At 74.5% G+C, this 54946-nt stretch carries 54 protein-coding genes and 7 tRNA genes (1 of these 61 cut by a window edge); 40 read left to right on the top strand and 21 right to left on the bottom strand.

Annotated features, from left to right (window positions below; translation table 11 throughout):
• From ABZ452_RS15410 to ABZ452_RS15390, 5 genes are all read left to right on the top strand, one after another.
• A protein-coding gene (locus tag ABZ452_RS15410) for a DUF4012 domain-containing protein (protein WP_357942960.1) crosses the window boundary here: on the top strand, nt 1–374 show its 3' end. Its footprint begins 1411 nt before the window's first position; only the last 374 of its 1785 coding nucleotides appear in the window; its start codon lies beyond the left edge, outside the window; the stop codon is at nt 372–374.
• A 13-nt stretch (nt 375–387) separates the two neighbouring features.
• Nucleotides 388–1005 carry a hypothetical protein gene (locus tag ABZ452_RS15405; RefSeq protein ID WP_357942958.1) on the top strand — a complete coding sequence of 206 codons (618 nt, stop codon included), beginning with the start codon at nt 388–390 and terminating at the stop codon, nt 1003–1005.
• Nucleotides 1006–1113: 108 nt separating this feature from the next.
• A complete protein-coding gene (locus tag ABZ452_RS15400) occupies nt 1114–1533 on the top strand; it encodes a protein-tyrosine phosphatase family protein (RefSeq protein ID WP_357942956.1) in 420 nt (139 codons plus the stop codon).
• 23 nt (nt 1534–1556) lie between these two features.
• Complete coding sequence (locus ABZ452_RS15395; RefSeq protein WP_357942954.1) at nt 1557–2822, top strand: serine hydrolase; 1266 nt, start codon at nt 1557–1559, stop codon at nt 2820–2822.
• 229 nt (nt 2823–3051) lie between these two features.
• Nucleotides 3052–4026: a lysylphosphatidylglycerol synthase domain-containing protein gene (locus ABZ452_RS15390; protein WP_357942952.1), complete on the top strand. Its 975-nt coding sequence runs from the start codon at nt 3052–3054 to the stop codon at nt 4024–4026.
• 19 nt (nt 4027–4045) lie between these two features.
• Here ABZ452_RS15390 and ABZ452_RS15385 read toward each other — a convergent pair whose 3' ends face one another.
• Nucleotides 4046–5125: a HAMP domain-containing sensor histidine kinase gene (locus ABZ452_RS15385; RefSeq protein ID WP_357942950.1), complete on the bottom strand. Its 1080-nt coding sequence runs from the start codon at nt 5123–5125 to the stop codon at nt 4046–4048.
• A complete protein-coding gene (locus tag ABZ452_RS15380; protein ID WP_357942948.1) occupies nt 5106–5774 on the bottom strand; it encodes a response regulator transcription factor in 669 nt (222 codons plus the stop codon). The genes ABZ452_RS15385 and ABZ452_RS15380 overlap by 20 nt, the downstream gene beginning before the upstream one ends.
• Nucleotides 5775–6020: 246 nt before the next feature.
• Between ABZ452_RS15380 and ABZ452_RS15375 the strand changes: the two genes are divergently transcribed.
• The 8 genes from ABZ452_RS15375 (at nt 6021) to ABZ452_RS15340 (ending at nt 20521) form a co-directional block, all read left to right on the top strand.
• On the top strand, nt 6021–11153 hold the full coding sequence (locus ABZ452_RS15375; protein WP_357942946.1) for an IPT/TIG domain-containing protein: 5133 nt from the start codon (nt 6021–6023) through the stop codon (nt 11151–11153).
• Between the two features lie 72 nt (nt 11154–11225).
• A complete protein-coding gene (locus tag ABZ452_RS15370; protein ID WP_357942944.1) occupies nt 11226–12485 on the top strand; it encodes a multicopper oxidase domain-containing protein in 1260 nt (419 codons plus the stop codon).
• Between the two features lie 13 nt (nt 12486–12498).
• Nucleotides 12499–12777: a hypothetical protein gene (locus tag ABZ452_RS15365; RefSeq protein WP_357942941.1), complete on the top strand. Its 279-nt coding sequence runs from the start codon at nt 12499–12501 to the stop codon at nt 12775–12777.
• Between the two features lie 11 nt (nt 12778–12788).
• Complete coding sequence (locus ABZ452_RS15360) at nt 12789–13799, top strand: multicopper oxidase domain-containing protein (RefSeq protein WP_357942939.1); 1011 nt, start codon at nt 12789–12791, stop codon at nt 13797–13799.
• Nucleotides 13800–13819: 20 nt separating this feature from the next.
• Nucleotides 13820–16789 carry a multicopper oxidase domain-containing protein gene (locus tag ABZ452_RS15355; protein WP_357942937.1) on the top strand — a complete coding sequence of 990 codons (2970 nt, stop codon included), beginning with the start codon at nt 13820–13822 and terminating at the stop codon, nt 16787–16789.
• Nucleotides 16790–16845: 56 nt separating this feature from the next.
• The gene (locus ABZ452_RS15350) at nt 16846–17313 is read left to right on the top strand and encodes a hypothetical protein (protein WP_357942935.1); all 468 of its coding nucleotides are present in this window, start codon (nt 16846–16848) and stop codon (nt 17311–17313) included.
• Nucleotides 17310–19160, top strand: coding sequence for a copper resistance CopC family protein (locus ABZ452_RS15345; RefSeq protein WP_357942933.1), 1851 nt, complete (start codon nt 17310–17312; stop codon nt 19158–19160). The genes ABZ452_RS15350 and ABZ452_RS15345 overlap by 4 nt, the downstream gene beginning before the upstream one ends.
• A 53-nt stretch (nt 19161–19213) precedes the next feature.
• Nucleotides 19214–20521, top strand: a complete 1308-nt coding sequence (locus ABZ452_RS15340; protein ID WP_357942931.1) for a D-alanyl-D-alanine carboxypeptidase — start codon at nt 19214–19216, stop codon at nt 20519–20521.
• A gap of 12 nt (nt 20522–20533) precedes the next feature.
• On the opposite strand, the gene ABZ452_RS15335 is transcribed toward ABZ452_RS15340, so the two are convergent.
• On the bottom strand, nt 20534–21559 hold the full coding sequence (locus ABZ452_RS15335; protein WP_357942929.1) for a LacI family DNA-binding transcriptional regulator: 1026 nt from the start codon (nt 21557–21559) through the stop codon (nt 20534–20536).
• 145 nt (nt 21560–21704) lie between these two features.
• Here ABZ452_RS15335 and ABZ452_RS15330 point away from each other — a divergent pair, with 145 nt between their 5' ends.
• Nucleotides 21705–22535 (top strand): M15 family metallopeptidase, encoded by an 831-nt coding sequence (locus tag ABZ452_RS15330; RefSeq protein WP_357942927.1) that lies wholly within the window; start codon nt 21705–21707, stop codon nt 22533–22535.
• A gap of 64 nt (nt 22536–22599) precedes the next feature.
• Here the strand turns inward: ABZ452_RS15330 and ABZ452_RS15325 are convergent, their stop codons facing one another.
• Nucleotides 22600–23376 (bottom strand): alpha/beta hydrolase family protein, encoded by a 777-nt coding sequence (locus ABZ452_RS15325; RefSeq protein WP_357942925.1) that lies wholly within the window; start codon nt 23374–23376, stop codon nt 22600–22602.
• Between the two features lie 164 nt (nt 23377–23540).
• Between ABZ452_RS15325 and ABZ452_RS15320 the strand changes: the two genes are divergently transcribed.
• Both ABZ452_RS15320 and ABZ452_RS15315 read left to right on the top strand, forming a co-directional pair.
• The gene (locus tag ABZ452_RS15320; protein ID WP_357942923.1) at nt 23541–23933 is read left to right on the top strand and encodes a hypothetical protein; all 393 of its coding nucleotides are present in this window, start codon (nt 23541–23543) and stop codon (nt 23931–23933) included.
• Nucleotides 23934–24078: 145 nt separating this feature from the next.
• Nucleotides 24079–26085: a translation factor GTPase family protein gene (locus tag ABZ452_RS15315; protein WP_357942921.1), complete on the top strand. Its 2007-nt coding sequence runs from the start codon at nt 24079–24081 to the stop codon at nt 26083–26085.
• On the opposite strand, the gene ABZ452_RS15310 is transcribed toward ABZ452_RS15315, so the two are convergent.
• Nucleotides 26063–26671, bottom strand: coding sequence for a DUF6058 family natural product biosynthesis protein (locus ABZ452_RS15310; protein WP_357942919.1), 609 nt, complete (start codon nt 26669–26671; stop codon nt 26063–26065). The genes ABZ452_RS15315 and ABZ452_RS15310 overlap by 23 nt on opposite strands.
• 355 nt (nt 26672–27026) lie before the next feature.
• On the opposite strand from ABZ452_RS15310, the gene ABZ452_RS15305 reads away from it, so the two are divergent.
• The 6 genes from ABZ452_RS15305 (at nt 27027) to ABZ452_RS15280 (ending at nt 28818) form a co-directional block, all read left to right on the top strand.
• A tRNA-Trp gene (locus ABZ452_RS15305) sits at nt 27027–27098 on the top strand.
• A 105-nt stretch (nt 27099–27203) separates the two neighbouring features.
• Nucleotides 27204–27276 (top strand) — tRNA-Pro (locus ABZ452_RS15300).
• Between the two features lie 29 nt (nt 27277–27305).
• Nucleotides 27306–27378, top strand: a tRNA-Glu gene (locus ABZ452_RS15295).
• Nucleotides 27379–27408: 30 nt separating this feature from the next.
• Nucleotides 27409–28608 carry an RtcB family protein gene (locus tag ABZ452_RS15290; RefSeq protein ID WP_357942917.1) on the top strand — a complete coding sequence of 400 codons (1200 nt, stop codon included), beginning with the start codon at nt 27409–27411 and terminating at the stop codon, nt 28606–28608.
• A 41-nt stretch (nt 28609–28649) separates the two neighbouring features.
• Nucleotides 28650–28722: transfer RNA gene (locus tag ABZ452_RS15285), tRNA-Arg, on the top strand.
• 23 nt (nt 28723–28745) lie between these two features.
• Nucleotides 28746–28818 (top strand) — tRNA-Gln (locus ABZ452_RS15280).
• 6 nt (nt 28819–28824) lie between these two features.
• Here ABZ452_RS15280 and ABZ452_RS15275 read toward each other — a convergent pair.
• From ABZ452_RS15275 to ABZ452_RS15265, 3 genes are read right to left on the bottom strand one after another with little or no spacing between them, the layout of a single operon-like run.
• Entirely contained in the window at nt 28825–28989 is a 165-nt protein-coding gene (locus tag ABZ452_RS15275) for a hypothetical protein (protein ID WP_357942916.1), read from the bottom strand.
• Nucleotides 28986–29207 (bottom strand): helix-turn-helix transcriptional regulator, encoded by a 222-nt coding sequence (locus ABZ452_RS15270; protein ID WP_357942914.1) that lies wholly within the window; start codon nt 29205–29207, stop codon nt 28986–28988. Before ABZ452_RS15270 ends, ABZ452_RS15275 begins: the two co-directional genes overlap by 4 nt.
• The gene (locus ABZ452_RS15265) at nt 29207–29686 is read right to left on the bottom strand and encodes a DUF2975 domain-containing protein (RefSeq protein WP_357942912.1); all 480 of its coding nucleotides are present in this window, start codon (nt 29684–29686) and stop codon (nt 29207–29209) included. The genes ABZ452_RS15270 and ABZ452_RS15265 overlap by 1 nt, the downstream gene beginning before the upstream one ends.
• Nucleotides 29687–29742: 56 nt before the next feature.
• Here ABZ452_RS15265 and ABZ452_RS15260 point away from each other — a divergent pair.
• Nucleotides 29743–29814 (top strand) — tRNA-Arg (locus ABZ452_RS15260).
• An 11-nt stretch (nt 29815–29825) separates the two neighbouring features.
• A tRNA-Cys gene (locus ABZ452_RS15255) sits at nt 29826–29896 on the top strand.
• A gap of 28 nt (nt 29897–29924) precedes the next feature.
• On the opposite strand, the gene ABZ452_RS15250 is transcribed toward ABZ452_RS15255, so the two are convergent.
• The 5 genes from ABZ452_RS15250 to ABZ452_RS15230 form a co-directional block, all read right to left on the bottom strand.
• Nucleotides 29925–30821: a Gmad2 immunoglobulin-like domain-containing protein gene (locus ABZ452_RS15250; RefSeq protein WP_357942910.1), complete on the bottom strand. Its 897-nt coding sequence runs from the start codon at nt 30819–30821 to the stop codon at nt 29925–29927.
• A complete protein-coding gene (locus tag ABZ452_RS15245) occupies nt 30809–32200 on the bottom strand; it encodes a HAMP domain-containing sensor histidine kinase (protein ID WP_357942908.1) in 1392 nt (463 codons plus the stop codon). Before ABZ452_RS15245 ends, ABZ452_RS15250 begins: the two co-directional genes overlap by 13 nt.
• Before the next feature lie 7 nt (nt 32201–32207).
• Entirely contained in the window at nt 32208–32888 is a 681-nt protein-coding gene (locus ABZ452_RS15240; RefSeq protein WP_357942906.1) for a response regulator transcription factor, read from the bottom strand.
• Nucleotides 32889–32980: 92 nt separating this feature from the next.
• Entirely contained in the window at nt 32981–33535 is a 555-nt protein-coding gene (locus ABZ452_RS15235) for a hypothetical protein (protein WP_357942904.1), read from the bottom strand.
• Between the two features lie 110 nt (nt 33536–33645).
• A complete protein-coding gene (locus tag ABZ452_RS15230) occupies nt 33646–34905 on the bottom strand; it encodes an MFS transporter (RefSeq protein WP_357942902.1) in 1260 nt (419 codons plus the stop codon).
• Between the two features lie 73 nt (nt 34906–34978).
• On the opposite strand from ABZ452_RS15230, the gene ABZ452_RS15225 reads away from it, so the two are divergent.
• Nucleotides 34979–35974 carry a DUF5937 family protein gene (locus ABZ452_RS15225; RefSeq protein ID WP_357942900.1) on the top strand — a complete coding sequence of 332 codons (996 nt, stop codon included), beginning with the start codon at nt 34979–34981 and terminating at the stop codon, nt 35972–35974.
• 10 nt (nt 35975–35984) lie between these two features.
• Here ABZ452_RS15225 and ABZ452_RS15220 read toward each other — a convergent pair whose 3' ends face one another.
• A complete protein-coding gene (locus ABZ452_RS15220; protein WP_357942898.1) occupies nt 35985–36578 on the bottom strand; it encodes an HD domain-containing protein in 594 nt (197 codons plus the stop codon).
• Between the two features lie 137 nt (nt 36579–36715).
• Here ABZ452_RS15220 and ABZ452_RS15215 point away from each other — a divergent pair, with 137 nt between their 5' ends.
• The 6 genes from ABZ452_RS15215 to ABZ452_RS15190 all read left to right on the top strand — a co-directional run bounded on the left by ABZ452_RS15215 (nt 36716) and on the right by ABZ452_RS15190 (nt 42568).
• Entirely contained in the window at nt 36716–37669 is a 954-nt protein-coding gene (locus ABZ452_RS15215; protein ID WP_357942896.1) for an LpqB family beta-propeller domain-containing protein, read from the top strand.
• 143 nt (nt 37670–37812) lie between these two features.
• Nucleotides 37813–38604 carry a class I SAM-dependent methyltransferase gene (locus tag ABZ452_RS15210; protein WP_357942894.1) on the top strand — a complete coding sequence of 264 codons (792 nt, stop codon included), beginning with the start codon at nt 37813–37815 and terminating at the stop codon, nt 38602–38604.
• Between the two features lie 55 nt (nt 38605–38659).
• Nucleotides 38660–39661, top strand: coding sequence for a hypothetical protein (locus tag ABZ452_RS15205; protein WP_357942892.1), 1002 nt, complete (start codon nt 38660–38662; stop codon nt 39659–39661).
• Nucleotides 39658–40311 (top strand): hypothetical protein, encoded by a 654-nt coding sequence (locus tag ABZ452_RS15200; protein WP_357942890.1) that lies wholly within the window; start codon nt 39658–39660, stop codon nt 40309–40311. The genes ABZ452_RS15205 and ABZ452_RS15200 overlap by 4 nt, the downstream gene beginning before the upstream one ends.
• A gap of 15 nt (nt 40312–40326) precedes the next feature.
• Complete coding sequence (locus tag ABZ452_RS15195) at nt 40327–41229, top strand: inositol monophosphatase family protein (protein WP_357942888.1); 903 nt, start codon at nt 40327–40329, stop codon at nt 41227–41229.
• A 118-nt stretch (nt 41230–41347) separates the two neighbouring features.
• On the top strand, nt 41348–42568 hold the full coding sequence (locus tag ABZ452_RS15190; RefSeq protein WP_357943684.1) for a helix-turn-helix transcriptional regulator: 1221 nt from the start codon (nt 41348–41350) through the stop codon (nt 42566–42568).
• On the opposite strand, the gene cutA is transcribed toward ABZ452_RS15190, so the two are convergent.
• The gene (cutA, locus tag ABZ452_RS15185; protein WP_357942886.1) at nt 42522–42845 is read right to left on the bottom strand and encodes a divalent cation tolerance protein CutA; all 324 of its coding nucleotides are present in this window, start codon (nt 42843–42845) and stop codon (nt 42522–42524) included. The genes ABZ452_RS15190 and cutA overlap by 47 nt on opposite strands.
• 194 nt (nt 42846–43039) lie before the next feature.
• Between cutA and ABZ452_RS15180 the strand changes: the two genes are divergently transcribed.
• The 3 genes from ABZ452_RS15180 (at nt 43040) to ABZ452_RS15170 (ending at nt 44163) form a co-directional block, all read left to right on the top strand.
• Nucleotides 43040–43261, top strand: coding sequence for a hypothetical protein (locus tag ABZ452_RS15180; RefSeq protein WP_357942884.1), 222 nt, complete (start codon nt 43040–43042; stop codon nt 43259–43261).
• A complete protein-coding gene (locus tag ABZ452_RS15175; protein WP_357942882.1) occupies nt 43258–43437 on the top strand; it encodes a hypothetical protein in 180 nt (59 codons plus the stop codon). Before ABZ452_RS15180 ends, ABZ452_RS15175 begins: the two co-directional genes overlap by 4 nt.
• An 87-nt stretch (nt 43438–43524) precedes the next feature.
• Nucleotides 43525–44163: a M23 family metallopeptidase gene (locus ABZ452_RS15170; protein WP_357942880.1), complete on the top strand. Its 639-nt coding sequence runs from the start codon at nt 43525–43527 to the stop codon at nt 44161–44163.
• Nucleotides 44164–44364: 201 nt separating this feature from the next.
• Here ABZ452_RS15170 and ABZ452_RS15165 read toward each other — a convergent pair whose 3' ends face one another.
• A complete protein-coding gene (locus ABZ452_RS15165) occupies nt 44365–44826 on the bottom strand; it encodes a hypothetical protein (RefSeq protein WP_357942878.1) in 462 nt (153 codons plus the stop codon).
• A gap of 195 nt (nt 44827–45021) precedes the next feature.
• Between ABZ452_RS15165 and ABZ452_RS15160 the strand changes: the two genes are divergently transcribed.
• Nucleotides 45022–45753 (top strand): alpha/beta hydrolase, encoded by a 732-nt coding sequence (locus ABZ452_RS15160; protein ID WP_357942876.1) that lies wholly within the window; start codon nt 45022–45024, stop codon nt 45751–45753.
• 84 nt (nt 45754–45837) lie between these two features.
• On the opposite strand, the gene ABZ452_RS15155 is transcribed toward ABZ452_RS15160, so the two are convergent.
• The gene (locus ABZ452_RS15155; protein WP_357942874.1) at nt 45838–46623 is read right to left on the bottom strand and encodes an NAD(P)H-binding protein; all 786 of its coding nucleotides are present in this window, start codon (nt 46621–46623) and stop codon (nt 45838–45840) included.
• Between the two features lie 158 nt (nt 46624–46781).
• Here ABZ452_RS15155 and sigJ point away from each other — a divergent pair, with 158 nt between their 5' ends.
• The gene (gene sigJ, locus ABZ452_RS15150; RefSeq protein WP_357942872.1) at nt 46782–47660 is read left to right on the top strand and encodes an RNA polymerase sigma factor SigJ; all 879 of its coding nucleotides are present in this window, start codon (nt 46782–46784) and stop codon (nt 47658–47660) included.
• A 54-nt stretch (nt 47661–47714) separates the two neighbouring features.
• Here sigJ and ABZ452_RS15145 read toward each other — a convergent pair whose 3' ends face one another.
• On the bottom strand, nt 47715–48614 hold the full coding sequence (locus ABZ452_RS15145) for a GNAT family N-acetyltransferase (RefSeq protein WP_357942870.1): 900 nt from the start codon (nt 48612–48614) through the stop codon (nt 47715–47717).
• A gap of 159 nt (nt 48615–48773) precedes the next feature.
• Here ABZ452_RS15145 and ABZ452_RS15140 point away from each other — a divergent pair, with 159 nt between their 5' ends.
• A complete protein-coding gene (locus ABZ452_RS15140; protein ID WP_357942867.1) occupies nt 48774–49877 on the top strand; it encodes an aldo/keto reductase in 1104 nt (367 codons plus the stop codon).
• A gap of 15 nt (nt 49878–49892) precedes the next feature.
• Nucleotides 49893–50495: a TetR/AcrR family transcriptional regulator gene (locus tag ABZ452_RS15135; RefSeq protein WP_357942865.1), complete on the top strand. Its 603-nt coding sequence runs from the start codon at nt 49893–49895 to the stop codon at nt 50493–50495.
• Nucleotides 50496–50511: 16 nt separating this feature from the next.
• Here the strand turns inward: ABZ452_RS15135 and ABZ452_RS15130 are convergent, their stop codons facing one another.
• Together ABZ452_RS15130 and ABZ452_RS15125 are read right to left on the bottom strand one after the other, a co-directional pair.
• Nucleotides 50512–50835, bottom strand: coding sequence for a nuclear transport factor 2 family protein (locus ABZ452_RS15130; protein WP_357942862.1), 324 nt, complete (start codon nt 50833–50835; stop codon nt 50512–50514).
• Between the two features lie 26 nt (nt 50836–50861).
• Entirely contained in the window at nt 50862–51653 is a 792-nt protein-coding gene (locus ABZ452_RS15125; RefSeq protein WP_357942860.1) for an SDR family oxidoreductase, read from the bottom strand.
• 115 nt (nt 51654–51768) lie between these two features.
• Between ABZ452_RS15125 and ABZ452_RS15120 the strand changes: the two genes are divergently transcribed.
• Complete coding sequence (locus ABZ452_RS15120) at nt 51769–52272, top strand: winged helix-turn-helix transcriptional regulator (RefSeq protein ID WP_357942858.1); 504 nt, start codon at nt 51769–51771, stop codon at nt 52270–52272.
• A 9-nt stretch (nt 52273–52281) separates the two neighbouring features.
• Here ABZ452_RS15120 and ABZ452_RS15115 read toward each other — a convergent pair whose 3' ends face one another.
• A complete protein-coding gene (locus ABZ452_RS15115) occupies nt 52282–53514 on the bottom strand; it encodes an SLC13 family permease (RefSeq protein WP_357942856.1) in 1233 nt (410 codons plus the stop codon).
• 108 nt (nt 53515–53622) lie between these two features.
• Here ABZ452_RS15115 and ABZ452_RS15110 point away from each other — a divergent pair.
• The coding region (locus tag ABZ452_RS15110) for a TIR domain-containing protein (RefSeq protein WP_357942854.1) at nt 53623–54946 on the top strand (1324 nt) is incomplete at its 3' end.

The following is a 54946-nucleotide window of genomic DNA, read 5'->3' as shown; positions in this document are numbered from 1 at the left end:
GGCGCCGCGAGCTGCGGCTGCGGGTCACGGTCCACTCCACCGTCCCGCGGTCGGGCCTGTCCGAGTCGGTCACCGGCCTCGCGCTCTCCGGCGATCCGTACACCGCCCGCACCCTCGTGTCGGTGTACACGCCGACCGGAGGGGCGGTGCTCGGCGGCCGGCTGGACGGCAAGGACACCGCGATGGGCAGCGGGTCCGCCGGCAGCCGCCAGGTGACCGTGGCGAACGTGGAGGTCAAGCCGGGTCGGACCCGGACCCTCGACGTCACCCTGCTCACCGGCAAGACGAGCGCCGGCACTGCCGAGCTGGTGCTCACACCAACCGTCACCCCATGGACCACCCAAGTTGTTTCCGCACCAAGCTGTGATCAGTAGGAGGGAATCCATCATGCGGCTATCCCGCATCATCATGGCGTTCACGGTCGGCCTGGCCGTGGCGGCCGTGCCGACCGCGGCCGGCGCGGCGCAGCCGCAACCGCCCGTGTACCCGCCGACGGAAGTGTCGCTGACCATCGAGCCGCCGACCATTTTTCTCGGCGGAACCTTCACCCTGACGGGCACGGGCTTCACGCCCGGCGAGGTCAGGTTCGACGTGGAGATCAGCGGCAACCCCAACGCGGCACCCGCCCAGGGGACGGTCCGCCGCAGCGACGGCAGCACGGTCGCGATGAGCGCGGTGGCCTACCAGCAGCCGCAGCCGGCGCCGACCGCGTTCACCGTGACGGCGCGCGACGACGGCACCTTCACCGTCACCTACAAGCCCAGCCGGACCGGGCGGCACCACTTCACCGCCACCCAGGGGACTCGGACGGACGATGCCACGGGCATCGTCTACCCGGCGCGGCCGCACCGGCCCCCGCACGGCGGCGGCAACCTGCCGGTGACCGGTGACAGCCTCAGCACGCCGGTGAAGCTCGGCGGCGGCCTGGCCGGCGCGGGTGCGGTGCTGGTGCTGCTCTCCCTGGCCTGGCGTCGGCGCGGTCGCTTCGGGATCGGCTCCCGCTGACCCAGCGGCATCCCGGGCAACGCCCGGACCGTTCGTGACGGTGCCCGCCGGACCAGATCCGGCGGGCACCGTCGCGCCTGCCGCCCCCCGACGCCGCACAATGACCGGATGGACCCGACGCAGCCGTGGACCGACCGCGCTGGCCTGCTGGTGCTGCCCGGCGGCGCCACCGTACGCGGGCGGCGCGTCGCCGCGCCCGCCACGCCCGCCGACTTCGCCCTGCTGCTGGCCCCCGGGCCGGACCCGGCCTGGCCGGCCCGCCGGATCCGCTGGCCCGACTTCTGGCTGCCGCTGGACCGCGCCGACGCGCTCGACGCGCTGCGGGAGGCGTGGCGCCGCGCGTACGCGGGGGAGCGGGTCGAGGTCGCCTGCCACGGCGGTGTCGGCCGGACCGGCACGGCCCTCGCCGCGCTCGCCGTTCTGGACGGGCTCGACCCCGAGCCCGCGGTGACCTGGGTCCGGGCCGGCTACCACCCGCGCGCGGTGGAGACCCCGTGGCAGCGCCGATGGCTGCGCGGCGTCAGCTGAGCCGCTCGGTAGGGTGCCTCTTCATGAGAGCCCGGGTCCTGGCCGCCACCACCGTCCTCGCCGTGCTCGCCAGCGGGGCGCCGGCCCCGGCACACGCCGCGCCGCCGGTGACCGCCGCCCCCGCGGCGGCGGTGCCCTGCCCGCGGCTGCCGGCGCCGAAGGTGACCCGGCCGCCGCGTCCCACCCCGCCGCCGTCCGTGCCCGAGGAGCAGGCCGTCGGCGGTGACGCGCTGGCCACCGCGGGCCTGGTGGCGCCACCCGGCAGCCCGGCGCCCCCGGCGGTCACGGCCACCACCTGGCTCGTCGCCGACCTGGACACCGGCGCCGTGCTCGGCGCCTGCGGCCCGCACGAGTACGGAATCCCGGCGAGCACCCAGAAGCTGCTGCTGACCGCCACCCTGCTGAACCGGCTCGACCCGAAGCAGGTGGCCACCGCGACCAGGGCCGACCTGGACATCGAGCGGGGCAGCTCGGCCGTCGGCCTGCTCGTCGGCGGGCGCTACCCGGTGGAGACGCTCTGGCTGGGGCTGCTGCTCCAGTCCGGCAACGACGCGGCGAACATGCTGGCCCGGCTGGGCGCCGGCAGCGCCCGCGCCGGCGTCGCCGAGATGAACGCCGAGGCGCACCGGCTGGGCGCCCGCCAGACCCACGCCGCGACGCCGTCCGGACTGGACGGTCCCGGGCAGTTCACCAGCGCGTACGACCTGGCGCTGATCGCCCGCGCCTGCTTCGCCGACGCGCGGTTCCGCCGCTACGCGCTCACCGAGCGGACCCAGATCCCCGCCCAGCCCGCGCTCAAGAAGGGCGGCTTCCAGATCCAGAACGAGAACCAGCTGATCTACCGCTACCCGGGTGCCCTCGGCGGCAAGACCGGCTTCACCGAGCGGGCCCGGCACAGCTTCGTCGGCGCGGCCCAGCGCGGCGGCCGGCGGCTCGTGGTCACCCTGCTCGGCGCCGAGTCCCGCCCGGCGCGCGGCTGGCAGCAGGGCGCCCAGTTGCTCGACTGGGGTTTCTCGCTGCCCCGGGACGCCTCGGTCGGCCGGCTGGTCGACCCCGGCGAGCTGGACGCCGAGCGCGTCGCCCCGAGCGGCTCCCCGGCAGCGGCCCGCCCGACCCCGCCGCCGCAGTGGCGCGGGCCGGCCGGGACCGCGTTGCGCCGCATGGCCGACGGCGACTGGCAGGTCATCGTGCCCGCCGCCGGCCTGCTCGCCCTCACCGTCGGCGGGTTCGTGGCCGTCCTGGCCGCCCGCCGCGGCCGCTCCCGCCGGACAGGCCGCCGCCGCGCCTGACACCCGACCGGGCCGCCGCCGCGGCCGCTCCCGCCGGACGGGCCGCCGCCGCGCCTGACACCCGCCCGACCCGCGTACCGGTCGGGCGGACCGCCGGCGATGCCGCCCGTTCCGGCGGCCGGTCGCCCTATCGTCGGGTCATGCGGGACAGCCGGCCAACCGACGGAACCACGCCCGGCGCCCCCGCGGCGGTGCGGGCGCGCCCGGGAACCCACCGCTGACGCCGGCGATGCGCCGGAGCCACCCGCCCTTCGGCCGCCTGGCCCGAGCCCTGCGGATCACCCCGCGGAACGTGATCCTGCTGCTCATGCTCGGCCTGCTGGTGCACTTCCTGCTGCCGCAACTGGGCCAGGTACGCGCCGCGCTGCACGCCCTGCGGCACGCCGACCCGCTCGCGGTGGCCGGCGCACTGCTCGCCGCGGCCGCCACCTATCTGCTCAGCGCGCTCGCGCTGCGGCTCGCCGTCGCCGCCCCGGTGCCGCTCGGCCGCACGGTCGCCGTCCAGGTGGCCGCCGCCTTCGTCAACCGGCTCGCGCCCGGCGCGCTCGGCGGCGCCGCGCTGAGCCTCCGGTACCTGCACCGGCAGGGACTGACCGTGCCGGCGGCGGCCACCGCGGTCGCCGTGAACCGGGTCGCCGGGGTGCTCGGCGTGGCCCTGCTGCTGCCCGTCCTGCTGCCGTTCACCCGGGGGACGCGCCGGCACCTGGTCGACGCCGCCGCCGGACGCGGCCTGGCCGTGCTGCTCACCGTGCTCGCCCTGCTGCTGGCCGTCGCCGTGGCGCTCGCCGTGCCCCGGTGGCGGGCCTGGCTCCGGGCGGCCCGGCGTCAGGTCGCGGACGCCCTGCGCGCGCTGGTCCGGGGCGGCCGGGCCGTGCCGCTGCTGACCGTGAGCGTGGCGCTGACCCTGGCCTACGCCGCCGCGCTCTGGCTGGCCCTGCTCGCCGTCGGGCTGCCCGCCGAGTCGGCGCTGCTCGCCCCGGTGGCGCTGGTGTGCGTGGTGGGGGAGGGGGCGGCCACCGCGGCGCCCACCCCGGGCGGGCTCGGCGCCACCGAGGCCGCCCTGGTCTCCGGCCTGCTGCTCTACGGCGTCCGGACCGAGACCGCGGTGGCCGGGGTGCTCGTCTACCGGCTGGCCACCTTCTGGCTGCCGGTGCTGCCCGGCTACGTGGCGTTACGCCTGCTCCTGCGCCGCGGCGTGGTGTGACGCCCGACGGGAGCTGGTGTCAGCCGGAGGCCAGCGGCACCGGGCCGGTCGGCTCGGCGCGGACCGGCTCCGGCCAGGGGTGACCGGCCGGCTGCGGCTCGGGCACCCGCAGGCCGACCCGGGCGCCCCCGTCCGGTCCGCTGCCGACCACCACCGTGCCGCCGAGGGCGCCGGCGACGGCCCGGACGATGGCGAGCCCGAGGCCGGTGCCGGTCGCGGTGGGGAGGCCCGGCCCCCCGGCGAGCAGCTCGGGGACGGCCTCCGAAGGGATGCCCGCCCCCGAGTCGACCACCTCCACCGTCCACCCGGCGGCGTCCCGCCGGCCCACCAGCGCGATCCGGTCCCCGGGGCGGGTGAACTTCACGGCGTTCTCGATGAGGCAGTCCAGCGCCGCCTCCAGCCGCTCCGGGTTGACCCGGGTCAACCCGACCGCCGATCGGCAGGACCAGTCCCGGTCGGCGGCGGGCGCCCAGCGCTTGGCGATCCGGGCCAGCTCGACGTCCAGGTCGACCGGGCGGATCGGGTGCTGCCGCTCCAGCTGCATCAGGGTCACCAGTCGGTGCGCGATCCGGGTCGCCTTGTCCAGCTCGTCGAGGATCACCGCGGTGTCCGCGACGGTCGACGGGTCGTCGTGGGTGCCGCGCAGCAGCTCGGTGTAGCCGCGGGCGATGGTCAGCGGCGTCCGCAGCTCGTGCGAGGCGAGCCGTACCAGCAACTCCTGCCGGTGCGCCCGGTCCCGCTCGGCCTCGCCGATCCGGCGCATCTCGTGCAGCAGCACGTGCCGGCGGTGCACGTGCCAGGCCATCACGATGAAGATCACCGCCATCAGCGGCTCCTCGGCGGTCTCTTCCCAGCGGATCTCGCCGACCGCCGCGTGGTGCGCCAGGATGGCCCCGGTCGTGCTGGTGACCCCCGCCAGCGCGCCCACCATCCATCCCAGCGGCCAGGTGGTGAAGCCGTAGACCAGCGCCAGGCTGATCCAGACCAGGTGGAACGGCACGGTCTCCTGCCCGGGCAGGAACCACATCAGCGCCACGTTGACCGCGGCGAAGAGCATCCAGGCCCAGGCGAGCGCGCGGTCAGTCGGCGGCGTACGCATAGCCCACGCCCCGCACCGTCTCGATCCGGTCCGTGCGGTCCAGCCGGCCGCGCAGCCGGCGCACCGAGACGTCGACCACGTTGCTGCCCGGGTCGAAGTCCAGGCCCCACACGTCGGACAGCAGCTCCTCCCGGCTGCACGCCCGGCCGGCCCGGGTCATCAGGTGCTGCAACAGCAGGAACTCCCGCAGTGGCAGGTCGACCCAGACCCCGTCGACGGTCGCGCGCCGCCGGTGCAGGTCCAGTTGCACCGGGCCGACCCGCAGCCACCGGCCGGCGTCACCGGCCGGCCGGCCGCGCATCCGGGCGCGTACCCGGGCCAGCAGCTCGGCCACCGCGAAGGGCTTGCCCAGGAAGTCCGCCGCGCCCGCCTCGAGTACGGCGACCCGGGTGCTGACCTCCGGCACCGCGGAGAGCACCAGCACGGGCTGCCCGGGCCGTTGTGCCAGCAGCCGGTCCAGCACCTGCCGGCCGTCCAGCCCGGGCAGCATCAGGTCCAGCACGACCAGGTCGAAGTCCCGGCGCAGCGCGGCGTTCAGGCCGTCCGTGCCGGAGGCCGCCCGCTCGGTGAGCAGGCCCCCGCCCTCCAGCGCCCGCGTGACGAGCCGGCCGATCCGCTCGTCGTCCTCGATCACCAGTACCCGTCCCACCGTGCCCCCACAGACCTCGGCGACTATCTGGTGACTCAATGAAGCCGGTCTGATCCTGATTCGCGCCACCGCCGAACGGGGTGGATTGGTGTCGCCGTTCCGACACGACCGGTCACCGCCCGGATGACGACCACATGACGGCGTGGTCATAAGCGGTCACTGGTGGGCCCGCGCTGCGCATGCTCCTGACACCGGCCCGGCCGCACGTTGTCGCGGCCGCCTTCCGTTGACCGAGGGGGTGAGGGCATGCCGGGTCGTTCCGTCTGGCCGCGCTGGTTCGTGTCCGCCAGTTGCCTGCTGCTCGTCGGGTTCGTGGTGCCACCGGGCCCGGCCGCCGCCGAGCCCACCACGGGCGCCCTCACCCTGGCGGTGGTCAGCGCCCGTACGGTGGGGCCGGCGCCGCAGATCCAGCAGGGCGACGCGGTCACCGACTACCGCTGGATGATCACGGCGGACGACACCGGTGACCCGCACGACGCGCTTGAGCACTGCCTGCCCGCGCGGGCCGGGGTGGCCAGCGCGGCCGACTTCGCCGACCACTGCCGCTGGCCGTCCATTCGCAACACCCCGGGCGCGGTCCCAGTGGTCGCGCAGGGCGACCAGGACACCCTCTCCTCGGGTACGGCGCTGGACGGCCTGCCCGCCGGCCGTTACCTCATCTCGGTGACGGCCGACGGCTACAAGATCGACGGCGAGCACTTCACCGTCACCGCGGGACGGACCGGCGCGGTGACCGTCGGCATGCAGCCGTACCCGCTGCCGCTCGGCACGGTCCGGCTGCGGATCTTCGAGGACAGCGTCCCGGTCGACGGCACCTACGAGGTGGGCGCCGAACGCGGGCTCGCGGGCTTCACGGCCCACCTGGCCGACGTGATGGGTGAGGTGACGGTCGACTACTACGGCAACCCGCTCTGCACCGAGTACCGGCACACCGCGCCGGACGCCACCCACCCGGCCGGCCAGGTCGTCTTCGCCGACGGCCGGCCGGTCATCGCGCGGGAGTCCACCGGCTGCCGCAGCGACGCACAGGGCGACATCGCCATCCCCAACCTCGGCCCCGACCGGTACGCGGCCTCGGTCGTGGCGCCGGGCGGACAGACCTGGGTGCAGACCACGACCCTGGAGGGCGGCCACGACTGGGACGTCTGGGTGCAGGAGGCCGACACCGGCTACGACACCGAGCAGAGCCTGGGTGGCGAGCCGGTGCCGTACGTCGACTTCGGCTTCGTCGCCCCGAAGCCCCTCACCGGCACCGCCGCGGGCGCGGTCACCGGCACCGTCGTGCAGGCGTACACCTATGTGGGCGGTCAGGGCGGTGTGACGCTGCCGGCCGACGGGGTGGCCGGGGCGAAGATCGCCGGTCCGGTCGCCCGGCCCTGGGTGGCCCTGTCCGACCTGGGCGACGGCGACCGGATGGTCTACCTGGACCGGGGCGCCGCCGACGGCTCGTTCCGGATCCCGCACGTCCCCGACGGCGACTACCAGCTGACCCTCTGGGACGGCCCGCAGGAGATGCTGCTCGACTCGTTCAACGTCACCGTCAGCGGCGGGAAGACCGTCGACATCGGCGCGAAGCCACTGGTCGGCTGGTTCACCGAGATCACCGGCACGGTCTTCGTCGACACCAACGGCAACGGCCGGCAGGACCCGGGAGAGAGCGGCGTGCCCCGCTTCCCGGTGGTGCTCAAGGAACGCGACAACTCCCTCATGGACCAGGCCACCAACAGCGTGGTCACCGACAGCGCCGGCCACTACGCCATCAAGGAGGCGTACCCGCTGACCAAGTGGCTGGTGCTGGAGGCGTTCAACACCCGCTACAAGACGACCGGCATCACCTACCAGGCGCCGAACGAGCCTGAACCCACCACGCTGCGCGGCGCGGCCGTCGACGTCGACGTGCTGCCCATCATCGGGCTCTCCGGCCGGGTGGACTGGGGAGTACAGCCGTACCAGGGCGCGGAGAACGGCGGCATCGCCGGCACCGTCACCTACGACACCACCCGCAACGAGCTGGACCCGGCGAACGCGGCCACCGAGCCGTACCAGCCGGGCATCCCCGGCATCGAGGTCCACCTGTACGCGGTGGTCCGGGACGCCGACGGCGACCCGGTACGCGAGGCGGACGGCTCGCTGAAGAGGGGCCCGGAGCTCAACGACGCGTACACCTCGGAGACCTGGCAGCCGGGGCGGGGCTGCACCGCCCGGATGTTCGACGGGCGCCCGCTCACCGACCAGCTCGCCCTGCCGGACTTCGGCCGGGAGGCGAACCAGATGTGCGTCGAGGCCCCGATGATGGGCTTCCAGGCCGCGCCGACCGACAACGACCCGACCAACTTCGGGCAGACCGTCAACGGCAACTACGCGTTCGCCGACTCCAAGCTCAACCTGATCCCGCCGGGTGACCCGGCCAACCCCGGCGCGGACCACGACCTGCCGCTGTACGCGCCGCTGCCCGACGGCGAGACCCAGCCGCTGGTGCCGGACGACTACCTGGTCAGCGTGGAGAGCCCGACCAACCCGGTCGGCGGCGGCCCGATCTACCAGCCCACCCGGGAGGAGGACGTCAACGTCTTCGACGGCGACGGCTTCCTGCCCCAGGAGAACTTCCCGCCCGCGCCCGACCAGGCCGCCGACCAGCCGGCGCCGCCCGACCCGCAGCCCGACCCGGGTGAGCCGCCGTCGCAGGGCAACGGCATCACCTCGTCCTGCGCCGGGGCGCTGCACACGGTGCACGTCACCGACCCCGGCTTCCTCGACGGCGGCGGCAGCCCGTTCGAGGGCCAGCGGCGTCCGCTCTGCGACACCAAGCTCGTCGAGGTCCGGGGCGGGCAGGCCAGCGCCCCCAACTTCAACCTGTTCACCCCGGTGCCGCTGCCCACCCACTTCTGGGGCCTGGTGATCAACGACCTCGGGCTGACCCACGACCGGCGCAGCGCCAACTACGGCGAGGCCGAGGGCATCCCGGACATCCCCGTGGGCCTGTACGACTGGGCCGGCCGCCTGGTGGACACCGTGGACACCGACTTCAACGGCATGTACGAGGCCATCGAGCCGTCCACCAGCACCTACAACTGCCCGCTGCCGGCCGGCCCGTGCCCGAACATGTACCGCTTCGTCGGCAACGATCCCGGCCAGCCGGGCCACCTCAACGGCAACTACAACCCGCGCTACCGGACCATCGCCACCAACTTCCAGGCCTGGCCCGGCCTCTACACGGTCACCGACACCGCGCCCACCGCGGTCGCGGCGGTCGGCATCTCACCCGGCTCCGGGCGGCTCGGCGCGGTGCAGTGCGACCCGGCCGGGGACGTTCCCCAGCTCTTCGCGGTCTCCCGGCCGTTCCTGCGCAGCACCGACACCGACCGCCGGGTCACCATCACCGGCACCGGGTTCGGCGCCCGCGGGCCGGGCAGCGCGGTCGTCCTCGACTCCGCCGGCACCGACCCGACGGTGACCGTCACCTCCTGGTCCGACCGGAGGATCGAGGTCACCCTGACCGGCGGCTCGGTCGGCCCCGCCGAGCTGCGGGTGACCGCCGCCGGCGGCCGGACGACCACCAACGGCCTCACCTTCCAGCTCCTCGGCGCCACCACCGGCACCGGCGTCGGCGGCGCGGCCAACCCGCGGCTGTTCCAGGTCAAGCCGCCCGCGTGGGCCGTCCGCGCCGGGGAGACCACCTACGGCGCGGTGCAGTCGGCGCTGGAGGCGGCGGCCGCCACCGGCGGCATCGCGGTGGTCGCGGTCTGGCCGAACACCCCCGGGCCGGACAACCCCGCCGGCGCCTACTACGAGAACGTGGTCGTGCACTCCTCGGTCCGCCTCCAGGGCGTCGGCCCGGGCGGCCGGTACGCCGACAACACCACGGTCGCCGGGTCCATCCTCGACGGGCGGGCGTTCGGCATCGACAACCCGACCGGCACCGCCTGGCTGAATCTGGTCGGCTCCCTGCCGCATCTCGGCCCGGAGGCGGTGCCCGACGGCGCGGTGGTGACCGTGCTGGCCCGGTCGGGCCAGTTCGGCGCCGGCAACCCCGTCACGATCGACGGCTTCCGGATCACCGGCGGCAACCAGTCGGACTTCGCCGGCAACGTCAACGACGTCACCGGTGGCGTGACGACCCCGTACGGGGCGCCCGGCGCGGTGGTCACCCAGGGCGGCGGTGTCTACCTGCACGGCGGCGCCGACTACACCCGGATCACCGACAACGTCATCGTCGCCAACAGCGGCTCCTACGGCGGCGCCATCCGGGTCGGCACCCCGTACCTGAACACCAGCAACGACCACGTGAGCATCTCCCGCAACCAGATCCGCGACAACGGCGGCACCAACCTGGCCGGCGGGATCGGCATCTTCGCCGGCAGCAACGCGTACTCGGTGGACCACAACGCCGTCTGCGGCAACTTCTCCGCCGAGTACGGCGGCGGGATCAGCCACTACGGCCTGTCCTACAACGGACGGATCGCCGCCAACCGGATCTGGCTCAACCAGTCGTACGACGAGGCCGGCGGCATCATGGTGGCCGGGGAACTGCCGTCGGACCCGACGAAACTGTCACCCGGCTCCGGGGCCGTCGAGATCGACGCCAACGTGGTGGAGGCGAACCTCGCCAACGACGACGGCGGCGGCATCCGGCTGCTCCAGGCCGGCAACGTGCCGGTCTCGGTGACGAACAACATGGTGGTGGACAACATCTCCACCCACGAGGGCGCGGGTGTGGCGCTCGACGACGCCCCGGACGTCCGGATGGTCAACAACACGGTGGCCGGCAACATCACCACGGCGACCGCCGCCACCAGCGACGGCCGGGCCGCTCCCGCCGGCCTCTCCACCACCGCCAACAGCGACCAGCTCCAGGCCACCCTCCCGGGCGGCTCGCCCACCTTCAGCAAGCCGAAGCTGTTCAACAACATCTTCTGGGACAACCGGGCCGGGGAGTGGAACGGCGTCCGGGTCACCGGCATCGGGGCCGCCGACGCACCCGCCGCGGAACCGGTGCGGCACTGGGACATGGGCTCCGCCGACGGGGTGGGCCCGCTGACGCCGACCAACTCGGTGCTCCAGGACACCACCGGCACCACGCTCAGTAGCACCAACCGGGTGGGCCTCGACCCGGCGTTCCGCAGCCCGTTCCCGGTGTCGGTGCAGATCCTGACCTCGCGGACCTTCCCGTCGTTCCGCCAGGCGGTGATCGTGCTCCAGCAGGTCCCGCTCACGCAGATGGGCGACTGGCATTTGGCCGGGGCCGCCTCGCCGGCCAGCGGCCTCGGCGTGGCCTCCCGCACCTACGGCACCTTCACCGTCACCGCCCCGACGGTCGACATCGACGGCCAGTCGCGCAGCACCACGCGGCCGGACGCCGGCGCCGACGAACTGCCCTGACCGTCCGCGGGCGGCCGGCCCACACCGGACGCCCGCGGATCCCGCCCGTCCCCACCCACCGAGGAGGAGATCGTGACCGATCCCGTACGGCAGCCGAGCGTCAGCCGGCGTGCCCTGCTGGCCGGCGTCACCGGTCTGGGCACCTGGGCGGTCCTGCCGGAGCGCGGCTCCGACGCCCAGCTCCGCCGCCCGGCCGCGGTGCTGCCCCGCGCGGTCCCGAACCCGACCGCGACCCTGCACCTGGCCGCCACCGACGGCTGGGTCTCCATGCCGCAGGGCGCCCCGCCGATCAGCCCGTTCTGGCCCGATCCGCTCGCCCCAGCCGGCGCCGACCTCTACGTCTTCGGCTTCCGCGACGTCACCGGCCTGTCCGCCACCCAGGTCACCGCCCAGCGCGGCAAGGCGCAGATCAGCGCCCCGCTGCTCGGCTTCGACCAGGAGACCGACATCAGGATCACGCTGTCCAATCTCGGCCTGTCGGTCCGCCCCGACCTCACCGACGGCCACACCGTGCACTGGCACGGCTTCCGCAACGCCATCCCGCTGTTCGACGGCGTGCCGGAGCTGTCCATCTCGGTGCCGATCGGCCGCGACTTCACCTACTTCTACCGCCCGCACGACGCCGGCACCTACATGTACCACTGCCACTTCGAGGACGTCGAGCACGTGCAGATGGGCATGACCGGGATCGTCTACGTCCGCCCGGCGCAGAACGCCGGCACCGCCGACGTGCCGCCCGGGCGGTACGTCTACAACGACGGCGACGGCACCACCCGGTACGACCGGGAGTTCGCGCTGATGCTCACCGAGGTGTGGGCCGAGGCGCACTACCGGGACGCGCACATCCAGACCACTGACTGGACCGACTACAAGCCGTCCTTCTTCGCCTTCAACGGCCGCTGCCACCCGGACACCCTGGCCCCGAACGGCGACCCGATGAGCGCCGCCGCCGGCCGGCTGCGCTACCAGCCGATCTCCTCGCTGATCACCGCGAACGCGGGGGAGCGGGTGCTGCTGCGGCTGGCCAACCTCGGCTACCAGAACCACACCGTCACCGTGGACGGCGTCGACCTGCTGGTGGTCGGCAAGGACGCCGCGCTCCTGCGCGGCCGCGACGGCAGCGCCGAGTACCAGGTGACCAACACCGTCCAGATCGGGCCCGGGGAGAGCCGGGACGTCATCTTCACCGCGCCCGACCCCGGCACGTACCTGCTCTACGACCGCGACCTGATGTCGCTGGCCAACGCCGGCGGCGGACGGGGCGGGCAGCTGACCGAGATCCGGGTCTCCCCGCCGGGCACCCTGCCGGCGCAGACCCGGGCGAACGCCTGAGATGGGGGTTCCGATGCTTCGTCTCGACCGCGGCCGGTGGAAGCGGCTGAGCGCGGTGCCGCTCGTCGCGGCCATCGTCGCCGTGCTCGTCGTCCCCGGTCCGAGTCAATCGGCCGCCAGCCCGCCCGCCGGCCTGGAGTGCCTCAGCGCCGGCGACAACGCCTTCGACCTGACGGCCACCGGCGGGTACGCGGCCATGCCCGACGGCAACACCATCTACATGTGGAGCTACGCGGCCGGCGGCGGCGCGTTCCAGCTCCCCGGCCCGACGCTCTGCGTCACTGCCGGGTGAAGGTGACCGTGGTGCTGCACAACAGCCTGCCCGAGCCCACCTCGATCACCTTCCCCGGCCAGGTCCAGGTGCTCGCCGACGGCCAGCCGGCCCAGCCGGAGACCGACGCCGCCGGCACCCTCACCTCGCTGACCACCACGGCCGCCGCCAACACCGGTTCGGTCACCTACACCTTCACGGCCGGCTCGCCGGGCACCTACCTCTACCAGTCCGGCACCGACGTCCAGAAGCAGGTGCAGATGGGCCTCTACGGCGCCCTCGTGGTCCGCCCGGCCGGCCACCCCGAGCGGGAGAACGACCGGGCCGACTCGGCGTTCGACCCCGACCGCGAATACCTCTACCTGCTCGGCGAGATCGACCCGGACCTGCACCTCGCCGTCGAGCGGAACCGGGCCTACGACTTCACCCGCTACAAGGCCCGCTACTTCACCATCAACGGGCGCAGCATGCCGGACACCATCGCGCCCAACCACGCCGACTGGCTGCCCGCCCAGCCGTACGGGGCGCTCATCCACATCCGCCCGTACGACCCGGTGGGCAACCCGAAGCCGGCGCTGATCCGCTATCTCAACGCCGGCTCGGTGAGCTACCCGTTCCACCCGCACGGCAGCGACGAGCAGCTCATCGCCCGGGACGGCCGGCCCGCGCAGGGCGCCGGCGGGCAGGATCTCTCCTACTCCAACTTCCTCATCGACGTGGCGCCCGGGCAGACCGTGGACACGTTGATGATCTGGAAGGACGCCGAGCACTGGGACCCGCAGGGCAACCCGATCCCGGTGCCGTTGCCCTCGTTGCAGGACCAGATCGTCGGCCCCGGCCCGGAGACCTGGTTCGCGGAGAACCCGTACCTCGGCGGTGAGCCGGGCGAGCTGCCGCCCGGCGTGGTGCAGAACAACCAGTGCGGCGAGTACTACCACGTCGCGCACAGCCACGCGCTGGAACAGGCCACCAACTACGGGGCGAGCTTCGGCGGAATGATGACGCTGATCCGCATCGACCCGCCCGCCGGATGCCCGGCGTGATCAGGCAGGGGAGGGCGACGATGACACCGACCCGTACGCCTCGGCTGGTCGCCGGGATCGCGGCCGCGCTGCTGGCGCTCGGTCCGTCCCCGGCGAACGCCGCGGCCCCGCACGCGGCTCCCGCCGGGCGGGCACCGGCCACCCTCGCCGGGGAGCCGGCCCCGCCGCAGGGCGCGCTGCCGCAGACCGGCTGCCAGCTCGCCGGCGGTACGGCCAGCTGCGAGCTGTGGGCCAAGCCCGGCTCGGTGGTGCTGCCCGGCGCCGCCGCGCCGGTGCCGATCTGGGGCTTCGCCTCGACCGCCGCCGCCCCGGCCACCCTGCCCGGGCCGGTGCTCGTCGTCGACCAGGGCGACCGCGTCACGATCACCGTGCACAACGGACTGACCGACGACCTGGCGCTGGCCCTGCCGGCGGTCACCGGGCTCGCCCCGGACCGCACCGGCGCCGCACCCGGCAACACCCGCGGCTACACCTTCACGGCGTCCCGCCCCGGCACCTACCTCTACGAGGCCGGGCACACGGCGCTCGGCCCCCGGCAGGTCGCCATGGGCCTGGTCGGAGCGCTGGTGGTCCGCGCTCCCGCCGTCGGCGGGCGGCCCAGCGCGTACGGGGACGCCGCCTCCGTCTACGACGACGAGGCGGTGCTGGTGCTCACCGAGGTCGACCCGGCCTTCAACGCGGCCCCGCGCACCTACGACATGCGCGCCTACGCCCCGACGTACCGGCTCATCAACGGCAAGGCGTTCCCGGAGACCGACGTGGTCGCCACCGACGTCGGCCGCCGGGTGCTGCTGCGCTACGTCGCCGCCGGGCTCCAGCCACACCCCATGACCCTGCTCGGGCTGGACCAGTTGGTGGTCGGCCAGGACGCCCGTCCGACCGCGTACCCGGAGGCGGCGGTGACCCTGCCGCTGCAACCGGGGCAGGCGGTCGACGCGGTGGTCGGTGTGCCGTCCGGCCCGGACGGGCGGCGCTTCGCGCTGCTGGAGTCCGGCGGGCGGCTCAACAACGCCGGCCAGCGCTACGGCGCCACCGTCACCGGCGTCAGCCCCCAGCAGGCGTTCGGCGGCATGCTGACCTTCCTGGACACCAACCCGCCGCCGGTCAGCGGCGACCACGTCGGCCCGACCGCGGCCAACGTCCGGGCCGCCCCGAACCCGGCCAGCGTGCGCGACGCCGTGACCGTCACCGCCGACTTCACCGACGCCCGTAACGGCAACTCGGTGGTGGACCGGGCCGAGGCGGTCGTCGACGACCTGCGGATCGCCGAGGGCACCGGCATCCCGTTCACCGCCGCCGGCTTCGGCGCCGGTCCCACCGTCACCGGGGCCACCGCCGCCCTTCCCGCCGACCTGCTCACCACCCTGGCCCAGGGTCGGCACACCATCTGGGTACGCGGCCACGACGCGGCCGGCAACTGGGGCGTCGTGGGCAGCACGACGCTGAACCTCGCGGTCACCGGGGCGGTCACCACCGGGGTCACCCTCAGCCCCAGCCCGACCGCAGGCACGGGCGACATCGCGATCTCCGCCACCGGTGACGACCGCGGCCTCGGCGGCACGGTCACCGGGGCCGAGTACTTCCTGGACACCACCGGGGCCAACGGCACCGGCACCCCGCTCACCCTGGGCAGCCCGGGCGCGGCGGTCAGCGCCGAGTCCGGCACGGTCCCCGCCGTGGTGGCCGCGGCACTCGCCGAGGGCCGGCACACCGTGCTGGCGCACACCCGGGACTCGTTCGGGCTCTGGGGCCCGTACGCGACCGCCGACCTGGTGGTGGACCGGACGGTCCCGACCCTGCTCTCCGCGGCGGTCGACCCGGCCAGCACCGACGGCCGCACCGGATCGGCGTCCGACCCGACCGACCTGCGGATCAACGCCGCCTTCACCGACCCGGCCGGCGGCGGGACACACTCCGCCATCGCCGGTGCGGAGGGTTTCCTCGACACGGGCGGCGCGGACGGCACCGGCTTCACCTTCGTCGCCCTCGACGGGTCGTTCAACGGCGGCACCGAGAACACGTACGGGCTGCTGCCGCTCAGTGAGCTGACCGGGCTCGCCGACGGCGCCCACCAGGTGCTGGTGCACGCCCGGGACTCGGCCGGCAACTGGGGCCCGCTCGCCTCGGTCGGCTTCGTGCTGGACCGCGCCGGGCCGGTGATCAGCGCGGTCACCGCCGCACCGAACCCGACCGCCCGGGCGGCGACGCTCACCCTGAGCGCCACCGCCACCGACGCGGCCTCCGCGGTCGCCGCCGCCGAGTGGTACGAGGGCGCCGACCCCGGCGCCGGCCACGGCCACCCGATGGCAGTCGGCGGCACCGCCGTCTCCGCCACGGTCGCCCTCAACGGGTTCAGCAAGGGCGCCCACACCCTGCGGGTGCGGGCCCGGGACGCGCTGGGCAACTGGGGCACGGCCGGCAGCGTCACGGTCACCGTGGACCCGCCGAACGCGATCTTCGCCGACGCCTTCACGGGCGGCACGAGCGCCTGGTCGCAGGTGAGCGGCACCGTGTCGGTCAGCGGTGGGCAACTGGTCGCCGGCACCGTCGGGTACGTCGTGGACACCACCCCGGCCGCCGAGCGCACCGTCCACGCCAGGGCCGACGTCATCCTCGGCACCGTCAACCCGCAGACCGCGGTGGTCACCGTCTACCAGCTCCGCAACGCCTCCGGCGGGGCCCTGGCGGTGGCGCAGTACCGGCGCAGCAACGGCGTCAACCAGTTCCGGCTGGGGCTGCTGCGGCCGGCGGGCTGGGCGTACACCGGCTGGGTCGCCGCGAGCGGCGGCACCGTACGGCTCGACTGGGCCTCGGCCTCCGCGGGCTCGGCCACGCTCAAGGTCGGCGCCGTCACGGTCGGCACGCTGACCGGCGACACCAGCGGCTACACGGTGGAGTCGGCGGCGCTGGGCCTGGTCGCCCGTACCGCCACGACCAGCGGGTCGCTGCGTTTCGACAACTACGCCGCCACCCGCTACACCGCACCCTGACGCCCGGGGGCCGGGCACCCGCCCGGCCCCCACCCTCCCCCCGAGGAGTCCTGACCATGGTCGCGATCCCGCTCCGCATCCCGCGCCCCCGCCTCGGCCGGCTGGTCCTCGCGCTGCTCGTGCTGGCGCTGGTCGCGGTGTCGACAGTCCGCTTCGGCGGGTACGCCGACGCCCGCCAGGGCTACGCCGTCCCGCACGACGGGCAGTTGGAGGCCACCCTCGGCATCCGCTTCACCCAGGCCGCCGTCGTCGGCGACGGCGGCCTGGTGGAGCTGCGCTACGTGGTGCTGGACACCCAGAAGGCGTCGGCCTTCCAGAACGACACGAAGCATCCGCCGCGGCTGCGCAACGAGCGCTCCGGCAAGCTGGCCTGGCGGGCGGCGCTCATGAAGCAGGGCCACGAGCTGCGCCCCGGGCAGAGCTACTACCTGCTCTATCTGAACAACGGCAGCGCGATCAAGCGAGGCGACAAGATCGAGATCACGTCGGGGCAGCGCCGGCTGGCCCACGTGCCGGTGCGGTGACCGTCGTGCGCCCCCGGCTCGGCCGTCTCCTCGCCGCCCTCGCCGTGGCGGGCCTGACCGTGCTGGCCGGGCCCGCGCCGGCGCAGGCGCACGCGTACCTGGCGAGCAGCGCGCCCGCCGACGGCGCGGTGCTCGACCGGGCGCCCGAGACGCTGACCCTGGCCTTCACCGAGCACGTCGAGCTTGCCGCCGCCCGGGTCGCCCTGGTCGACGGGGACGGCCGGCACTGGGCGGTGACCGGGCTGGCGCTGCGCGGCGCGGACGGGGAGCCCGCCGCCGGGGACGCCGACAGTGAGGAGCCGGTCAGCCTGGTCGCCGGCCTGCCCGCCCTGTCGCCGAACACCTACCACGTCTCCTGGCGCACCCTGTCCAGCGACGACCTGCACACCACGAGCGGGACCCTGGTCTTCGGCGTCGGCCGGCAGGTCACGGCCGCCGGCGCCGCCGGCCCGGTCGGCCCCGGCCCCCGGGAGACCGCCGCCCGCGCCGCCGGCCTGCTCGGCCTCGCCGTCCTGCTCGGCGGCGCCGCCCTCACCCTCCTCGCCGGCCGCCGCGGGTCGCCGGGACCCACCATGGACCCCGCGCTCCGCCGACGGTTGCTCGTGGTGTCCGGATACGGGGGAGCGGTCGCGTTGCTCGCCGCGCCCCTGCAACTGGCCATCCAGCTCGCCGGGGCGGCCGGCGGGTGGCGGCTGCTGGCCGACCAGCTCACCAGCGGCCGCTGGCTGCTCCGCGAGGCCGGCACCGCGACCCTGCTCGCCGTCGTGCTGGCCGCCGCCCGCCGGCTCCGCACGGCGCCCGACGCGCGGATCGCTCCCGCACGCGTCGTCGTCGGGCTGGCCGGGGCGCTCGCCGCGGCGGCCGGCACCGCGCTGCTCGGCCACCCGACGGGCGGTCCGGTCCGCACCGCGCTGGTCGGCGGCGGGCATGTCCTCGCGGCCGGAGGTTGGGCCGGCGCGGTGGTGGCCGCGGTGCTCGTCCTGCTGCCCACGGCCTCCCGCACGGCCGAACGTGCCGCCCAGCTCCGTGCCCTGCTGCGTGTCTTCGCCGCCCTCGCGGTCGGCTGCGTCACCCTGCTCGTGCTGACCGGGCTCCTGCTCACCGGCCCCCAGGTCGCCACCGTGGATGCGCTGCTCGGTTCGCCGTACGGGTTGCTGCTGCTGGCCAAGGTCGCGGTGGCCGGGGTGGCCGGGGTGCTGGGGCTGCGGACCGCCCGACGCCTGCGCCGGGCCGACCTGCCCCGCCGGGGCCTGCTCGCCGAGGCCGGGGCGCTCGCGCTCGTCCTCGGCCTGGCCGGGGCGTTGGCCGCCGCCGGGCCCGCCCGCGGGCCCGCCTTCCCGGTGGCCGACGCCGCCCGGACGCAGCCGCAGGTGAGCGGCCAGATGGCCGACCTCGTCGACACCGTCGTGGTCCGCCCCAACCGGCCCGGTCGCAACATCGTCAGCATCGCCGTCGGGGACACCCGGCGCCCGGCGCCCGGCCCGGTGACCGGGGTGTCGCTCCTGCTCACCGGCCCGAACGGGGAGCGGGCCGTGCACCCGGTGACGCGGACCGCCGACGGCTGGGTGGTGGCGGTGGACGACATCCGCACCCCGGGCAACTGGCGGGTGGGGGTGACCGTGCTCCGCGACGGCCTGCCCCCGGTCACCGACACCCACCCCTGGCCGGTGGCGGCCGGTGACCGCACCGCCACCCCGGTACGCGTCTCGGCGGCCCCGCTGCGACCGGCGCTGGACCGGTCGGCGTTGGGGCTCGGCGCGGCGGCGGTGGTCGGCGTGGTCTTCGTCGCCGCCTGGCGGTGGCGACGCCGGCGGCCGGCAGTTTACGCGGCACCGCCGTCCGCGTGATGCGAATCCCCGAGCCGGCAACCCGTTCGGGTCGGCGTGGTTAGCCTCCGGCCATGAGGACCTGGGGACCGCCCGTGGCGCTGGCCGCCGCCCTGCTCGTGCCGGCATCGATGCTGCCCACGCCCGCCGCGGCCGGCGCACGGGCGGGCCTGTCCGCGACCCGTGCCGGCCGGCTGCCCGCCGGGGCGCCGCCCTGTCCGAACGTGCCGGCCCCGGCGAGCCGGCCGCCGCAGCCGCCGCCCGTGGCCGGCCCCGCCGCGCGGGCCGTCGGCGGCGCCGCCCTGTCCACCACCGGGCTGGTCCTGCCGTCGGCCGCGCCCGCGCCGCCGGCGGTGACCGCGACCTCCTGGGTGGTCGCCGACCTGGACACCGGCGCGGTGCTCGGTGGCTGCGGCCCGCACGAGTACGGCGTACCGGCCAGCGTGCAGAAGCTGCTGCTGGCGGCCACCATGCTGCCGAGGCTGGACCCCGGCCGCGAGGTGACCGTCACCGCGGAGGACCTGGCCATCGAGCCGGGCAGTTCGGCGGTCGGGCTGGCCGAGGGCGGCCGGTACCGGATCGAGACGATCTGGCTGGGGCTGCTGCTGAAGTCCGGCAACGAGGCGGCCAACGCCCTCGCCCGGCTGGGCGGCGGCCCGGACGGGACGGCCGGCGGCATCCGCGCCATGAACGAGGAGGCCCGGCGGCTGGGCGCGTTGCAGACCCACGCCGTCACACCGTCCGGGCTGGACGGTCCCGGGCAGTTCACCAGCGCGTACGACCTGGCGTTGATCGCCCGGGCCTGCTTCGCCGACCCGGCGTTCCGCCGGTACACCGCCACGCGCACCGCGCAGGTTCCGGCCCAGCCGGCGCTGCGGGAGAAGGCGTTCCAGATTCAGAACGACAACATGCTGCTCGACCACTACCCGGGCGCGATCGGCGGCAAGACGGGTTTCACCGACCTGGCCCGGCACACCTACGTGGGCGCCGCCGAACGGGGCGGGCGGCGCCTCGTGGTGACCCTGCTCGGCGCGGAGGTCACCACCCGGCGCGGCTGGCAGCAGGGGGCCGCCCTGCTCGACTGGGGCTTCGGCCTGCCGCGGGACGCGTCGGTGGGCCGGCTGGTCGGCCCCGGCGAGCTGGACCGCGCCGCCGCGACGCCGACCGGGCCGGCGTCGGCCCTCGCGGGGGGCGCGGGGCTGGCCGGCGCCGGCTCGCCGGCCGCCGAGACCTGGCCGGGAGTCGGCCCGTCGGTCGCGGTCGGCGTGGTGCTGGTGGCCGGGGGAGCGGTGCTGCTGGCCCGGCGCCGCCGGCACGCCGCGCTCGCCGCGCTGCCGCCCGGCGCGACCCTCGGCGGCGAGAGGGTCCCGGACGACGACTGACGCGGCTGCGGCCTACCGGCCGGCGGGGCGCGCGGTGCTGTCCCGCACCACCAGTTGGGTCGCCAGCTCCACCCGCGGCGACTCGAGCTCCTCGCCCTGCGCCAGGCGCAGCACGGTGCGGGCGGCGAGCCGGCCCATCTCCACCAACGGCTGGCGCACCGTGGTCAGCGGCGGGGAGGCCCACCGGGCCTCCGGCAGGTCGTCGAAGCCGACGACGCTCACCTCGTCGGCCACCCGCAGCCCGCGCCGGCGGACCGCCTCGTAGACCCCGAAGGCCATCTGGTCACTGGCCGCGAAGATCGCGGTCGGCGGGTCGTCGAGGTCGAGCAGCGCGCTGCCGGCGGCGAAGCCGGAGGCGTGGTAGAAGTCGCCGGGCTGCACCAGCCGGTCGTCCAGCGGCGCGCCGGCCGCCTCCAGCGCGGCCCGGTAGCCGTCCAGCCGGGCCCGGCTGCACAGCAGGTGGGTCGGGCCGGCCACGAAGCCGATCCGGCGGTGGCCGAGCCCCAGCAGGTGCTCGGTGGCGGCCAGGCCGCCGGCCCAGTTGGTCGCCCCGATCGCCGGCACGTCCGTGTCCGGCACGCCGGCGGCCGGGTCGACCACCACCACCGGCACGTTGAGCCGGCGCAGCTGGGCGTGCACCGGCGGGGTCAGGTGGGAGGTCACCACGATGACCCCGTCCGAGGCGCGGGCCCGCAGGTTCTGCAACCACCTGCGGGTCGAGGTCGACTCGCTGTGGATCGCCGACACGACGGTGCCCACGCCGGCGGCGTGGCCGACGTCCTCCACGCCCCGGATGATCTCCACGGCCCACGGGCTGTCGAGGTCGTTGAAGACCAGGTCGACCAGGTCCGCCCGGCGCACCGTGCGGCTGCCCCGGCGCTGGTAGCCGTGGTGGCGCAGCAGTTCCTCGACCCGTTCCCGGGTGTCCGGCGCGACGTCCGAGCGCCCGTTGAGCACCCGGGACACGGTGGGCACGGAGACGCCCGCCTCCCGCGCGATCGCGGTGATGGTCACCCTGGGCTCGTCGTCCGCGTTCACCCGTGTCCCCTCCGCCGGCCGGAGGTGCCGGCCGCGAACCGTGGGACGGCGAGGCCCGTCCCACCGGCCATCTTGCCGTACGGGCGCCGGTTGACGAACGGCCGATGCGGCCCGGGGGACCGGTGATGCTGGTAGACACGGCAGGGTGGGGACCGGGACACGGGTGGCCGCGGCCCTGGCCGTGCTGGCCACCGCGCTCGCCACCGGGTGCCAGCGACCCGCCCCGCGCCCGGCCCCGTCCGCGCCACCCGCGCCGTCGGCCGCCCCGAGCGGTCCCCGCGCCCCGGCCGACGTCGTCGACCTGGCCGCCGTCGACCCGGGCATCCGCACCGACATCCGGTACGCCACCGCGCACAACTTCGTCGGCCGGCCGATCACCGGCTATGCCGAGCCGCTCTGCCTGCTCACCCGCCGGGCCGCGGAGGCGCTGCACCGGGTGCAGGCCGCCGCCCTGGCGCAGGACCGCAGCCTCAAGGTGTACGACTGCTACCGCCCACAGCGGGCGGTGGACGAGTTCGTCGCCTGGGCGAAACTCCCCGGCGAGCAGCAGATGAAGGGAGAGTTCTATCCGGACGAGCCGAAGAGCCGGCTCTTCGCCGACGGCTACATCGGCGCGCCGACCGCCCACAGCCGGGGAAGCACCCTCGACCTGACGCTGGTCCCGGCGTCCACCCCGGACCAGCCGCCTTTCGTGCCGGGCCAGCCGCTCACCGCCTGCACCGCGCCGGCCGGGCGGCGCTTCCCGGACAACTCCGTCGACATGGGCACCGGGTTCGACTGCTTCGACCCCCGCGCGCACACCGCGGACGCGCGGATCACCGGGGCGGCCCGGGACAACCGGGAGCTGCTGAAGCGGCTCATGACCGGGCAGGGCTTCGAGAACTACCCGCGCGAGTGGTGGCACTACCGGTACGCCGACGAGCCGTACCCGGATACGTATTTCGACTTCCCGGTGGCCCGGTCGTCGCTGCGCTGACGGCTGCCCCGCCGACCGTCACCCGCCGCACCCCCGGCCCGGTCCGGAGGTGCGGCGCGCCCGCTCAGCCCTGGCCGGGCAGCGGCAGCCAGGCCAGCACGTCCTGGATCTTCGCGTCCCAGTAGGCCCAGTCGTGGTCGCCGGGGGAGAAGTCCACGGTGACCGGTACGCCCCGGCGGCGCGCCGTCTCCACGAAGCGGGTGTTGTCCTCGTACAGGAAGTCCTCGGTGCCGCAGGCGACGCGGAGCGCGGGCAGGTCGTCGCCGGCCCGCTCCAGCAGCGCCACCGTGTCGTCCTCGGGACCGGCCACGTCCCGGTCGCCCCAGACGGTGTGCCAGACGGCGGGGTCCATGGGGCTCGTGGGGTGGTGGCGTCGCCGGGCGACGTCCAGCGCGCCGGAGAGGCTGGCCGCCGCCGCGAACCGGTCCGGGTGGCGCAGGGCCCACTTCATCGCCCCGTAACCGCCCATGGACAGGCCGGCCACGAAGGTGTCCGCCCGCCGGTCGGAGAGGCGGAAGTACGACCGGCACACCTCGGGCAGTTCCTCGCTGAGGAAGGTCCAGTACCGGTTGCCGTTCGCCTCGTCGCAGTAGAAGCTGCGCTGCACCTGCGGCATGACCACGGCCAGCCCCAGCGGTGCGACGTACCGCTCGATCGCGGTGCGCCGGGTCCAGATGGTGTCGTCGTCGGTCAGGCCGTGCAGCAGGTAGAGCACCGGCGGGTCCCCGGCGGTGGCCCCGCCGGCCATGCCGATCCCGGCCGAACGGTCGGGCAGCAGCACCGTCATCGACGTGCCCATGCCGAGCGCCGAGGAGAAGAAGTCACACCGGATCCGGGCCATGGAGCGGGAGCGTACCCGGCCCCGGAGGCGGGCCCGATGGTGGTCGAATCGACCGTTCCTATTGCCGTGGGGCGTCCAGGGGGGACAGGATGACGAGGCGCGCCGGAAACACACCCGTAACCTGCGTGCAGCTGGTCTCTGTCACAAGGAAGTGGGAGTCAGTCATGAGCGACGTGTCGACAGCACTGGGTGTGCGCCTCTACCCGGACCTGGTCGAGCCGGGCGGCCTGGCTCCCGCGCTCGTGCAGACCGCGGCCCGGCACCAGCTCGACATCGGCCAGGTGACCGCCCCGGAGCAGGGGCGCAGCCGCTTCACCTGTGCCGAGGCGACCTCCGACCGGGGTGTGGTCTGCGTCAGCCTCGGCGCCCAGGCCCGCTACTTCATGATCGACCTCCGGGTCTCCGGTGAGGTGCAGGCCCGGGGCGACGCCACCGACCTGCTCCAGGTCGCCCAGGTGGCCGCCGCGTGGCGGGCCGGGTGCACGCTCGCCGAGCTGACCGCGCGCTACCCCTTCATGGAGGAGATGAAGCGCCACCCGGTGGCGCACGCCCAGTAGCGCACCGGCGGTAAATCGTTTGCCGGCGTCCGCGCCGGCTGCTGCAATCGACCACGACAGCCAGGGAAGGAGGAGCTCGAGATGCGAGCCGCGTGCATGTCCCCGCAGAAGCGAATCACCGCCGACCACAAGGACATGACGCTGCGTGAAAACCCTCAATCTCGGCATCCTCGCCCATGTCGACGCCGGTAAGACGAGCCTGACCGAACGGCTGCTGCACAGCGCCGGGGTCATCGACGAGCCCGGCAGCGTCGACGCCGGCAACACCCGCACCGACACGATGGCGCTGGAGCGCCAGCGGGGCATCACCATCCGCTCCGCCGTGGTCTCCTTCGCCGTCGCCGGGACCACCGTCAACCTCATCGACACTCCCGGCCACCCCGACTTCATCGCCGAGGTGGAACGCGTGCTCGGCGTGCTGGACGGCGCGGTGCTCGTGGTCTCCGCCGTCGAGGGCGTCCAGGCCCAGACCCGCGTGCTGGCCCGCACCCTGCGCCGCCTCGGCATTCCCACCCTGTTCTTCGTGAACAAGGTGGACCGGGCCGGTGCCGACCCGGAGGGGGTGCTGCGCCAGCTCGCCGACCGGCTCACCCCCGACGTCGTCGCCCTCGGCCGGGTCGACGCCGCCGGCACCCCGGGCGCCCGCTGGGTCCCGCACCCGCCGGGCGACCCCGACTACCACGGCCGCCTGGTCGACCTGCTCTCCGCGCACGACGACGCCCTGCTGGCCGCGTACGTGGCCGACGAGCGGGCAGCCACCCCGGACCGACTGCGGACGGCGCTCGCCGCGCAGACCGCCCGCGCCCGGGTGCACCCGGTGCTCGCCGGCTCCGCCATCACCGGCGCCGGAGTGGCCGACCTGATCGACGCGGTCACCGCGCTGCTCCCCGCCGACGCCGGAGACGACGACGCCCCGCTCTCCGGCGCCGTCTTCAAGGTCGAGCGCGGCCCGGCCGGGGAGAAGGTCGCGTACGCCCGGATCTTCGCCGGCACCGTGCGGGTCCGGGACCGGATCCGCCACGGCGGCGGCCAGGAGGCCCGGGTCACCGCCCTCGGCGTCTTCGACGGCGGCGACGCGGCGCCCGGCGACGCGGCCGGGGCCGGCCGGATCGTCCGGCTGCACGGCCTGGCCGGCGTACGCGTCGGCGACGTGCTCGGCGTCCCGCCCGAGCGCCCGGCCGCCCGCCACCACTTCGCCCCGCCCACGCTGGAGACCGTCGTCGAACCGCTACGCCCGGTCGACCGCCCGGCCCTGCACGCCGCCCTGACCCAGCTCGCCGAGCAGGACCCGCTCATCAACCTGCGCCAGGACGACCGGCGCCAGGAGATCGCCGTGTCCCTCTACGGCGAGGTGCAGAAGGAGGTCATCGAGGCCACCCTCGCCGACGACTACGGCGTCCCGGTCACCTTCCGGGAGACCACCACCGTCTGCGTGGAGCGGGTCGTGGGCGTCGGGACCGCCGTCGAGTGGATCGGCCGGGACCCCAACCCGTTCCTCGGCACCGTGGGCCTGCGCGTCGAGCCCGGGCCGGTCGGCGGCGGAGTCGAGTTCCGGCTCGGCATCGAACTCGGCTCGATGCCCCTGGCCTTCCTCAAGGCGATCGAGGAGACCGTCCGCGAGACCCTGCGGCAGGGCCTGCACGGCTGGGACGTCATCGACTGCGTGGTCACCCTCACCCACGGCGGCTACTGGGCCCGGCAGAGCCACGCCCACGGCGTGTTCGACAAGAGCATGTCCAGCACGGCCGGGGACTTCCGGAACCTCACCCCGCTGGTGCTGATGGCCGCGCTCACCCGCGCCGGCACCCGGGTGCACGAGCCGGTGCACCGCTTCCGGCTCGACCTTCCCGCCGACCTGGTCGGCACGGTGCTGCCCGTGCTCGCCGGGCTGGGCGCGGCGCCCCGCACCAGCACCCTGCGCGGCGCCGCCTACCTGGTCGAGGGGGAGGTGCCCGCCGGGCGGGTGCACGCGCTGGACCAGCGGCTGCCCGGGCTCACCCGTGGCGAGGGCACCCTGGAGGCCGAGTTCGACCACTACCGGCCGGTACGCGGACCCGCCCCGAGCCGGCCCCGCTGGGACCACGACCCGCTGCACCGCCGGGAGTACCTGCTGGCCGTCGCCCGACGGGTCACCGGCCGGTCGGCGCGCTGACCCGCGGGTACCGGGCGCGCACGGCGTCGACGCAGGTGTCGCGGGAGGTCGGGCCGCCGAACCGGAGCCGGTCGTAGCCGGTGAAGGCCGGCTCCAGCGCGTCCAGCTCGTCGACCAGCGCGTGCAGCCGGTCGAGCCAGGCCGCCGATCCGGCGTCCGGCTCGGCCGGCGCCGCCGCGATCGCCGCGGTCAGCTCGTCCTTGCGCCGGATCGACTCCGGCGTCACCGAGCGCAGGCAGACGTACCGGCCGCTCAGGTAGGCGTCCCACTCCGCCGCGCCCCGCGCCGGGTCCGCCCACCGCCCCACGAACCACCCGGGCAGCGCGTCCAGCCCGCCGGCCCGCTCCGCCAGCGCGAACAGGTCCGCCGGAACCATCTCCGCGCCGTCGAAGCGCAGGTAGCCCGGCAGCGGCAGCCGCCGGTCCAGCATCAACCGGCGTACGCCGTCCGGGTCCCGCCCGGACGCCGCGCACAGCGCGTCGAGCACCACGAACCGCGCGCTGACGTACGCGTCGTCCGCCGCCGTCATGGGGTGCTCCCCGTTGACCTCGCGGAACCGTTCCGCCACCCGACGCCGCCAGTCCATCCCGTACCCCTTCCGCCTTTTGCCTGGTCCGACGCTAGACCGGGGATCGTTCGGGGACGGCCGAAACATCCTCGCCAATATCCGTTGCGGCGCTCCGGCCCCCGCCCGTACCGTGAACGGGCCAACATCAACCGGTTCCACCACCCAGGGAGCACACCGTGTCGCAGCAGAACCGCACCCAGGCCGAGCGGCCCGCGCCGCGCGGCGGTGCCCTGCCGCGCGAAGCGGGCCAGGGTCGCTGCCGACGGCAGCAGTGGCAACCGGGGTGGTGGCGCGACTAAGCGCCGGCGCGACACGACGCGCAGCCGCCCGCCCCGAGACCAGGGACAGGGCGGCTTTTTCGTCACCGGGTCCGAGGGGCGTAGCTCAACGGAAGAGCACCGGATTCCAAACCCGACGGTTGCAGGTTCGAATCCTGCCGCCCCTGCGTCACCTCGTCCCGACCTCCGGCCGGTGACGTCGCATTTTCTCAACTCCACAGTGGACGGCATGAGCACGATCCCGGCCGGCGCCTCGCGCGCCGGCCGGGCAACCGGGACGAGGGAGCTGGCTGACCCGCTCGCCTTGGGCGCGAGAGACACGCGGTTCGATTCCGTGGTCCCGGACATCACGCGGACGGCACCCGCCGTCCCGCGGGCCGTTGGAGCAATTGGCAGCTCACCCGGTTCTCACCCGGGAGGCTACGGGTTCGAATCCCGTACGGCCTACGACACCACCCCTGAACCGAGGAGACGACGATGGGTTTCACCCCGCTGGCCGGTACCCGGGCGCCGGTCCGGGTCTGGACCGACCCGTACACGATCGAGGCGCAGGCGGCCCGGCAGCTGCGCAACATCGGCGCGCTGCCCTGGGTGCAGGGCGTCGCCGTCATGCCAGACGTGCACTTCGGCAAGGGCGCCACGGTGGGCTCGGTCATCGCCATGCGGCAGGCCGTGTCGCCCGCCGCGGTCGGCGTCGACATCGGCTGCGGGATGTCCGCGGTCCGCACCTCGCTCACCGCGGCCGACCTGCCCGACGACCTCGGCCCGCTGCGGAGCGCGATCGAGGCGGCCATCCCGGTCGGCTTCAGCATGCGCGCCGACGCGGTCGACCCGCGCCGGGTCCGCGGCCTGGAGCAGGGCGGCTGGGACAAGTTCTGGCAGCGCTTCGGCACGCTCGACCGGAAGGTGGCGCAGCTGGAGACCCGGGCACAGCGCCAGCTGGGCACGCTCGGCGGCGGGAACCACTTCATCGAGGTCTGCCTCGAGCAGGGCGGCCCGGACGAGGGCCGGGTCTGGCTGATGCTGCACTCCGGGTCCCGCAACATCGGCAAGGAACTGGCCGAGCGGCACATGGCGGTGGCCCGCGGGCTGCCGCACAACGTCGACCTGCCCGACCGGGACCTCGCGGTGTTCCTCGCCGGCACCCCGGAGATGGACGCCTACCGCCGGGACCTCTGGTGGGCGCAGGAGTACGCGCGCCGCAACCGGGCCGTCATGCTCGCCGTGCTCTGCGGCGTCGTCCGGGACGAGTTCCCGCAGGTCGGCTACGACGAGCCGATCTCCTGCCACCACAACTACGTGGCGGAGGAGAGCTACGACGGGGTCGAGGTGCTGGTGACCCGCAAGGGCGCGATCCGGGCCGGCCGCGGTGACCTGGGCATCATCCCGGGGTCGATGGGCACCGGGTCGTACATCGTGCGTGGCAAGGGCAACCTCGACGCGTACTGCTCGGCGTCGCACGGGGCCGGGCGGCGGATGTCGCGGGGGCAGGCGAAGCGGACGTACAGCACGGCCGACCTGGCCGCGCAGACGGCAGGCGTCGAGTGCCGCAAGGACGCCGGGGTGGTCGACGAGATCCCCGGCGCGTACAAGGACATCACCCAGGTGATGGCCCAGCAGGAGGACCTGGTCGAGGTGGTCGCCCACCTCAAGCAGGTCGTCTGTGTGAAGGGTTGAACCGACCGGCGCCCCTGGAGGGGGTGGGGCGCCGGTCGTCCGCCCCGGTGGCGCAGCGGAGAGCGCGCCGGTCTACGAAACCGGAGAGCCCAGGTTCGAATCCTGGTCGGGGCACGGTCCGCGGTCCGCGGATCCCATGCGAGCTGGTGCAACCAGGCAGCACATCCGACTCTGGATCGGAGAATTGAGGTTCGAATCCTCAGCTCGCAGCGACAACTAGCGGCTGCGTCGCGCGATCCGCACGCCGATCGCGATCGCGCCGATGACGAGCAGGCCGGCCAGGAGCTGGAGGCCGGGCGAGTCGTCGGCCTCCCCGTACAAGAGGCCGGCGACGCCCAGCGCGACGGCGAGGACGGCGACGAGGCCCAGCACGTACTTCATCGGTTGTCTCCTTCTTCCTCGACCCACTCGAGCAGGTCACCGGGCTGGCAGTCCAGCACCCGGCACATGGCCTCCAGGGTGCTGAAGCGGACGGCCTTGGCGCGGCCGTTCTTCAGCACCGCGACGTTGGCCGGGGTGAGCCCGACCCGCTCGGCGAACTCGCCGACGCTCATCTTGCGTTTGGCCAGCTCGACATCGATGCGGACGACGATGGGCATCAGATCACCGCTTCCATGTCGGTCCGGAGCGTGGTGGCCTGCCGCAGCAGCTCGCGCATCACCACCATGAGCAGCCCGAGCACGGTCACCCCGGTCACCAGCAGGAACAGCAGGAGCGGTAGGCCCGGGTCGTTCGCGTGGAAGCCGACGTAGAGGAAGACGCCCACCAGCACCACCCACGCGGCGGCGATGGCCCACACGATCGCATCCACCCACGCCAGCGACGCCTCGCTGAAGATGCGGTCCTTCTTGACCAGGGTGAGCAGCTGCCAGGTGCACACGATCACCACCTGCACGCAGAGCACCCAGAACACCGACACCGCGGTCGCCGGCCACCTCAGGTAGGCCAGGTCCGGATTCTCCCTGGCCATGTGCGCGAACTGCCCGGGCAGCGACATGGTCTGGAACAGGACAAGGATCCCGAACAGCAGCACGAGGAAGGCTTTGAGCGGAGCCACCGCCCGTTGAGCTGTGAACATGCATCGACTATCGCTCGTAACCTATCGAAAGTCAATCGGTTTCGGCCGACACCCATGCCCCGTGGCGCAGCGGAGAGCGCGTCGGATTCCGAATCCGAAGGCCGCTGGTTCGAATCCAGCCGGGGGCACGCACCGACCCGACCAAGTGCCCGAGTGGACAGGGAGCGGACTGCAACTCCGCGCACCGGGGTTCGAGTCCCCGCTTGGTCTCGACCATGCCGTCCGCTGTGGAGTCGCCTCACCGGCCGGCGGCCAGCTGGACCGGGATGCGGACCACGTTGATCCGGGAGCCGTCGCGCGCCGACACCTCGTACACCTCGATGGTGCCCGGTCCGGGTGCCGCCGGCCGGTAGCGGACGCTGAGCCGGTAGGCGCCGCGGCAGCCGGAGCCGCAGGAGGCCGTGGTGAACGCGGTGCCGATCTCCTGGCCCGCCGCGTCCAGCACCCGGACGCTCACGGTCGCCTCGTAGACGTCGGCGGTCCCGGTGACGGTGATCGGGCTGGTGACCCGGTCGCCGACGGCCGGGGCGGTCACCACGATCGGGGGCAGCAGGTCGGCGTAGTCGTCCCGCCCGGTCGCCGTGTCGGTCGGGGCGAAGGCGACCCGCCGGACGGTGGGGAACTGGGTGAGCGTCCAGACCACCTGGGCGCGGCGCAGCCGGGCGGTCGTCGCCCCGCCCGCGTCGAAACCGGCCGGCGGGGCCAGGGTCGCCACCCCGCCGGCGATGCGGGTGACCTGCGTGCCGGCCGGGACCAGGGTGGTCAGGCCGGTGGCGCTCTCGGCCGGGGACGGGCCGGCGGCCAGTTCGGTGAGCGCCAGCCGGGATGTGGCCACGGTGGCCGGCAGCGTACGCCGGGTGGGCACGAGCTTCCCGCTCCGGGCGAACCAGAGCTGCACGGTCAGCGTCCCGTCCGGCCCGGTCGGGGCGGCGGTGGTCGGCGTACCCGTCGTGGCGGGCGTGGTCGGGGTGCCCGGCGCGGGCGGGGTCGGCGCGGGCGTGCCGGTCGGTCCGGCGGCGGCGGAGCTGGTGGGCGACGGGCCGGCCGGGGCGGGCCCGAGGGTGCCGGTGCGCGGCGGGGCGCAGCCGGCGGTGATCAGCAGCAGCGCGGCGAGCGGAGGGATCAGGCGTCGCATGAGGTGTCCCCGGTGTCGAGGGGAAGGGTGAGGCGGAAGCGGGTGCCGTGGCCGACCTCGCTGGTCACGTCGAGCCGGCCGCCGAGCAGCCGGGCGTTCTCCCGCGCGATGGCCAGGCCGAGCCCGCTGCCGGGTCCGGTGCGGGCCGGGTCCGCCTTGTAGAACCGGTCGAAGATGTGGGCCAGGTGCTCGGCCGGGATGCCGGGCCCGCGGTCGGCCACCTCGATGACGAGGTCGGCGCCGGTGTGCCGGATCTCGGCGTGCAGGTCGCCGCCGCCGTGCTCGACCCCGTTGGCGACCAGGTTGCTCAGGATCCGTTCGAGCCGGCGCGGGTCGGTCACCGCGGGCGGCGCGTCGCCGTCCACGTCGGTGCGGGCGGCGTCCGGGTGGGCGGCGACGATCCGGCGCAGCAGCGCGCCGACGTCCACCGGGCGGGTGGCGAGCACCTCCCGCCCGGCGTCCAGGCGGGAGATCTCCATCAGTTCCTCGACCAGCCGGCGCAGCCGGACCACGTCGGCGACGAGCAGTTCGGCGGCGCGGCGGGCGTCGGCCGGGAGGGTGTCGAGCTGGTCGGCGAGCAGCGAGGCCGCCGCCACCAGGGCGGTGACCGGGGTACGCAGCTCGTGCGCCACGTCGCCGGTGAACCGCCGCTCCCGCGCCTGGGCCTGGGACAGCGCTTCGATCTTGGTTTCCAGCGCCTCGGCCATCTCGTTGAAGGAGCTGGCCCAGGCGCTGAACTCGTCCCGGCCGCGCACCGGCAGCCGGGTGTGCAGCAGCCCCTCGGCGACGGCCCGCGCGGCCCGGCTGGCCCGGCCGACGGGTTCCAGGGTGCGGCGGGCGAGGGCGTTGCCCACGCCGGCGGCGAGCAGCACGACCGCCGCCCAACCGATCACCGAGGCGGTGCGGAGCTGGTCGAGGGCGTCGACGAGGTCGTCCTCGACGGTCACCACGTACAGCTCGGCGGTGGAGCCGGGGATCCGGCCGCCGACGACCAGCAGGTGGGGCCGGCCGGTGGTGCGCTGGAAGCCGAGCTGCCCGGCGGCGACGGCGGCCCGCAGGTCGGGGTCGGGGGTGGGCGCGTAGCGGGGGTTGGACGCCTGGGGGTCCCCGGCGACCAGCAGCACGTGGCGGCCGGACTCCTCGAAGCTGGCCAGCAGGTCGGTGCGGCGGGCGTCGGTCAGCGGCAGGAACTGCGCGGCGACCACGAGCTGGTAGCGGGCGTCGGCGGCGGCGCGTTGCAGCGAGCCGTCGAACCGGGCCTGCCGCAGCATGAGGTAGGACCCGGTGGCCAGCGCGCCGGCGGACATGCCGGCCACGAGGACGAACGCGACGACGAGCCGGCGCCGCAGCCGCCCGGGTACGACTCTGCCGGCCACCATGGCGCGCTCACCCCGTCGAGAGTTTGTAGCCGGCCCCGCGGACGGTCCGGATCAGGGTCGGCGCCCCGGGGTCGTCCTCCACCTTGGCGCGCAGGCGCTGCACGGCGACGTCGACGAGCCGGGAGTCGCCGAGATAGCTGTGTCCCCAGACCCGGTCGAGCAGCAGTTCGCGGGTGAACACCTGCCCGGGGCGCCGGGCCAGCTCCAGGAGCAGCCGGAACTCGGTGGCCGTGAGGGTCAGCTCGCGGCCGTCGCGGCGGGCCACGAAGCGGGCCGGGTCGATCTCCAGCGGCCCGGCGGTCACGGTGGTCTCGGGGGCCGGTGCGACGGTCCGGCGGAGCACGGCACGGACCCGGGCGACCAGCTCCGGCAGGTCGAACGGCTTGCGGAGGTAGTCGTCGGCCCCGCACTCCAGGCCGACCACGACGTCGATGGTGTCGGTGCGGGCGGTGAGCATGAGGATCGGCACCTGACTGGTGCGCCGGATCTCCCGGCACACCTCGAATCCGTCCAGGCGGGGGAGCATCACGTCGAGCACGATGAGGTCGACCGGGCCGGCCCGCCAGGCGGCCAGGCCGGCCGGGCCGTCGGCGGCGGTGGTCACCCGGAACCCGGCCCGGCGCAGGCCGAGGGCCGTCACCTCCCGGATGGAGGCGTCGTCCTCGACGACCAGCACGCGGCCCTCCATGACCACTCAGGGTAGTCCGGCGCGACGCTTGGGGGCGTGGGCGCAACGGACGGTGATGAGGGGCCGGTCGGCCCCTCTCACCTGGGGAAAGGTCACGCCTGCCACTGGTGGGCCACGTCGATCACGATGCGGCTGTGCGTGCCGGGGCCGCTGAGCACGAAGACCCGGAACGGCAGCCGGGCGCGGACGCCCACGGCGAAGGTGGTGTAGCCCTCGAAGCTGCCGCCGAAGACGACGTCCCGCAGCGTGCGGTAGCCCAGCACGGTCGCCGCGTGCTCGCCGACGCGGTAGGGCAGCGTGCCGACGTGCTCGTCGTCGTACGCGGGCGCCCGCAGCGACACCGACAGCAGCGCGCCACCGGCGGTGTACGGGCTCAGCGGAAGGCCCTGCCCCTCGGTGTACGTCTCGCCGTAGGCGATGAAGTAGCCGTTGGCCGGGCCGGCGAACTCGAAGACCACCCGGTCCCAGCAGTCGTGCCGCCCGGTGCGGACCTCGACGAGCGGGTCGGTGCTGAGGGTGCCGGCCGTCCGGGCCGTGCTGCCCCAGGTGATCCCGCAGTAGGGCGCCGCCGCGGTCGCGCCGCCCGTGCCGGCGACCAGCCCGCCGAGCACGACGACCAGCGCCAGCAGTGTTCTCCTCAGTCTCATGGTGGCCTCCCTGGCGGTGTGCCGGGACCCCGTCCGGCGTCCCTGCCCCAGACGGTCGGCGGGTCGTGCCACAGTGGCTTCGCAGCCGGGTAACCACCGGGTAACAGCGGTCACCCGGCGGCCGGGGGCAGCTCGTCCGGGTCGGGCAACGTGCGCACCGGGGAGCGGTACAGCGGCAGCCAGGTCAGCGCGGCGCCGATCGCGCCGACCCAGAGCGAGGTACGCGGGCCGGCGTGCTGGCCGAGCAGGCCGGCCAGCCCGGCGCCGACCGCGATCGCGCCGGTGAGCAGGAACCGGAAGGTGGCGTTCATCCGACCGAGCAACGCGTCCGGGGTGGCCCGCTGCCGCAAGCTGACGCCGATCACGTTGCCGATCCCGGTCCGCCAGGCCAGCGCCAGCCAGCCGACGCCGGCCAGCCACAGCCACGCGCCGGTGTCGATCAGGGCGACCAGTGCGCCGGCGGGGGCCACCAGCAGCCCGGGCAGCCAGAGGGCCCGGCCGTGCCCGATCCGGGCGGCCAGCGGACGGGCGGTCACCGCGCCGAGCAGCGCCCCGACTCCGCCGGCGCCGAGGAAGAGCCCGAGCGCGCCCGCGCCGAGCCCGAGCTCGCGCAGGAAGACCACCGGCAGCATGGTGGTCATCAGGTTCACCGTGAGGTTGATGCCGGCCAGCGACACGGCCAGCGGGCGGAGCAGCGGGTTGCCCAGCACGTGCCGGACGCCGTCGCCGAGTTGCCGGCCGAAGCCGCCCGCCGGCCGGTCCCGTCCGGCGGTGGCGGTGGCGGTGGGACGTACCCGGGTGAGGGCGAGCGCCGAGAGCAGGTGGGTGACCGCGTTCAGGGCCAGGGCGAGCGGGGCGCCGAGCCCCTGGACGAGCAGGCCGCCGAAACCCCGGCCGCCGATCTGGATGGTGGCGTTCGTCGTCATGAGCAGCGAGTTCGCCGCCACCAGGCGGTCCCGGCCGACCAGCTCCGGCAGGAAACTCTGCGCGGCCACGTCACCGAAGACCGTGCCGACGCCGGTGAGCAGCACGACCGCGTAGAGCTGGCCGAGGGTCAGCGCGTCCGCCCACCAGGCCAGCGGGATCGACGCGTACAGGGCGGCGCGGGCCAGGTCGGCGGCGACCATCACGGTGCGGCGGGGCGCCCGGTCCACCCAGACCCCGGCGGGCAGCCCGACCAGCAGGAAGGCCGTGGTGCCGAGCGCCGCGAGCAGGCCGACCTGGCCGGGGGTGGCGGCGAGCACCGACACGGCCAGCACCGGCACGGCCAGGTAGCCCACCTGGAACCCCAGGCTGTCGGTCAGGTTGGCCGCGTAGACATAGCGGAACGGGCGGGGCCAGCGGGTGGGCGCGGAGACGGTGGTGGTCATGCCAGGGACCCTGGTCGGGGTCGCTGCCGCGGTCGATAAGTTTGAGCCAGGTCGAATCCGTGGGGAGGTGCGGGTGCTGAGCGTCGCGCTGGGGGTACGGGACCTGGCGGGGGTCCGGTTCGCGATCTCGCCGCTGTGGGAGGCGGTCGCCAGCGTCCGGGTGCTCCGGAGCCCCGACCTGTTCCCCGCCCACCAGCTCTGGCACCGCCAGGTGCGGCCCCGCCTGTCCACCGTGGACTGGCGGCTCCTCGCCGACCTCGTGCCGATGCCGACCGTGGTCATCCCGAGCTTCGTCTGCCCGCCCCCGCCGTCCGCCCTGCCCACCATCGACTGGGAACTCGCCGCGCTCGCCGACACCCCGCCCGAGGTGGTCCGGGCCGGACTGGACGAGCTGCCCGGGCCGCGGCCGCCCCGGCTCGCCGCCGTGTACGCCGACCCGCCGGCCGGGGTGGCCCGCCTCGCGCAGGTGATCGCCGACTACGCCGAGGTGGCGATCGCCCCGTACTGGCCCCGGATGCGGACCCTGCTGGAACGCGAGGTGCTCGTCGGCGCCGGGCGGATGGCGACCGACGGCGTGCGCGGCCTGCTCAACCGGATCGACCCGTACGTCTCCTGGGACGACGGGACGCTGCACGTCGACCACGTGACCCGCGCGGGGACGTTCGACCTGGGCGGGCGGGGCCTGTTGCTGGTCCCGTCGGTCTTCGGCGGCGCGCGGGTCTGGTCCAACCTGTCCGAGCGAGCCTCGCAGCCTCTCCTGCGCTATCCGGCCCGCGCGGTCGGGACCCTGTGGGAGCGCAGCGCCGCCCCGGCCAGCGCGGCGCTCGCCCGGGTGCTGGGGCGTACCCGGGCCACCCTGCTGCACGAACTCGCCGTGCCGGCCGCCACCACCGAGCTGGCCCGGCGGTGCGGCCTCAGCGCCGGCACGGTCTCCCACCACCTGACCGCGCTGCGCGACGCCGGCCTGGTGGGCACCCACCGGGCCGGGCGGTTCCTGCTGTACGCCCGGACCGGCTCGGCGGAGGCGCTGCTGGCTGGCGCCGGCCAGCCGGAGCGGGCCGGCGGCTGAGGTCGGCGCGTCAGCCGTGCACCGGGTGCTCGGCCTGGAAGGCGAGCCGGCGGTCCGCGTCGGCGGCCAGCGCGGCCAGCACGTCGTCGAGGTCCAGGAAGGCCTGCCAGGGCGGCTGCCCGGTGATGTCGGCCAGCCGGTCGACCACCAGCTCCTCCAGGTCGGTGACGCGTTTGCCCTTCCACACCTTGTCGGCGAGGCTGACCAGCAGGTCCTCCAACTGCACGCCGGGCGCGTGCCAGGCCGCGTGGGTGACGGCGAAGCGGGCCCGCTCCTCAGGTACGCCGAAGCGCAGCAGCAGCTGGTAGCCCGCCTCCTCGTGTGCCGAGCCGGGCCCGGACAGCTCCCCGGGGTGCTCGACCTTGCCGAGGTCGTGGATCGCCGCCCCGAACAGCACCGCCTGCCGGTCGAACGGCACCAGGGGGAAGCGTTCGGCGAACGCGGCGGTGAGCTGCCGGGCGACGTCGTGCACCAGCCGCAGGTGCGCGGCGAGGCGCGGCGGCGCGTCAAGGGCGGCGAGCAGCTCGACGGCCACCCCGGGCAGGGGTGGCAGCGGCGGGTCACCGGGGTCGGTGAGGGCGCGGCGCAGCGCGTCGGAGGTCACCGGGGCGAGGGTACCGGCCGCCGGGGCGGTCACCGTACGGGCTGACCGAGTGGCCGACGGTGGACGGGCCGCTCGTCCGATGCCCCGCCGATCATCCCTTCAGGAAGGTGGGGCGACGTCTATCACGGGGGTGTTTCATGATCGAGTTCAATCGCCGATCCCTGCTGCGTACCGCAGCGCTGGCCGGTGCGGCGGCCGCGACCGGCCTGGCCGCCGGTGCGCCGGCCGCCGCGGCCGCGACCACCGAGGTGGTCAACGGGCCGTGGCTGGTCAGCGTCGGCTGGGGCGTGCTCCAGGTCAACCCCGGTCGCACCACGCCGCAACGGCTGCTCGACGACGGCGACCAGGCCACCACGTCGCCCGACGGCCGCTACGTGGCCTGGATCAACAACGCGCGGTCGGGCGACGGCAGCCTTGAGCCCTACGTGTCGCTGTACGACCGGGTCACCGGCGAGATCCGGAAGCTGCTCGCCGACCCGTTCGGCGTCGTCTACGGTGCGCCGACCTGGTCGCCGGACGGCACGCAGATCGCCCTGGTCATCGGGAACGACACCCTGGTCGCGATCGACGTGGCCACCGGCGGCAAGCGGGTGCTCGCCCAGGGGCACACGATGTACCGCCCCAACTGGTCCCGGGACGGCTCCATGATCGTCATGCAGTGGACCAGCCGGTCCGAGGGCCCGCAGCTGCGCACGCTGGAGCTGGCCACCGGCAAGGTGCGGCCGATCTACACCCGCGAGGCGGCCGGCGAGAGCTTCCACGGGCCGGTCTTCATGCCCAACTCCGAGCGGGTGGTGTTCTGCACCAACCGCTGGACCCGGGACTCCGAGGTGCTCGGCGGGGCGGCGCTCGCCTCGGTGCGCATCGACGGCACGGGCCTCAAGCGGCTCACCGACGAGCCCCGCTACTACCTCTCCCCGGTGTTCTCGCCCGACGGGCGCTACTGCGCCGCGCTGTCGGTCCCGCCGACCAACGAGGCCCCGGACGGCGGCAACATCATCGTCTCGACCAGCGGCTTCGGTGAGCCCTGGTGGATCCCCGGCGACGAGTACGACGACAGCAGCCGGCTGGACTGGGCCCGCGCCATCTGACCCGACACCCGCGACGCGGCGACCGGATTTCCGGCCGCCGCGTCGGCGTACCGGGGGTGGATTTCCGCGCCCCCGGCCGGGCGCGGTGCGAGGCTGGGAAGCGGGCGCCGCCGACGGGGGCGACGACCGCAGTGGAGGGTGCGATGGCCGAGCCGCCGACCGGGACCTCGTCGGGCAGCGCGCAGGCGCACGGCCGCCGCGCTAACCGGCGCAGCTATCACGACGGCGCGCAGGTCAACGGGTACGTCGACGACCCGTACCACCGGGTCCGCCGCGCGGTGGCGGCGCGGCTGATGGTCGACGGCGTGCCCGGCGGACGGCCGGTGCTGGAGCTGGGCTGCGGCCCGCGCGGCATGCTCGACCCGGCGGCCCTGCCCGGCCCGCTCGTGGTGGCCGACATGGCCGAGACCGCGCTGGGCGCGGCCCGGCGGGCCGCCGGCGGCGCGGCCCTGCCGGTCTGCCTGGACGCCACCCGCGGCCTGCCCTTTCGCGCCGGCAGCTTCGCCGGCCTGCTCACCGGTGAGCTGATCGAGCACGTCTACGACCCCCTCGCGCTGCTGCGGGAGTGCCACCGGGTGCTCGCCCCGGGCGGCCTGCTCGTGCTGACCACCCCCAACCTGGCGCCCGCACAGGACCGGCTGGCGTTCCTCGCGGGCCGGGCGCCCCGCCAGGTGGACCCGCTGCACCCCTACCTCTGGCTGCACATCCGGCCGTTCACGGCCTCGCTGCTGCGGCGGGTGCTGTGCCGGGCCGGGTTCACCCCGCTGGCGATCCGGTCCAACGAGGTCGGTTGGCGGCTCCCCGGTGGACGCTGGGTCGCCTCCCGGCTGCTGGCCCGGATCGCGCCGGGGCTCGGCGGGTCGCTGATCTGCGCCGCCCGGCGGACGGCGCAGGCGCCGTCACCCAGGGGTACGGGGCACCCGAACAGCGTGTGATGGTGAGATTGACAAAGGGCTATCATGGGGGTTCCGTCGTCGACCGGGGGATGTCATGGCGCGCCTGTTCACCTGGGTCGTCAACAATCTCGACGCGTTCATCGGGCTGGTCCTGGCCGTCACCGTGGCCGTCCTCGGCCTGACCAACACGGTCAGCCAGGACGTGGTCAACAGCGCCATCCTGCTGGTCCTCGCCGTGCTCGCCCAGGCCGTGCTGCGCGACCGGCTGCGCCGGGAGACCGCCCAGCAGGAGGTGCGGGAGGTCATGCGGGCCACCCGGGACCGGCTCACCGAGCTGGTCCCGCAGATGCACGAGATCACCGGCCCGGACGGGGCGCTCAACCGGGCCCGCGAGGCGATCGACAGCGTCTCCATGGTGCGGGTGCTGCACGGCAGTGAGGTCGGCCGGGCCCTCGCCGAGGCCCGCCAGCACACCGACTCGTGGGCGTTCAAGGGCGGCACCGGCACCTTCACCCGGGCGGTCACCCTGCCGCAGTGCCTGGAGCACGCCCGCCGGCGCAACGCCACCCTGAGCTTCGCCATCGAGATCATCGACCCGACCGACGAGGACGTCTGCGAGCGCTACGCGCGGTTCCGGCGCAGCCTCGACCCCGACGCGCCGGGGGAGCGGTGGACCGTCGACCGCACCCGCAAGGAGTCCTACGCCACCGTGCTGGCGGCCTGCTGGCACCTGCAGCGCTCCGGGCTGCTCACCGTCGAGGTCCGGCTGTCCGCGCAGATGACCACCTTCCGCTACGACCTCTCGTCGTCCTGCGTCATCATCACCCAGGAGAACCCGCAGACACCCGCCCTGCGGATCGACCGCAGGGAGCTCTACTACAACCGGTTCAACATCGAGCTGGACTACAGCCGCAAGCAGAGCCGGCGGGTGCCCATCGAGGCCGCCGCGGCGGTGAAACTGGACGACGAGCCCTCCGTCGAGCAGGTTCGCAAGCTGTTCGCCGCGCTCGGGCTGCCGCTACCCCGGTCCTTCGGCGACCGCGAGGTCGCCGACATCGTGGGCCGGGCCATCCAGGCGAGGAACCCGTACGCATGATGACCTACGCCGACCTCGAACGGGAGATCGACCGGGGCGCCCGGCCGGAACTGCTGCGCGGCTGGGTGCTCGACGTCCTCGACGACGTCGCCGAGGGACGGCGGCCGCTGCTGGCCGTCCGGCACCCGCTCGGCTTCACCTGCCTGCCGGTGGAGCGCACCGGCCCCGACGGGATCTGCGTGCACGCCTGGCCGGCCGACCCGCCGCCCGTGCAGCCGACCACCTCGACCATGCACTCGCACAGCTGGGACCTGCTCAGCCACGTGCTGCACGGCACGGTCCGCAACGAGCTGATCGAGGTGATCGACGCCCCCGCCGACCCGTCGTGGCGCATCTACGAGGTGCACAGCCGGGGCGACGTGGACGAGATGGCGGCCACCGACCGGCTGGTCACCGCGGCGACCGCCACCGTGGAGACGCACTCGGCCGGCGACTCGTACGCGCTGCGCGCCGGCGGTTTCCACACCTCGGAGGTCGACGCCGGCGAGCCGGCGGTGACCGTGGCGCTCGGCCGGAGCACTCCCGGCGTGTGCGACCTGAGCCTCGGCGCGGTGGACGGGCGCAGCCACCGGATACGCCGGGACCGCTGCGACGCGGCGGAGACGGCACGGATGGCGCGGGACATCGCGCGACTGGTGGCACGGGGCTGACTGGCTGGAGGAGCCATGGACGTGGACCCGAACAGAGACGGGCCCGACCTGCGCGACGCGCACCGGTTCGCGGTGGAGGCGGCCCAGGCGGCCGGGCGGCTGCTGCGCCGGGGGACCCGGGGCGAGTTGCACGCCCGCGCCAAGAACGACTCCGGGGACCTGGTCACCGACCTCGACCTCGCCGCCGAACGGCTGATCGTCGACCGGATCCGCGCCCGCTGGCCGGAGCACGGGGTGATCGCCGAGGAGGGCGGCGAGTATGTCGCCGACAACACCTGGGCCTGGCTGGTCGACCCGCTCGACGGCACCAACAACGTGGCGATCGGGCTGCCCGCGTACGTGGTGGGGATCGCCCTCTGCGACCGCGGCTCGCCGGTGCTCGGCGTGGTGCACGACCCGGTCGCCGGGCGCACCTGGTCCGCCGTACGCGGGCGGGGCGCCTTCGTGCACGAGTCCGGGCCGGGCGGCCGCCCGCTGCACGCGCCCCGCCGGCCGGTGCCGACCGCGCCCGTGCTGGCCTGGACCCAGGGGCACGGGGTGGCCCGCGACGACAGCACGGCCCGCGCCCTGAAGGTGGTGCTCGACACCACCGCGCGGCGGGTGCTCCAACTGTGGGCGCCGCTGCTGTCCTGGGTGATGCTGGCCCGCGGCGACATCGACGGCATCGTCGGCTACCGCCCCGAGGCGGTCGACCTGCCCGCCGGGATGCTGCTCGCCGCCGAGGCCGGCATGGCGGTCCGGGCCCTCGACGGCGGCTGCTTCGACGACCGCTACGGCTGCCCGGCCGACCGGCGCAGCTTCGTGGCGGGGCCGCCGGAGACCATCGACCGGCTGGTCAAGCTGGTCACCGCGGCACAGTGGATCGAGCCGCAGGTCCGCCAGCTCACCCCCATCAGTCTCAGCACCGTCGGCTGGTGAGGCGCGGCGGGCGGGACTCCGGTGACGACACGCGGCCGGACTTTCCGTGCCCGATCGATTACGGTGTGGTGATCGCTCCGTGTCTCCGGCGTCGCTCAAGCCAGCTCGGTAGGTGAAGATGACCGAACCTTCGTTCGCGGGCCGGCTACGTGCGCTGCGAGAGGCGAGCGGGCTCTCACTGCGTGCGCTGGCGAGACTGACGTTCTACGGCAAGTCCTATCTGCACGAGCTGGAGACCGGTGCCAAGATCCCCACGCCGCAGATAGCCCGGCAGCTCGATCGGGTGCTGCGTGCCAACGGCGAGCTGGTGGCGATGGCAGCCAGGCCGGGCGTCCGTCGGCGGGATCTCGTCGCCGCAGCGGGCCTCGCCGCCGCTCTGCCACACACCCTGTTGAGCCACGGCCGCCAGGTGGGCGCTGCGACGCCGGCGCGACTCGCCGAACGCACCGCCCGGCTCCGCCGCCTCGACAACTACCTCGGTGGCGCCGACACCCGGCACGCGTACGCCGCCGAGGTCGAGTCCACGACCCGCCTCATCCGGGACGGTTCCTACCGGGAGGCCGTCGGCCGGCAATTGCTGGCGATCCTTGCCGAGCAGGCCCAACTGGCGGGCTGGGCGGCCTTCGACGCCGGTGTCCATGACGATGCGGAGCGTCTCTACCGGACCAGTCTCGCGGCGGCACACGAGGCGGACGACCGGGCGCTCATCGGCAACGGACTCGCGCTTCTCGGCTATCAACAGCTCACCCTGCAGGGCCGATCCGTCGACCTGGCCGACGCCGCGCGTGCGGCTGTCGGCGCAGCGGCGACGTCCGGAGTCCGCGCGTTGCTGCACCTGCGCGCCGCCTGGTCGTTCGCGAACGCCGGGGATGCGGACACGGCGGACCGGTATCTGGGCATCGGCACCACGTGTCTCGCGGAAACCGACGGTCGTCCGGAGCCGGACTGGGTGTACTGGGTCGATGGCAGGGAAGGCGAGATCATGACGGGGCGCTGCTGGACGGTGCTCCATCGGCCGGTCCGGGCCATTCCTGTCCTTGAGCGGGTCCTGGCCGGCTTTGACGACACCTACGCCCGGGACAAGGCGCTCTACCTGACCTGGCTCGCCGACGCGTATCTGGACGCCAACGAGGTCGAAATGGCCTGCGACGCCGTCGCCACCGCCCTCCGGCTGGCCGGTGGAGTCGCCTCCATCCGGCCCGGCCAACGGGTCGACACGCTACTGCGTCGCCTGGAGCCGCACCGCGCGTTGCCGTGCGTGGTCGAGCTGCGTGCACTGGCCGCCGAGGTGGCTACGCGTCCCGCACCGACCGCCGCAGCCACTCCAGATAGTCCTTAGCGCCGCATATGACCGGCACCGCGATGACCTGCGGGTTACGCCACGGGTGCTCCGCGAGCAGGAAACGTTCCAGCTCCGCGTATCGCGCGGCGGTGGTGATGAGCAGGACCTGAAATTCCTCGCCGGTGCCCTGCTCGCCGAGGTGCCAGAACACACTCGTCACCGGGCCCAGCACCTGCGCGCTCGCGGCGAGCCGGGCGGCCACGGCCCCCTCCGCGAGCCGAACGCCCGCATCCCGGGTCTCGGTCGCCGTCGACACCTGAAGGAAGTCGTCCACCGGCACACCCTAGCGGCGGCGGTTGTCCGCGGACGGCACGGACGACCAGCGGACGTCTGCTGCCTGGATCTTCACCCGGTCCCCGGGCGAGGCTCTTCTCGTCAGGGGAGAGACGGCCCGAAGCAAGGTTCTCGCAGCCGGGCCACCGGGAGGGAGTGGGCGTGGGCGGACAGGCCGTGGATCAGCGTGCGCGAATGACCACGACGCACGGTCCGGTGTTGCCGATCTGGAGTTGCGGCGGCTGTGCCGCGCCATGGCCGTGCGCGACCCGCCGCCAGCAGCTGAGGGCCGAGTTCGACGGTGCCGCCGTGTCGCTGGCCCTCTACCTGGGTGCGCAGCTCGTCCGCGCCTCCGCCGATCTGCACTGGTTGCCGGCCGGCGTGCTGCACCGGCGGTTCCTCGGGTGGCTGCGGTGAGCATCCTCCGCGCCGGGGACGCGAAGTTCCACTACGGCGACGGGTCGCACCGGTGGATTCCACCGGACCCGGACTACGACCAGGAGGTCTGGAACGAGCAGGTGCGACAGCACCTGCACCGGCACCTGCGCAACGAGCGTCCGACGGTACGGGTGCGCCGCGTCATCGTGGGCTGACCGGAGTGTCGCGGCCGGGGGAGGGGCTGCACGGCCGGAAAGTGGATGGCGTCCACGATCCGGTCAGGGTCTGCCATGCTCGGTGGGATGACGACCGGCCAACGACCCGGACGACGCGACCGGCGCCGCGCGGTTCGCGTCGCTCTCGCGGTCGGGGCCGTCGCGGTCCTCGTCGCCGTCGCCGTGGTCGTTGTGCCGCTGCTGTTGCCGCCGGGCCCACGCCCGCCGTTTCAGCTCCCCGTGCCGTGCGGGGAGACCTGGCGGCTGGGCACCTATCCCGGCCACGACGACTACGACGTCGACCTGTTTCCGACGGCGGGCGAGGCGTGGGGGCGGCCGGTGCTCGCGTCCCACGCCGGCACGGTCACCGTGGCGGGGATCAACGGGTCGTTGGGTGGGCGTACCCCGGACAACCCGAAGGGTCCGCGTGGCCGTGGCGGCGGGTACTGGGTGAAGATCGATCACGGCGGTAAGTGGGAGACGCAGTACCTGCACCTGCTTGAACCGCCGCTGGTCCGGGCCGGACAGCGGGTCACCCGCGGCGAGCAGCTCGGGCGGGTGGGCAGCACCGGCAACTCCGGCGCGCCACACCTGCACTACGAGCAGCACCGCGGGTGGGAGAAGGTCGAGACCTGGTTCGACGGCTCACCCTCGGGCATCACCCAGGACGACACCGAATACAGCGTCACGCTGACGAGCAACAACTGTCCCGCCGTCCAGCGGTGAAATTCGCTGTCCGATCGCCGGAGCACGGTGACACACAGCCGGCGTGGAAAGACGCTGGAGCTCCCGTTCTGCAGCCACGGATCGACGAACGGTCGACCGCCTTCCGCGCCGCGGTCGCCGCCGCGCCCGGGCCTCGACGCAGCAGCTGCTGCTGGACGCGCTGCGGGACGCCGGCCCCGGCATCCGAACGGCCCGACGTGCTCACTTGATGACGTGGAACTCGGGGTGAGCGATCCACGCGCTCGTCGCCGCCGCGTCGAGATACACGGCGTCGCCGACAGGGATGCAGCGCCCCGCGTCCCTCAGCTGGTGGAGAAGCGCCGCGGAGGGCGGGTCGTGGAATTCGACGAACACCCAGCCATCGGTCCGCTGTGCCACTCGCTGCGCCATCCGGGCGAGGGCGGGACGACCCGAGGGGTTGCTGACGAAAATGTGCAGCCCGATGTCGCAGCGCATGGTTGCCCCACTCGCCCGCTCCACGAGTTGCAGGTCTCCGGGATCGGTCTCGGCCTCCGGTGACTGGATGTAGAAGCCGTAGGGCAGGCCGTCCGCGGAGCGCCAGTCGTTCGGGTCCGGCTCGTACCGGGTCAGGCCTTCGGCGGTCATCTCCTCCACCAGGATCGGTTCGACACGCTCAGCCGGGTACGGACTCAGGACGCTCAAGGCTGTTCCACCCACAGGCGAGGAGTAGACAGCACCCCACCTCGCCTCGCCACCCTTCGTGATAGCTTCTGCGTCGCTGTGCGCTGCTGCGAACTGAGGAGGTGAGACCGATCAACGCTGTGACAGGTCGGGGCTCCCTCCCTCGCATGGCCTAGGGAGTGCCCGAAGAAGGCATCCCGAAAGGCTCGAAACGCTATGCGCTTCACCTCTGCGACGTCGTCCGACGGCGTCTCCGAACAGCTCTTCACCCTCGGTGAGATCCCCGGCGTGCTGTGGACGCCGGAAGGTGCCACCGGTGCTCGTCCCCTCATCCTCATGGGCCACGGCGGCGGCCAGCACAAGAATGCTCCCGGCATCGTGGCCCGCGCGCGCCGCTTCGTGGTGGAGTGCGGGTTCGCGGTGGTGGCGGTGGATGTGCCGGCCCACGGCGACCGGCCGAAGGACGACGAGCTCGACCGGATCGCGGCCGGGAACCAGGCTCGCGTGGAGGCCGGGGAGGACCTGGCTCCGCTGATCGCCGGTTTCCAGGCGCTCGTGGCTCGCCGGACCGTCCCGGAGTGGCGGGCGGTCCTGGACGCGGTCCAGGATCTGGAGTACGTCGGCGCCGGCCCGGTGGGCTACTGGGGTGTGTCGTTGGGGTGCGGCCTCGGCGTTCCGTTCGTCGCCGCCGAGCCCCGGGTCCGTGCGGCGGTGCTCGGCCTGGGCGGGGCGTCGGCCTCGGCGGAGGTCGCCGCGCGGATCACCGTGCCGGTGGAGTTCCTGCTGCAGTGGGACGACGAGCGGGTGCCGCGGGCGCAGGGCCTGGCGCTGTTCGACGCCTTCGCCTCGACCGAGAAGACCCTGCACGCCAACCCCGGCCGGCACGGGGAGATCCCGGCGTTCGAACTGGACAGCACGCTGCGGTTCTTCGCCCGGCACCTCGGCTGACACCGCCACCGGTGGTCCGCGACGCGCCGGCCGGGGACCTGTCCCGGTCGGCGCGTCCGGCGGACACCGGCCGGCGTGGAGGGTTCAGCCGCGAACGCCGGCCGCCGGCTGCGCCAACCGCTCGGCCAGGAACGCCTCCCAGGTACGCACGCCGAAGGTGGCGCCGGGACGGGCGAGGTTGTCCCCGTTCCGGTACGCCCGGCCCGCCTTGCCGGGCAGCGGGACCGGCAGCCGCAGCCGCCGCCGGCCCACGGCCGCCAGGTAGCCGGTGACCAGCTCGTCGAGGCCGTACACCCGGGGGCCGGCCAGTTCGGGCACCAGGCCGGCCGGCGCGCCCAGCGTCAGCTCGACCATCCGGGCCGCCACCTCGCGGGCGTCGACCGGCTGCAAGCGCAGGCCGCCGGGGACCGGGACCACGGGGAGCTTCGCCATCTTCGCCACCATGGTCAGCGTCAGGTCGTGGAACTGGGCGGCGCGCAGCGTCGTCCACGGCACGCCCGAGCCGGCGACGGCCCGCTCGGCGTCCAGCTTGGACCGCAGCCACGCCAGCGGCACCCGGTCCGCCCCGATGACCGAGATGTGCACGAGGTGGCTCACGTCCGCCCGGCGGGCGGCGTCGACCAGGTGGCGGGTGGCCACGTCGTCGCCCTTGGGCCCGCCGGCCAGGTGCAGCACGGTGCCGACTCCGCGTACCGCCGGGTCGAGGCCCTCGCCGGTGAGCAGGTCGGCGGTGACGTGCGTGACGCCGTCGCCGGGCCGGCCGCCGCGACGGCTGAGCACCCGCACCGGGTGGCCGGCCTCGTGCAGCAGGGGCACGACCAGCCGGCCGAGGGTGCCGGTGCCACCGGTGACCAGGATGGGTGCGTTCATGTCGTCCTCCGTGTCATGAAGATCCGCTACGTTTCGGCTTCATCTGCTCGACCCGGGGCGGCTGGGAAGTGTGACCGAAGTGGCCGAGGTCACCTCCGGTCACACGGGTGGGTCGGGGCGGGTCGGTCAACCGGGACCCCGCGAGAAAGGACTGGGACATGAGCGAGGACACCTGGCTGGCCGAGCGGTTCGAGCAGGAGCGGCCGCAGCTGCGGGCGGTGGCCTACCGGATGCTCGGCTCGCTGAGCGAGGCCGAGGACGCCGTGCAGGAGACGTGGTTGCGGCTCGCCCGCACCGACACCGCCGAGGTGGACAACCTCGCCGCCTGGCTGACCACGGTGGTCGCCCGGGTGTGCCTGAACACCCTGCGGGCCCGCGCCACCCGCCGCGAAGACCCCCTCGACGTACGCCTGCCCGACCCGATCGTCGACGTCACCGAGGCGGACGCCGATCCGGCGCACGCCGCGGTGCTGGCCGACTCGGTCGGGCTGGCGCTGCTGGTGGTCCTGGACACCCTCACCCCGACCGAGCGGCTGGCCTTCGTGCTGCACGACATGTTCGGCGTGCCGTTCGAGGAGATCGGCGCGCTGGTCGACCGGTCGCCGGCCGCCGCCCGGCAGCTCGCCAGCCGGGCCCGCCGCCGGGTCCGTGGCCAGGCGCCCGCGCCCGACCCGGACCTGGCCCGCCAGCGGGAGGTGGTCACCGCGTTCCTGGCCGCCGCCCGCGAGGGTGACTTCGACGGGCTGGTCGCCGTGCTGCACCCCGACGTGGTGCTGCGCTCCGACGGCGGGACGGCCCGGGCCCGGCACTCCACGGTCCTCACCGGCGCGCGGGTGGTCGCCGCGCAGGCCACCACGTTCGGCCGGTTCTCCCCGTTCGCCCGGCCGGTGCTGGTCAACGGCGCCGCCGGGGTGCTGGTCAGCGCGGCCGGCCGGCCGCTGTCGGTGATGGCGTTCACCGTGACCGACGGACGGATCGCCGCCATCGACGTGATCGCCGACCCGGATCGGCTGGCGGCGCTCGACCTCGCCGGCTGATCCCGACATCGGTGGCCGGCTCCGCGATCCGGGGCCGGCCGGTCCCGCTCGGCGTCAGGTGACGATGACCAGGTTGGCCATGTCGACCACCGGCCGGTAGCCGAGGTTGGCGTAGATCCGGTTCGAGGTCGGGTTGGCCTGGTCGGTGAAGAGGCACACCCGGGCGCCCTCGGCCCGCAGCAGCCCGGAGACCTCGGCCACGGCGTTGCTGGCCCAGCCATGGCCGCGCTGCTCCGGCGGGGTGTACACCGGGCCGATGCGCGCGACGCCGAATGACGGCGGGTTGGCGGCGGTGAGGTGCACCCGCCGGCCCGCCTCGTCGGTCCAGAACCACAGCCGTCCGCCGCGGATCCGGCGCAGCAGCTCGGCGCGGTCGGGGGTCTCGTGCGCGCTGACCCCGCGCGGCCGGCCCGCCTGCTCGTCGGCGTCGGCCATGAACGCCTCGAACCACTCGGCGGCCAGGTCGACGTCGTCCTCGGTGGCGACCGTCAAGGCGCCGGGCACCGGCGCCGGCCGTACGAGGTCGCCGAGCTCGTGCAGCCGGGTGTGCTGGGCGACCTCGACCCGGCCGCCACCGAGCCGGGCCACCTCGGCGGCGCACCGCCGCGCGGCGGGCAGCGCGCCGTTGACGGCGCGCACCTCCTCCCCGCGCTCGTGCCACACCCGGGCCAGCGCCACGGCGGCCTCGTCGGGCATCGGCAGCAGGTACGGCGGGCGCGGGGCGAAGGGCGCCGCGCGCATCCCGGCGCCGACGACCTCGCCGGACGCGTCCCGGACCACCAGCCACCAGTCGTCCTCGGGCGGCGCGACCCCGTCGGCCAGCCCGGCCAGCTGCCGGTGCGCGACGGTGGCCACGACCGTGCCGATCACGGGGTCCGCCGCCAGGTGGTCGCCGGCCGCGGCGAGGAACTCACCCGGGTCGGTGTGGAAGTGCAGCGTCGGGGCGTCGCTCATCCGCGCACCGTAGCCCGCCGCCGGGGCACGGCCGTACCGGATTTCCGGGCGGCGGTTTTCTGGACTTGCGGGTCCATTTTTGCCGAGCAACAGTGACGGCAGGCGGTCGGGCCCGGGCCGGTCGCGGAGTTGTCAACGAGTGATCTGGAGATCCACGCGATGCATGACTACTACCTGCTCGGCCGGTCCGGGCTCCGGGTGAGCCGCCTGGCGCTGGGCACCATGAACATCGGCACGGGCGGTTTCCACGCCGCGTACGGTAAGAGTGAGGCGGAGGCCGAGCCAATCGTCCGGCGCTATCTGGAGGCGGGCGGCAACTTCATCGACACGGCGGACTTCTACACGGCCGGGGAGAGCGAGCGGATCCTCGGCCGGCTGATCGCCGCCGCGGGCGTGCGGGACCGGCTCGTGCTGACCAGCAAGTTCACCAACACCGTCGACCCGGGCGACCCGAACGCCAGCGGCAACGGGCGCAAGCACATGATCCGGGCGGTGGAGGCGTCGCTGCGGCGGCTCGGCACCGACTACCTGGACCTGTACCTGCTGCACACCTGGGACCGGATCACCCCGGTCGAGGAGGTGGTCCGCGCCTTCGACGACCTGGTCCGGGCCGGCAAGATCCGGTACGCCGGACTGTCCGATGTGCCGGCCTGGTACGCGGCCCGCGCGCAGAGCGTCGCCGAGGCGCACCTGTCGACGCCGATGATCAACCTGCAGCTGCCGTACTCGCTGCTCGCCCGCGGCATCGAACCGGAGTACGTGCCGATGGCGCAGTCCCTGGGGATGGGGCTGACCGCCTGGAGCCCGCTCGGCGGCGGGCTGCTCAGCGGCAAGTACCGGCGCGCCGGCGACGGCCTGGCCGGCGCGGGGCGGCTCGCCGGCGCGGGCGGGCACGGCCGACCCGTCGACGACCGGGACTGGCGGGTGATCGAGGCGCTGGAGAAGGTGGCCGGCGAGCTGGGCCGCAGCATGGCCCAGGTGGCGCTCGACTGGGTGGCCACGCAGCCCGGCGTCGGTTCCGTGATCATCGGCGCGAGCAGCCCGGAGCAGGTGGACGGCAACCTCGCCGCGCTGGACTTCGAGATCCCGGCCGAGCTGCGCGACCGGCTCGACCGGGCCAGCGCCGTGCCGCCGGCCGGGCCGTACTCGATGTTCACTGCGGAGTACCAGTCCTGGGTGGTCAGCCCGGGCCTGGGCATCGGCGACAAACCCGCCGGGTACGCGCCGCCGGTCTTCAACAGCACGGCGCAACCGGTCGGCTGACCTGACGGAGGACCCATGGCACAGGCGCTCACACCGAAGGGCGAGGCGACCCGGGGCCGGATCGTCGCCGGCGCCGCGGCCGAGGTGCGCGACCGCGGCGTCGACGAGGTCCGCCTGGAGGACGTGATGGCCCGTACCGGCACCAGCAAGGGCCAGCTCTTCCACTACTTCCCCGGCGGGAAGGAGGAGTTGCTGCTCGCGGTGGCGCAGCACGAGGCGGACCAGGTGCTCGTCGACCAGCAGCCGCTGCTCGGGGAGCTGACGTCCTGGCCCGCCTGGCAGGCGTGGCGGGACCGGGTCGTCCAGCGCTACCGCGACCAGGGTGAGCACTGCCCGCTCGGTGCGCTGCTCGGTCCGGCGGTCCGCCGGACCCCGGCGACCCGGGCCGTGGTCACCGGACTGATGCGGCGCTGGCAGGGCGCGATCGCCGACGGCATCCGGCACATGCAGTCCACCGGGGACATCGCGGCCGAGGTGGACGCGGACCGTGCCGCCGCGGCCATGCTGGCGGGCATCCAGGGCGGTGTGCTGCTGCTGCTGAACACGGGGCGGACGGACCACCTGGAGGCGGCCCTCGACCTAGCCCTCGACGCCCTGCGCGGCACGGCCCGCCCCTGACGGGCGCACCCGGTGGTCAGGGGGCGATGCGCAGCCGGCGGATGCGGGTGTCGTCGTAGTCCTCGAAGCGGAACCGCAGGCCGGCGAACGGGCTGCCGGGGAAGTCGCCGCTGATGGTGGCGGTCACCACCGTGCCCGCCGGGGTGTCCTCGACGTCGGTGATCTCGTAGGAGACCAGCGGGGTCTCGCGGCGCCACTCGCGGATCTCCGCGATGCCCCGGTGGGTCCTCCCCTCGTCCTCGACCACGGCGTCGTCGGCGAAGAGGGCGAAGTACACGTCCTTGTCCGGCTGGCCGGCGAGCGCGAAGTAGCGGCGGATGAGGTCGGGTGCGGTGTCCATGCGGGTGCTCCTTACCGGTGGGGCGGTCAGACCGTCGGGATGGTGCCGCCGTCGATGACGTGCTCGGCGCCGACGATCGCCGAGGCGCGGTCCGAGACGAGGAAGGTGACCAGGTCGGCCACCTCGTTCGGGTACGCGGGACGGCCCAGCGGGATACCGCCGAGGCTGTCCATCAGGTGCCCGAGGGCGGCGTCCCGGTCGACGCCGGAGGCGGCGGCCAGCCGGTCGATCAGCGCGTCGGCCGCCGAGGTCTGGATGAACCCCGGCGCCACGCTGTTGACCCGGATGCCGTGCGGGGCGAGTTCGTTGGCGAGCCCCTTGCTGTAGGTGGTCAGCGCGGACTTCGCGGCGGCGTACGCCAGGGTGGCCTCGTGCAGCGGCTTGCGCCGCTGGATGGACGAGACGTGCACGATGGCGCCCCGGCGGGCCTCGATCATGGCGGGGACGAGCCGGCGGTCCAGCCGTACCGCCCCGAGCAGGTTGAGGTTGAGCTCCTCCAGCCAGGTGGCCTCGTCCAGGGCGGCGAACCCGCCGCCGGGGGCGTGTGAGCCGCCCACCACGTGCACCAGGATGTCCACGCCGCCGGCCGCCGACAGCCGGTCGGCCACCGTCTCCGCGCCGCCGACCGTCGCGGTGTCCGCGGCGATGAACAGATCGGGGTACGCGTGGGCGGGCGGCTGGTTCCGGGCGGTGACGAAGACGGTCGCCCCCGCCTCGCGCAGCCGTTCGGCGATCGCCCACCCGGCGCCCTTCGTGCCGCCGGTGACCAGGGCGCGCCGGCCGGCGAGCGAGTCCCGGTCGGGCAGGGGCGGTGCCATGGCGTGTCCTCTCCTCGGGCAGCACGGGACGGACGCGCGGCGGCGTCGTAAGGTGTAACTGCTGAATTGAAAGTAAGTCGCTTCGACTTTAGCACCTACCCGGCGAGGAGCACGCATGGCAGGGAAGATCCGCCTGGAGGACCGCGAGTGCCCGCTCTCGGCGACGCTCGGCGTGGTCGGCGAGTGGTGGACCCTCCTGATCCTGCACGACGCGTTCGACGGCTACACCCGCTTCGAGCAGTTCCAGGAGAACCTCAGCATCTCCTCCAGCATGCTGACCAGCCGGCTCCGGACCCTCACCGCCAACGGCCTGCTGGAGCGCCGCCGCTACCAGACCCGCCCCGACCGGCACGAGTACGTCCTCACCGACCTGGGCCGCAGCCTGCGGCCGGTGATCGTCGCGCTCGCCGCCTGGGGCAACTCCCGCCTCGACCCCGAGCGGCGCAGCATGATCCTGGTCGACCGGGAGACCGGCGCGGAGGTGGAGCCGGTCGTGGTGGACCGGGCCACCGGCCGCGAACTGGACCCCGAGCATTTCGTCTTCGCCGCCGGACCCGCCGCCGGCCCGGTGATGCGCGCCCGGTACGCGGGTGTCACGCCGGACCGGCAGCGGAACTGACGCCTGGAGTCAGGACCCGGGGCCGAGCAGCAGGGCGGCCACGGTGGCCGCCGTGGCGAGGGCCGCGAGCGCGGCGCTGGTGGCCACGAACCGGCCCAGCGGCACGGCCACCCCGGCGGCCCGGCAGCGCTCGTACCAGATCAGCGTCGCCAGCGAGGCCCACGGGGTGGCGAGCGGGCCGACGTTGGTGCCGATCAGCAGGGCGAGCAACTGGGTGTGCCGGTCGGTGGCGATGACCGCCTCGCCGGCGAGGTAGGCGGGCAGGTTGTTGACCACGTTGGCGAAGAGCGCGCCGACGCCGCCGGCCCGCAGCGCGCCCTCCGCGCCCGGGTCGGTGCCGATCAGCGTGCCCAGCACGGTGTCCAGGCCGTGCCGGCTGATGGTCTGCACCACGAGGAACAGCCCGGTCACGAAGACCAGCAGCCGCCACGGCACCAGCGCGAGCCGCAGGCTGCCCCGGGCGCGCAGCGCGAACCCGGCGACCAGGATCGCGGCGGCCACCCCGGAAGCCAGTCCGATCTCGACGCCGACCAGGATCCCGGCCACGAAGAGCAGGCAGGCGGCGAGCGCGATGCGATAGAGCGCCCGGTCCGGCGGCACGTGCGGCGGCGGCGGGACGAACGGATCGGCGCCGGCGCGGGCCGGCCGCCAGTACCACCACCACAGCAGCAGCATGGTGATCACGATGGCGACCAGCTGCGGCCACCACATCCGGGCCGCCCACGGCACCGGCTCCAGGCCGATCCGGTCGCTGGCCAGGATGTTGGTCAGGTTGGACACCGGCAGCAGCAGGCTCGCCGTGTTGGCCAGCCACACCGTGGTCATCGCCAGCGGAGTCGGCGGCACGCCCAGCTTGCGGGCCAGGGCGATCATCACCGGGGTGAGCAGGACGGCCGTGGTGTCCAGGTTGAGCACGATGGTGGTCACCGAGGCGAACCCGACGCAGAGCCAGAACAGAGCCCGGTAGCTGCCCCGGGCGGTGATCGCCACCCGGGCGGCCAGCGCGTCGAACACCCCGGCCACCGCGGTCAGCTCGGCCAGCACCACCACCGTGCCGAGGAAGATCAGGATGGGTACGATCCGGCGTACGGTGCCCTCGGCGTCGGCCCGGGGGAGCAGCCCGGTGAGGACGCAGACGACGCCCACCACGGCCAGCCCCAGCGCGATCCAGTCCAGGACGTGCAGCCGCCCCCAGCGGCTGCGGTCCGGTGCGGCGGACGGCGGCTCGCCCACGGTCTCCACGAGGGATGATCCTCGCACACCCCCGCCCGGCCCGACCGGCCCGACGCGGTCACCGCGGCGGCTGCCGAGGGTGTCCACGGATTGACCGTCAGTGGCCATAATGATCGGGTGGCTGTAGGCGCGCACCCGACCCGGTCCGACCGCCCCATCGACTTCTTCATCAGCTACTCACCCGCCGACGAGCGCTGGGCGACCTGGCTGGCGTGGGAGTTCGAGGCGGCCGGCTACCGCACCCTGCTCCAGGCGTGGGACTTCGTGGCCGGCACCAACTTCATCGACTTCATGGACCGCGGGGTCCGCGAGGCCGAGGTGGTGGTGGCGGTGCTGTCCGAACGCTACCTGCACTCGACCTACGGCAAGCTGGAATGGCAGGCCGCGCTGCGCGCCGACCCGGACGGCACCGGCAACAAGCTGGTCACCGTGCGGGTCGAGGACTGCCCGATCGACGGCCTGCTCGCCACCATCACCTACGTCGACCTGGTCGGCGTGAGCGATCCGGCGCAGGCGCGGGGCCGGGTGCTGGACCGGATCCGGCAGGCCCTCGACGGCCGGGCCAAGCCCATGCGCCAGCCGGCCTTCCCGCACCATCCCGCCGACCCGGCCGGGGTGCTCGCCGCGCCCGCCACCGGTGCGCCCGCGCCGCGCCGCGCCCGGCGTACCCCGATCAACCCGCCGCCGTTCCCGCCGGCCGCGGCCGCGGTGCCGACGGCGCGCGGCACCCTGACGGTGCTCCAGGTCGCCGGGCCGCGCTTCGGCCGCGGGGTGATCGAGCCGGGCGCCCCGGTCACGCCGGGCGAGCTCCAGGAACACCTGATGGGCGACCTCACCCTGCTGCTGAACGACGGAGTGCCCCGGCCGGACCTGCTGGTGGTGGCCGGCAACCTGACCGAATCGGGCAGCCCCCGGGAGTTCTCCGACGCGCTGAGCTTCCTCACCGGGCTGCGGGTGCTGCTCGGCCTGGAACCGCACCGGCTGGTCGTGGTGCCCGGCCCGCGCGACGTCACGATGGCCGCCAGCCGCGCCTACTTCGCCACCTGCGAGGCCGACGACGTCGACCCGCAGCCGCCGTACTGGCCGAAGTGGCGGCACTACGCGCGCCTGTTCGACGAGCTCTACCAGGGCCTCGAGGACCGCATCTTCGACAGCGAGCAGCCGTGGACCCTCTTCCCGGTGCCGGACCTGCGGGTCGTGGTGGCCGGGCTGAACTCCACCGTCGCGATCACCCACCGTGAGGAGGACCGGTACGGCTTCCTCGGCGAGGCCCAGTCCACCTGGTTCGCCCAGCGGCTGCGCCACTACCAGCAGTCCGGCTGGCTGCGGCTCGGCGCCATGGCGCACGCCCCCGGCCCGCGCACCCCGTACGCCGACGAGGTGGCGGTGCCCGACGGGGTTTCGCTGCGCGACCGCGGCTCGTTCAACCGGCTGGTCGGCC

This window comes from Micromonospora sp. NPDC005707 (assembly GCF_040631005.1).
In the GTDB taxonomy this organism is placed as follows: Bacteria; Actinomycetota; Actinomycetes; order Mycobacteriales; family Micromonosporaceae; genus Micromonospora.
Note: the sequence above shows the minus strand (reverse complement) of the source record. Positions and strands in the feature narration are given on the sequence as shown.

Bases quoted from the DNA above. Each gene is read 5' to 3' on its own strand.
- ABZ452_RS15405 (WP_357942958.1), top strand. From the start codon at position 388: ATGCGGCTATCCCGCATCATCATGGCGTTCACGGTCGGCCTGGCCGTG.
- ABZ452_RS15400 (WP_357942956.1), top strand. From the start codon at position 1,114: ATGGACCCGACGCAGCCGTGGACCGACCGCGCTGGCCTGCTGGTGCTG.
- ABZ452_RS15395 (WP_357942954.1), top strand. From the start codon at position 1,557: ATGAGAGCCCGGGTCCTGGCCGCCACCACCGTCCTCGCCGTGCTCGCC.
- ABZ452_RS15390 (WP_357942952.1), top strand. From the start codon at position 3,052: ATGCGCCGGAGCCACCCGCCCTTCGGCCGCCTGGCCCGAGCCCTGCGG.
- ABZ452_RS15385 (WP_357942950.1), bottom strand. From the start codon at position 5,125: ATGCGTACGCCGCCGACTGACCGCGCGCTCGCCTGGGCCTGGATGCTC.
- ABZ452_RS15375 (WP_357942946.1), top strand. From the start codon at position 6,021: ATGCCGGGTCGTTCCGTCTGGCCGCGCTGGTTCGTGTCCGCCAGTTGC.
- ABZ452_RS15365 (WP_357942941.1), top strand. From the start codon at position 12,499: ATGCTTCGTCTCGACCGCGGCCGGTGGAAGCGGCTGAGCGCGGTGCCG.
- ABZ452_RS15355 (WP_357942937.1), top strand. From the start codon at position 13,820: ATGACACCGACCCGTACGCCTCGGCTGGTCGCCGGGATCGCGGCCGCG.
- ABZ452_RS15350 (WP_357942935.1), top strand. From the start codon at position 16,846: ATGGTCGCGATCCCGCTCCGCATCCCGCGCCCCCGCCTCGGCCGGCTG.
- ABZ452_RS15340 (WP_357942931.1), top strand. From the start codon at position 19,214: ATGAGGACCTGGGGACCGCCCGTGGCGCTGGCCGCCGCCCTGCTCGTG.
- ABZ452_RS15325 (WP_357942925.1), bottom strand. From the start codon at position 23,376: ATGGCCCGGATCCGGTGTGACTTCTTCTCCTCGGCGCTCGGCATGGGC.
- ABZ452_RS15320 (WP_357942923.1), top strand. From the start codon at position 23,541: ATGAGCGACGTGTCGACAGCACTGGGTGTGCGCCTCTACCCGGACCTG.
- ABZ452_RS15310 (WP_357942919.1), bottom strand. From the start codon at position 26,671: ATGGACTGGCGGCGTCGGGTGGCGGAACGGTTCCGCGAGGTCAACGGG.
- ABZ452_RS15290 (WP_357942917.1), top strand. From the start codon at position 27,409: ATGGGTTTCACCCCGCTGGCCGGTACCCGGGCGCCGGTCCGGGTCTGG.
- ABZ452_RS15275 (WP_357942916.1), bottom strand. From the start codon at position 28,989: ATGAAGTACGTGCTGGGCCTCGTCGCCGTCCTCGCCGTCGCGCTGGGC.
- ABZ452_RS15270 (WP_357942914.1), bottom strand. From the start codon at position 29,207: ATGCCCATCGTCGTCCGCATCGATGTCGAGCTGGCCAAACGCAAGATG.
- ABZ452_RS15265 (WP_357942912.1), bottom strand. From the start codon at position 29,686: ATGTTCACAGCTCAACGGGCGGTGGCTCCGCTCAAAGCCTTCCTCGTG.
- ABZ452_RS15250 (WP_357942910.1), bottom strand. From the start codon at position 30,821: ATGCGACGCCTGATCCCTCCGCTCGCCGCGCTGCTGCTGATCACCGCC.
- ABZ452_RS15245 (WP_357942908.1), bottom strand. From the start codon at position 32,200: ATGGTGGCCGGCAGAGTCGTACCCGGGCGGCTGCGGCGCCGGCTCGTC.
- ABZ452_RS15240 (WP_357942906.1), bottom strand. From the start codon at position 32,888: ATGGAGGGCCGCGTGCTGGTCGTCGAGGACGACGCCTCCATCCGGGAG.
- ABZ452_RS15235 (WP_357942904.1), bottom strand. From the start codon at position 33,535: ATGAGACTGAGGAGAACACTGCTGGCGCTGGTCGTCGTGCTCGGCGGG.
- ABZ452_RS15230 (WP_357942902.1), bottom strand. From the start codon at position 34,905: ATGACCACCACCGTCTCCGCGCCCACCCGCTGGCCCCGCCCGTTCCGC.
- ABZ452_RS15215 (WP_357942896.1), top strand. From the start codon at position 36,716: ATGATCGAGTTCAATCGCCGATCCCTGCTGCGTACCGCAGCGCTGGCC.
- ABZ452_RS15210 (WP_357942894.1), top strand. From the start codon at position 37,813: ATGGCCGAGCCGCCGACCGGGACCTCGTCGGGCAGCGCGCAGGCGCAC.
- ABZ452_RS15205 (WP_357942892.1), top strand. From the start codon at position 38,660: ATGGCGCGCCTGTTCACCTGGGTCGTCAACAATCTCGACGCGTTCATC.
- ABZ452_RS15200 (WP_357942890.1), top strand. From the start codon at position 39,658: ATGATGACCTACGCCGACCTCGAACGGGAGATCGACCGGGGCGCCCGG.
- ABZ452_RS15195 (WP_357942888.1), top strand. From the start codon at position 40,327: ATGGACGTGGACCCGAACAGAGACGGGCCCGACCTGCGCGACGCGCAC.
- ABZ452_RS15190 (WP_357943684.1), top strand. From the start codon at position 41,348: ATGACCGAACCTTCGTTCGCGGGCCGGCTACGTGCGCTGCGAGAGGCG.
- ABZ452_RS15180 (WP_357942884.1), top strand. From the start codon at position 43,040: ATGACCACGACGCACGGTCCGGTGTTGCCGATCTGGAGTTGCGGCGGC.
- ABZ452_RS15170 (WP_357942880.1), top strand. From the start codon at position 43,525: ATGACGACCGGCCAACGACCCGGACGACGCGACCGGCGCCGCGCGGTT.
- ABZ452_RS15160 (WP_357942876.1), top strand. From the start codon at position 45,022: ATGCGCTTCACCTCTGCGACGTCGTCCGACGGCGTCTCCGAACAGCTC.
- ABZ452_RS15155 (WP_357942874.1), bottom strand. From the start codon at position 46,623: ATGAACGCACCCATCCTGGTCACCGGTGGCACCGGCACCCTCGGCCGG.
- sigJ (WP_357942872.1), top strand. From the start codon at position 46,782: ATGAGCGAGGACACCTGGCTGGCCGAGCGGTTCGAGCAGGAGCGGCCG.
- ABZ452_RS15145 (WP_357942870.1), bottom strand. From the start codon at position 48,614: ATGAGCGACGCCCCGACGCTGCACTTCCACACCGACCCGGGTGAGTTC.
- ABZ452_RS15140 (WP_357942867.1), top strand. From the start codon at position 48,774: ATGCATGACTACTACCTGCTCGGCCGGTCCGGGCTCCGGGTGAGCCGC.
- ABZ452_RS15135 (WP_357942865.1), top strand. From the start codon at position 49,893: ATGGCACAGGCGCTCACACCGAAGGGCGAGGCGACCCGGGGCCGGATC.
- ABZ452_RS15130 (WP_357942862.1), bottom strand. From the start codon at position 50,835: ATGGACACCGCACCCGACCTCATCCGCCGCTACTTCGCGCTCGCCGGC.
- ABZ452_RS15125 (WP_357942860.1), bottom strand. From the start codon at position 51,653: ATGGCACCGCCCCTGCCCGACCGGGACTCGCTCGCCGGCCGGCGCGCC.
- ABZ452_RS15120 (WP_357942858.1), top strand. From the start codon at position 51,769: ATGGCAGGGAAGATCCGCCTGGAGGACCGCGAGTGCCCGCTCTCGGCG.